The sequence below is a fragment of the Fibrobacter intestinalis genome (assembly GCF_900167415.1).
In the GTDB taxonomy this organism is placed as follows: domain Bacteria; phylum Fibrobacterota; class Fibrobacteria; order Fibrobacterales; family Fibrobacteraceae; genus Hallerella; species Hallerella intestinalis.
This window is the reverse complement of record NZ_FUWU01000016.1, coordinates 1-57,671: the sequence shown is the minus strand read 5'-3', so window position 1 is coordinate 57,671 and position 57,671 is coordinate 1. Positions and strand designations below refer to the sequence as shown.

The following is a 57,671-nucleotide window of genomic DNA, read 5'->3' as shown; positions in this document are numbered from 1 at the left end:
CTTGACGTGGACGCCTTCTATACCCGGACAGGAAAATACCCCGCCCTGGTCGGCTTCGATTTTCTGTTCGCCACCGGAGTCAAAGCCTCGGACGGGTGGTACCAGACTTACACGGAAAACATCATCGAAGCGGCAAAAGAACTCTGGAGCTTGGGCGGCATTCCCGCTTTTACCTGGCACTGGAAAGACCCGAGCGACCAGATTGACGCTTTCTATACAAAATCGGGAGACAAAAACAATTACACCGAATTCGACTTCACCCAAGGATTCACCGACCCGAACTGCACTTCAAATTGCAGCTGGAACACGACTTCGACAACTTATCAGCAGCTCGTTTCCGACATCGATGAAATCGCCGACTACTTTTTGCAATTGCAAAACGCCGGCGCAGCCGCCGTATTCCGTCCCGTACACGAAGCAAGCGGAGCCTGGTTCTGGTGGGGAGACAAAGGCGGAGCCGCATTCCAGGCACTTTACAACCTGGTTTACGATGAAATGGTCAATGTCAAAGGCGTGAAGAACCTCGTCTGGGTCTGGAACCCGGAATATGCGACAGACACCGACTGGAATCCGGGAACGGCAAAATACGACATCGTGAGCCTCGACATCTACGAAGCCTGGAACTATTCGACCAAATACATTTCGGCATACCAGACGCTCTCCCAAAATTTCCCGGGCAAAATTTTGGCCATCTCCGAAAACGGCCCGATTCCCGACATGTCCGTCATGGCGGAAAACAACATCAAGTGGTCCTGGTGGATGCCGTGGTACCAGACTTGGGATGGCAACTTCCTGGATCAGACCGTCGATCCCGTCTGGAAAGCGAACGTGGAAAGCCCCTGCACCATCACTTTGGAAGACATGCCCGGCTGGAACAGCTACAGCATTTCGCAATCCACCGTCGCCGCCTGTGAAGTCGGCTACAAGCTGGCCGATCTAGACACCGCGCGCCCCGTCGCCGCCGACATCTTCCCGGGCGACACCGCGACCAACGGCTGGCTGCGGGTCAAATTCAACGCCGGAATTGAAGACACCGCCAACGGCAACGTCGTCATCAAGCAAGGCGCAATCGACCTCTCTTCCGAATCACAAATCACCCTGACCGCCTACAACACGAACGCGCAGTCCGGCATCTGGTTCACCATCGCCTTCCTCGGCAACGAAAGCACGGACTGGGCCTGGGCACAGCCGGAAGGCTGCTGGATCAATCCGGGGGACTCCACCGTCTGCGAAATCAACTTGGCAACGACCGCAAAGGGGACGCAAGTCCTCACCGGCAACGACTACACCACCTTCATGAAAAATATTTCCAAAGTGTATATCGAAATTTTCCAGATCGGCTACTCCGGCCAGATATTCTTCGACAACGTCAAAGCGGGTTCGACGCCCATCAACGACTTTGAAAACACCGCACAGAAAATTTCCACCGAGGAGGCGCACAACCTCGTCGTTGCGGAAATCATCGGCAAAGGAAAATCCGCCGCCATCCAGCAGCATACCGCCAGCGCATTCCGCTTGGAACTCCACGGAAAAAATCTTTCCGTCGCCCTCCCCGTCCCCGGAACGGCAAGCGTAGATCTCTTTGACTTGAACGGCAATCTCGTCAAAACTCTCCACCGCGGAAACCTGAGCGCAGGCATTCACACCACTTCGCTCGAAGGCATTCGCCACGGCAACTACATTCTCCGAGCCAAAGGCGCATTCGGCGTATCCGCTCGGCAAATCCGCATCCACTAGAACGCAAACGAAAATCGCAAAGCCTCCCCGCCGGAGGCTTTTTTTGTTGTGCAGGTTTGGGCGTTGCCCCCCGCAAGCGTCGTGCCGCTCCCTAGCGTTATCGCCGGGCAAAAGCCCGTCGTCCGTTCAGCCAAATTTCCAGAAATTTGTCCGAACCCATCCGGGCGTCGGTCGCTAACGCAATCCGAAAAAGTAGATTCAAGTCCATAGCTGGCAATCAGCAATTAAGAACGCAAATAAAAAATCCAAGCAAACACCATCCGCTTTTCCAAATCCCGGCACCATTCAAATCGCAGATAGATTACAACGCACAAATCTCTTTATCAAATAGACAACTAGATTCAAAGGAATTCGCCGATTCAGCATTTTGCGGGCAATCCGGGTAGAGGCGTTCTGTTAGCCATCAAAGCTCCCCTAGGAACGTCCTCTTTCCAAGCCGATCCCGATGCCTTCCTCGTATTTTTCGGCGAGGGCCTTCTCTTCAGCATCGGCGATGGTCTCGTAGCCGTAGGCTTTGGATGTCTTGATGAAGTCCATTTTGAATTCCTCTTTCTCTTCTTTCGGGAGCAGTTTCTTCAAATATAGAAAAGTCTCCGTGAGGAAATTCTCCGCTTCGTCCCGGGGCAGTTTCGGCTTAATAGAGAGCTGAGTGCCTATGAGAAAAGCCCCGCAGAAAGCGAGGCCTAAGTTGTAAATAGGAATTACAAGTTTTGGATTTCATCTTCAGAAAGGCAGGAAACATTCGCGATAAGGTCTAGAGATGCTCCATTGTTTTTAAGAGCTTTCGCCATTTCCCTGCGGGCATTTAAATCGCCCTCTTCCCGTCCCATTTCCAAGCCGATTCCGACGCCTTCCTCGTATTTTGCGGCAAGTGCCTTCTCTTCGGCGTCGGCGATGGTCTCGTAGCCGTAGGCTTCGGATGTCTTGATGAAGTCCATTTTGAATTCCTCTTTCTCTTCCTTCGGGAGCAGCTTCTTCAAATATAGAAAAGTCTCCGTGAGGAAATTCTCCGCTTCGTCCCGGGGCAGTTCCTTCAGCATCTTGACGGCGGTGCGCAGGTGCCTCTGCATCTTTTCGCCGTGAAAAACGTATTTCATAGCCACGAGTGCCAGCGCGATTTTCGGGGAGATGTCCCGGATTTCGTTTGTACTGAATGTGTCGCCGATATCCACAAGTTCGAGCACGAACGGCAGACCGATGCGGTGGTAGTATTCCGGGTAGTCCGGGAACATGGTTCTCACGTCCAGTTCCCAATGTTCCCTGCCGTTGTAGAAGACGATGGCGACTGTCGGGATGTTCCTTTGATTCTTGACCATGATGTGGTACCAGTACTTGACGAGCTGCGCCACGACATTCGGGTCTTTCGAGGACTTGTGTTCCTCGAGGATGCCGACGAGGAGGTCCGCGGAGCGTTTCGTTTTCTCGCCGTCTTTTACATCGTTGCTGCCGCATCCGTCTCCGGCGATCTTGACGGTGAATGCCAGGTCCGCGTAGCCGAAGGTTTCCGTGTCGCTGAAGGATTCGGAGATTTCGGTGAGGGTCGAGAGGTCCACGGTCTTCAGGAATTCGGAAAGGCTCCTGTTGTTTCGGGCGACGAGGCGCAAAAGTTCCGCAGCCCGGTCGGGAGCCTTGAAGACGGAGCGGAAATAGGAGTCGTGCGGGGTGCGGGCGTTAGCGTTGTTTTCTTTCATGGATTTCCTCGTTGAAATGTGGACTTTCCCCAATGAAAGCCCATGATGTACAACGCTCGAACGGGCGATTTTAGGAAAATTTTTCCATAAAATATTTTTGCAATGAGAAAGAACAAAAAGAAACATCTCCGTCAAAAGGCCTCTACGGAACTACCGGCCTAGCCGGTAGTTTTTAGGTTTACAAAAAACAGCACCTTTGACAGATACTGTTTGCCGAAATTTCGAAAGGGAGTTGGCCAAATGCCTGAAAAACAAAAGCTATTCGCCCCATTTTTTCATTAGGCAGCGGACTCCGACATATTGTGCAGTGTCAATGCTTGTCAAATAATCAATTCCCGACCCCATACGCACCACATTCATGAAGCCAGAAGTGCTAGTCGGCGTGGAAGTCCACCAAAATGCATAATCTGTATTTCGAATGGAAGCATCGGCTTTAGATACATATCGTCCAGTCGGGAGAGCTTTCCAGCCGAATTGGTCTGTACCACCCCAATTTTCGGATTTAAGGGCAGCAACGTCAAGGTATTTTTTCACCGATACTACATAACTGGACAATTCCTGAAAGTCCTCCTTGCTTGGCACCTTGAAGCCATCTTTACAAGCTGCAGACGCTCCCGACCAGTTGTGGACATACCCGTTCTCTCCACTTGTTAACCCTATTATTTGAAATGCAAGCATAAGTTTTACCGGAACGCCCCGTATAGGAGCATTCCTTCATTTTGAGGTTTAAACCACTCATAATAATTATTATAGCTAGATTTTTTGTACCTGATAAGGTCACAAGCTCTGCCCACCGAATCTTCCAGATCTGAAGCATCCCTCAAACCATAATACAACTGATTCCCTATTTTATCACTAAAAACACAAGCTTTTCCCGATACGACAGTGTCGCGATGGTCGTAATTGCAGGGGGACTGCCAGGCCTTTTCTGCGTCACTCGCTTCACTCCAACCATCGCTTGATGGTGTTTTGCACACATAGCCATTTTTATAATATCCCTTGTAATAATACAGCGTATCATTGGGTATTTGGGTCTTCGTCATTTCTAGAGTTTTTGAATTACAAACCATATGGGTAGCCTTTTCCCCATCCGTCAGCTCTCGCCACCTATAAGAATCGGTGCAAACGTGATTATCTACGATTTCACTTCCCTCTCCGTAAATTTCATATGTGGACTCGCTGCAAGGGCCGTATTTTTTCTCATTGGTTCCATAGACTTCACGCAGGCATAAGTATAGGCTCCGCTCGTTCCCGACTGTTCGCAAACCTCGTTGTAGAACACGCTATCCACCTTGCTAAAGAACTTGTCATAATTGTTGGCCGTGCAAGTTCTGCCGCTGCCCGCTTCCGAGGCACTTGCATTGCGCCAGGCATAGGTGTAGGTGCCGTCTGTGCCAGAGCGCTCGCACACATAAGCGTAGGAAACGCTGTCGCCACTGCCAAAGAACTTGCTCCAGCTGGTGGCGTTGCAGAGCTTGCCGTTAAGGGCATCCGCTTCGGTGGCCTCTCGCCAGGCATAACTCTTCCCCGACTTTTCGCAGACATAGCCGTTCATCATTTCATAGTCCAGTTCCTTGGAAAGAGCTTCCAAGCACACCTTGCCTGTGGCAATTTCTCCGGTGCTGGCCGTCACCCACTGGCCCGACTTGCAAACCTTGCCCTTGTCGCTCACTACCACGTTTTCGGTCTCTGCATTACAGGCGGCGCCCATTTCAATTTCGGAATCCGTGGCGTCTCGCCACTTGCCGTCCTGGCAGAGCTTATCCCCCACCACTTTCGCATTCAGGTTGCCCGTGCAGGGGATGCCGTCGGCAAATTCGTATCCGGAAGCCTTCTCCCACTTGGACGCATCACATACAAATTCAATTTCAAAGGTCTTCAGGTTCGGGGTGGTCTCCACACGCACGCTGTCCTGCAATTTGGAGTCGCATTCACCCAGCAGGGATTTTTCCAAAATCTTCCAGCCGTAGCTGCCACCGTCGCTTACGCACACGAAAAGGCTGTCCTTCTTTTTCAGGTTGGGGTTGGGTTCCGTCCGGATGGAGTCCAGGGAGTCCGCGTCGCATTTGCCGAGGCCGCTGGTCAGGACCGCCACCCAGTCGTTGCTTGCCGCGTCGCACACGAACCAGTTCAGAGTGTCGCCGTCCACCTTCTCCGTGCAGAGCTTGCCCGTCGCCGCCTCGCCCGGGGTGGCCGTCCGCCAATTCTTCTGGCTGCCGTCGCACACGTAGCTGGAGTCGCCCGCCGTGGCATGAAGCCCGAAAATGCGGAAGGGGTTCTTTTCGACTTCGATGTCGCCTTCATTCTTGTCGGTGCACTCGCCTAGCGTCGAAGTGGTGTTCTTCTGCCATTCGCTGCCGTCGCAGGCCCAGAAGTTCAACGTGTCCCCACGGGAGGTGGAGTCGCAGATCAGACGCGTCGCCTGTTCCGCTTCGGTGGCCGACAGGAACATCTCGCCGTTGCACACGTAGAGGGGGAGCTTCTTGTCCGCCGAGTCCGCCACGAAAAGCCCGTAGGCGTTCTTGTTGCAGACCTTCCCCGCAGCCTACTCAATGGCGGAAGCCTCCAGCCAGAGGGAGTCCTTGCACACATAGACCTTCACGTCCTTCTTGTCGCTGGAGTCCGTGGCGAAGAAACCCTCGTTGTCCTTGGTGCAGAGGGCCCTGGCCGCCCATTCCACATCCGTCGCCTCACGCCAGAGGTTACCGGCGCAAACGTAATGCTTGACCTTCTTCTTGTCCGTGGAGTCGTTCCGGAACTTGCCGTCCAGACTTTCCACGCAGGCGTTCTTCAGTGCGACTTCCACGTCGGTGGCCGGTCGCCACGCACTGTCCGCGCAGACCAGCGACTCGCCGTAATTGGCCAGCGCCTTGTGGATCTCCTTGCGGACCGTGCCCGCCGCCAACGAGTCCATACACTCGCCCACTCCCGGGACGGGAACCCAGCGGCTGGACTCGCACACGTAGGAGCCATCCTTCTCCTTGACGAAATAGGTGTCGCCTTCGAAGGCGGAAAGGCACTTGCCCAGGTCGTCCACGGTTTCGACAGTGCCCTCCTCCTTTTCGCCGTTTCCAGAGCCGGAGGACGAATCGTCGCCGCAGGCGGAAAACGCAAGGGAAAGCAGGGCAAAAGCGGCTGCAGCCAGAATCGCGGACAGCAGGCGAAGCATTTTTGAACGAGCATGGGACCTCCTCAGAAGTTTGTACAACTTTCCCTTTAAAAACAGTTTACTTACGAAAAAACATACCAATAGTATTGTGTTTTTTTTATAAGCAAGCGGATTCTGGCAAAACCGGGGCATTTTCGGTCGGCATTCGGCCCGGACGGGCTCATTGCCGGGGCTTTTCGGCGGGGCTGGGCGAAAAACAAAAAATTCTTCTAGGCCACCTCTAAAAACTCCAATGCGCTTCCACTCCAAGTCGCCATAGATGCAATTGGCGCAAGCGCATCGCCCGCAATTCCATCAAGCTTTTCACATAAAATTTTGGCAAAATTTGCATCTGGGTTTCTTCCCGCAAAACCACAGGCAAAGAACGAGGTCCCCGAAGAATCAGCCGAGCTATCGCCGAAACATTTTCACCCACATCCACCCGGATTCCCGGTCGAATTTCATAACTCCTTTCCCGAATCGGCATTTTAAGAGTTTCCCGCCATTCGCAAAAAAGACTTTCCGCTTCAAAAAGGCGAATACCGCTGCGCAAAAACACCACAGGCACCGCCGAATCCCCGGCGACGGTCCACTTCATGCCCGCTTCCAAACCCGCCGCCTTGTTTGAACGCCGCGCCGAAACTTCAAAAACATTTCGGGCAAATCCAGAATCCAACGGTGCCGACGTTTTTTCCGAAAAACGCAACGCCCAAGACGCCAACGGATACTCTCCGGCCAGATAAATAAAGAATCGATTTTTTTTGACCATCTGGGGAATCCGAAAGACGCCGCTCCAATCGGGATTTTGATGAAAGTACGCCCGAAAACGAAATCGCAGCGGCGCATTTCGGGGAGTTCGCGCCGACGCATAAAGCAAAGGCGTTCTCCAGCCCGACGAATAGGAAAGCTGCACATCCGCCGCATCCATCTTCACCCGAAAGAAAGCATCGCGAAATCCCTGCGCCGAAAAAAGCCCCATCGCCAAAAACTGCAACCGTTCCGACCTCCCCACCGCCGCACGAATTCCCGCACTCGTATCCGTCAGCAAAATCGTTCCGGCTTCTGCATCCCTTGTTCCCACGCTCCATACATTCCCCACGCGGGATTCCAACGGGATGGCGCTTCGCACATCGCTCGCAACGATATGCCCCAATACGCTGAAAGAACGGCGGTCTTTATATAAAAGGCGAAATTGCTCCAGATGGACATCCCCGCCGCTTTCCGATTTGAAACGCATCTCCAAAGAGAATCGCAAAAGCCCGATGGCTATCCGGGAATGCGAATTTCGGACAGAACCCGTCGAATCCAGCGACAGCCCGTAAGAAAGATTCCCCCGCCATTTCCAGTCTTCCATTTTTTCCGCCAGCGTTTTGCGGCAAGGATCCCCGCCGAGTGCTTCCCATTCTTCGCAAGCGCCGCGCACATCACCGTTTTCCACATAGAACAGAAGCTCTTCCAACTCGTCCAAGCCGATTCGACCGTCGTCATAAGCCCAAAAAGCTTCTTCTACCGTCACATTTTCGCGAGCCCGCACCCAAGCGCAAGCCGCCAAGAAGACCAAAATCCAAAAGAACGCCCGTTTTTGCCGACTTCGAATCAAACCGTTTCTCCTCTTTGAAATTCCAACACGCATAAAAAGACGCACAAGGACAAGAAATCAGGAAAAATTCCCAAATTTTCTACCTTTTCGCCATGCCGCAAAAATTTTCCAAACGCCCCTCCCTCATCCACTTTCCGCTTTTCCAAGGAAGACGGGCGACCCCGTCCGTCAAAGGGCTCAAACAGCTTCTAGAATACCACGGCGTCGTTTTGCAGCAAGAAACTCTCGAACAGCTTTGGGCTTATCACCAGCTTTTGCGGGAACACAACAAAGACCAGGATTTGACTCGCCTGAACGCCTTTGAAACCATTGTCGAAAGGCACTACGCGGATTGCACTCTCATCAACGCCTACGTTCCCAAGTGGCCCAAGCGCATGATTGATGTCGGCAGCGGTGCCGGATTCCCGGGCATTCCCTTGAAATTGGTCAATCCCGAAATCCGCCTGACCCTTTGCGAACCGCGCCCCAATCGCATCGAATTTTTAAATCTGGTTATCCGAGAACTCGGACTCCAAGGAATCGACGTTTTCGGACACAAGGTTACCAGTCGCAGCCTGACTTTTCCCGTCGAAGGTGTCATCAGCCGGGCATTTGAAAAAATCGAGCTGACCCTTCCGCGCATCCAAAAAGCGCTGGTTCCGGGAGGCAAGGCCTATTTTATGAAAGGTCCCGCCGTCCAAGAAGAACTCGCGGCTCTCCACCCCGAAGATTTTGGATTCAAACTGGCCGGGAAGTATTTTTACCGGATTCCCCAAAGTACGCAGGACAGGGCGCTGATCGTTCTCGAAAAAGAGTAGAAAGCGGCAGGCGAAGCATCTCGCTGTCAGCGAGAAGAAATTCTTATTGTGAAAAAAAATTCAGGCTTTGAAAAAAGTTTTCCTTGAGAAAAGAAGTTCATGTTTTGAAAAAAGAGTAAATGGCGAGCAGCCTCGAGATTTTGAACGTTTTTCCATTCACCCGCGAACTCCCTGAACATTTTGAAAAAATAAACCTCAAAATGAGGATGCTTCGGCGGGTTTAGCAACTTTTTTTCCGCTCCACATTTTCAAACGCCTACCCGCGCCATCACAAACAAATCTGCTGCAATTTTTGGCATTCGTCCCTAGACCATTCTTCAAAAGTCTTTGCGGAAATATGCGCACGAGCTTGCTGCATCAGGCGAACATAAAAATGCAGATTGTGAATCGCAGAAAGCGTCCAGCCCAGCGGTTCTTTCGTTTTAAAAAGATGTCGAAGATAGCCTCTGCTATAATGGCGGCAACAGGCGCAATCGCATTCGGGATCCAGCGGAGCATCAAAAGATTTTGCATAACGTGCGCTTTTGTAACGCAAGATGCCGCGGCTCGTATAGACCAGACCATCTTGAGCATGCTTGGCGGGCAAAATGCAATCGAACATATCGACTCCGCGCCGGATCAGTTCCAACAAATTCCAGGGTGTCCCGACTCCCATCACATAGCGTGGCTTATCCTTGGGCAAATAATCCGTGCAAAAGTCCGCGACCCGATACATCATTTCCGCAGGCTCCCCGACAGAAAGTCCACCCATCGCATAACCATCGGGATCGATTTTCACCAAATCCTCTATTGCCTTTTTTCTCAAATCCAAAAACATCCCGCCCTGAACGATTCCGAAAAAATACTGCGGATAGCCGAAAAGCGGCGGGTGCAAATCCAGCCAGGCTTTGGCTTTTTGGGTCCAGTCCGTCGTATAGGCCAGCGATTTTTCCGCCTCTTCCTGCGAGCAGGGATATGGCGTACATTCATCGAAAGCCATGATGATGTCGGCACCGATTTCACGTTCCGCAAGCATCACGCTTTCCGGTGAAAAAAAATGGGACGAACCGTCTAAATAGCTTCGAAACGCGACACCTTCCGGATGAATTTTCCGAAAGCGCTTAAGACTCCAAACCTGAAATCCTCCGCTGTCCGTAAGCATTGGCGCATTCCATCCCATAAACCGCTGAACACCGCCCGCTGCACAAATCGTCTGCGTCTCCGGTCGCAAATACAGGTGATAGGTATTCGCCAAAATGATTTCGGCTTGCATTTCCCGCAAATCCCGAACGGCAAGCCCTTTGACTGTCGCATTCGTTCCCACAGGCATGAAAACGGGAGTGCTCACGTCGCCATGCGCCGTCCGAATTTTTCCCAGACGGGCCTTGGAGTTTTCGGAAACCTGCAGCAATTCAAAAAACGGAGGATTCATTGCAAATAAATTCCATGCTGGAATTAAAAAAGACTCGGGGCATTCGCGCGGGCTTCTTCCAGCGAAACCGTCTTCACCGATTTCTCAGAACGGCTGTTGTCCTTGCGCAAGTTTTCCTGCGAAGCGTAAAGCTCTTTCAAAAAATCGGGGCGTTTTTTCGGATTCATCCAACGCTCCATCAGGCTTGCACTCGAGCCCGCATCTCGCGAATAAATCACCGGTGCATCGGATTCCGGAGCGATTTTAACCGCCGTATGAATCGCCGAAGCGGCAGCACCGCCAACCATAATCGGCGTTTGCAAACCTTCCGCTTTAAACGTTCTAGCGACATTGACCATTTCATCCAGACTCGGTGTAATCAATCCCGAAAGTCCCACCATATCCGGCTTGTATTTTTTGACGGCCTCCACAATTTTTTCACAAGGGACCATCACGCCCAAATCGATGATTTCATAATTATTGCAAGCGAGTACAACGCTCACGATATTTTTTCCAATATCATGCACATCGCCTTTGACGGTCGCCATCACAATTTTCCCCGCACAAGAACTTTCGCCGGATTTTTTCCCCGCCTGAATATACGGCATCAGCACAGCGACGGCGCGCTTCATCACGCGAGCGCTTTTCACCACCTGCGGCAAAAACATTTTTCCTTCGCCAAAAAGTTTTCCGACTTCATTCATGCCGTCCATCAGCGGGCCTTCAATCACCTGAACCGGTTCCGCTATCTGCAGGCGTAATTCTTCCACGTCGACTTCAATAAATTCTTCGATTCCTTTCACCATCGCATGGCGAATACGGCTTTCCACCGGTTCCTTTCTCCAAGCGAGAACGTCTGCATTTTCATTCCCCGACAGCTTCCGATTTTTGACCGTTTCCGCATAAGCCAATAGCCGATCCGTCGCATCTTCCCGGCGGTTAAAAATCAGGTCTTCGATGAGCGTCCGTTCCTCTTCGGGAATATCTTCGTAAACAGGAAGAACGCCCGCATTGACAATGCCGAAATCCATTCCCGCTTTTCCCGCATGGTAAAGGAAACAGGAGTGCATGCTTTCGCGGATGGAATTATTTCCCTTAAACGCAAAGCTCAAATTGCTGACACCGCCGACGACGTGTGCAAACAGCAGATTTTGCTTGATATAGCGGCAGGTTTCAATATAATCCTTCGCATAATTCGCGTGCTCCGCCATGCCGGTTCCAATCGTCAAAATATTCGGGTCAAAAAGGATGTCCTCGGGCGGAAAATCCAACTTGTCACGCAGCAGACGATACATTCGCGTGCAAACATCCCGCTTCCTTTCAAAGGTCGTCGCCTGGCCATTTTCGTCGAACGCCATACAGACCACGGCAAAGCCGCGCCGCCGAATCTGCTCTGCTCGATATAAGAATTTTTCCTCGCCTTCTTTCAAGCTTATCGAATTGACAATGCCTTTGCCCTGAACGCATTCCATGCCAGCCTGCAAGACATTCCAACGGGAACTGTCTATCATTATGGGGCAGCGCGCCACATTCGGCTCCGACATCAAAAGATTCAAAAAATGAACCATTGTCTTTTCGGAATCGATCATGCCGTCGTCCAAATTCACGTCGATAATCTGCGCACCGTTTTCCGCCTGCATCACGCCGATGTTTACCGCTTCCGCAAAATTTCCTTCCCGAATCAAATTCGCAAATTTCCGCGATCCCGCGATATTCAAGCGTTCGCCGACATTCACAAAGCGGCTGTCCGGAGCCACTTCCAAGCTGTCCAAGCCCGAAAGCAGTATATGTCCGGATTTTGGGGGCACTTGCCGAGGACGGCGACCATCGAGGATTTTCGCAAAATGCCGAATGTGTTCAGGCGTCGTTCCACAGCAGCCGCCGACGATATTGACCAGTCCCTCTTCCGCATAACGGCAAATCCACTCCCCCATCATCTCCGGCGTGTCGTCGTAACCGCCGAACTGGTTAGGAAGTCCCGCATTCGGATGCACGGAAACACGGAACGGCGCATTCCGAATGTCGCGCAAATGAGGAATCATGTCCTTCGCTCCCAAAGCGCAATTGAAACCGATGCTGAAAATCGGATAGCCCGAAAGCGAATGCCAAAAAGCCTTAGCCGTCTGGCCAGAGAGAATCCGCCCCGAAGCGTCGGTAATTGTTCCCGAAACCATAATGGGGAAAAGTTTCCCCCGTTCATCGCACACTTGCCGAATGGCATACAAAGCCGCTTTGGCGTTCAGCGTATCAAAAACGGTTTCCACCAGCAAAATGTCGGCGCCACCGTCCAAAAGACCGTTCACCGCCACCCGATAGGAGTCCGAAAGTTCCCGGAAAGTCACCGCCCGCGCCGCAGGATCCGCTACATCCGGACTCATGCTTGCCGTCTTGGAAGTCGGTCCCAAGGAACCCGCGACAAAACGACGTTTCGGCGTCTCGCCCGCATCCAGTTCTTCTTGTTTTTTTAAAGCAACGGCCCGGCATGCCACTTCCGCAGCCGTTTTCGCCATTTCATAAGCCACATTTCCCAAGCCATATTCGCGCTGTCCTATCGGCGACGCTCCAAACGAATTGGTTTCGATAATATCCGCGCCCGCTTTCAGATATTCATGATGCACCCATTCCACTTTATCCGGGCAGGTAAGCGAAAGAACGTCGTTATTTCCCTTCAGTTCCTTATCCGCATCTAAAAAGCGCGCACCCCGGAAATCCGCTTCGGAAAGCTTGAGCCGCTGAAGCATCGTACCAAAGCCTCCGTCCAAAATCAAAATGCGATTTTCAGACGCAGCGAGCAATTCCTTGTAAGATTCGGAAAACGGCAGGGACATTTCGACCTCTTTTTTTATGCGTATTTTCAAATATCCGCATAAAAGATAGCAATGTTTTCCTTTTTTCACCGATTGGCAAGATTTGGTTGCTGCCCTTCGATAAACTCAGGGACCGGTTGTCGAAGCATTCATCAAAGCTATTTTTAGGAGCCAGCTTTAATAATTTGCAACCAAAGGCAACCGCCGAACATCCAAGCAGAGAAATGAACGAAAAAGAGATTGTCAAAAAACTCCAAAAAGGAAATTTAGACGCCCTGAAAGAGCTCTGGGAAAACTACAGTTCCCATGTTCTGAATCTCTCGTTCCGCATGCTGCTGGACAGAGACCTGGCTGAAGACATTCTGATGGACATTTTCGTCCAGATTCCCGACGCGATCCAAAACTTTCGAGGCGAATCCTCGCTTTCTACATGGATTTATGCGCTGACCAAAAACGCCTGCCTCATGAAAATCCGCAAAGAAAAAGTACATCTGCGCATCGAAAAAACGCAGCGGAACGAAATTCACGAATCTTCCTTTGGAGAATCCGCTTCCGAAAATTTCCGCCTAGCTAAAGATTCCCTTTTTTACGGCCTTTCCGTTTTAACGCAGGAACAACGCAGCCTGCTCTGGCTCAAAGACGCCGAAGGTTTTGACCTCAAGACCCTTTCGCAAATTTTCCAAGCTCCGGAGGGCACCCTCAAAGCCCGCCTATCCAGAAGCCGCACCCAAGTCCGCGACTTTTTGAAAAAGGAGAAATCCTATGCATGAACAAATCGATTTTTCAAAAGCGGTTCTTCTTCAACCCAGAAAAGATTCCTGGGAAAAAGTAGTCGCCCGAATACAGGAAAAAAAAGAAAAGGAACGCTTCATCCGATTTCGCTGGTTTTCTTCCGCCGCTTTGGCTGCAAGCGCCCTGCTTGTCGCCGGAGCCTGCTTCTTCGGTGTGAACCATTCTCTGGCTTCATCGGAAAGCGATTATACAGACACCGTACTCAATTCGGCGGCCTGGTATTCTTCGCTGGGTTCCGGGGAATCCGTAAGCACTTTTGCAACAGCCTTTGACACCTACTACTCGACAGGAGAATAAATCCATGTCTAAAAGTTACATTTCCATTCTCATCTGCGGTCTGATTCTCGCCTTCGCTATCGGCTTCTTTGCCGGAACAACCGTCTTTTGCAAGAATCCCCTAAAACTGGCGACGGCACCAGAAGAAATCGACAACCGACCCGAAGAGTCTCAAAATTATTCCGCCAAAAACTTTAAAAACGACCGTTTTAAACGGGCGATAGACTCGGCTCTGGGCCTTTCCCCCAAACAAATCGCCAAACTGGATTCTTTCAATCAAAGCAACAGATTTTTGCGCCGGGATATACGAGAAAAAATCCACGCCGCCGAAATACGGCTACACGACATTCTAAAGTCCACCGTGATGGACGAAGCGGAGCTGCAATCGGTACGAGCGGAATTGCTGCTGTTAAATGAAAAACGCCTTGACGAAAGAATTAAATACATTCATTTTTTCAAAAGCGTGCTAACTTCGGAACAAATAACGCACTTCAAAGACTTGCAAAAAGAATTTCAAGGAAAGTGGCCAACGCCACATTTTCCCGAGCAGTGCAATAAAAAAGATGAAATGCCTCCGCATGTTCTCCATCATAAAGGCCCCGGAAATCACGGCGAAGCGAGAAAGCCACAAAATGGATTTTAGTGACTTTCATCACCTGTTAGTAAAACAAAAGTTCTTTAACAGGAAAATATGCAGCAGTTTTGGTTTACAAGCCTTTCGATAATTGTTATATTAGAGACATAATTGATTTCCTCCATACCCCAAAAGCGCAGACCTCTTCGGAGGTCTGCGTTATTTTAAATGGTATTCAAAGCTGCAATGAAATTCAAAACGCCTATCATTCATTTGTACGAATTTCTGAAAAAGGCTAGCCATTTTGAATGTCAAGCAATTCTCGCTGCATCGCTTTTCAAACAAGAGAAATTCTTTCCGCTATTCTACACTAAAGAATAGCAGGGCAAGCGAAGCATCTCGCAGCCAGCGAGAGAAATCCTCATTGTGAAAGAGGAATTCACCTTTTGAAAATGAATTCACCTTGAGAAAGAAATATTCCTCTCTGAAGAAGCAATCGCTATGATGGAAAAAATCATTTCCCTAAACATCTCATTTCGTCCAAAGCTGCAAAGCTCCTAAGACTTATGGGGAGGCAATTCCCTTTTGCTTTACAAGAAAAAAAATTTCCTTTGTAAAAACATTCATTCTGCGAAAGAAAAGTCGCCTTGTGAACGGAAGCCCAGCAGGAAAAAACATTCTATTCTTCGCTAAAACAATGGTTTCGCCATAAAGAAAAACATCTTTCAATACCGAAGAAAAAAAACGCTTGCCAAGACGGCAACATAACGACAAAATCTACACTTCCGAAACTTCCGCCATCGCTTTTTTCACAAGCTCTATGCCAGCACCCGAATTTGACGCTCCTTCCGAAAGAATCTGCCGGAATTTTTTTCCTCCAGGAATTCCCGCAAAAAGGCCAAAAAGATGTTTGACAAGAATCGTCAGCGGGCAACCTTCCGCAAGCTCTTTTTCCATATAAGGCAAGAATTGTTCCAAAAGCTCTTTGCGCGTTGCAGGCGCCGCATCATCTTTGCCAAAAATTTCCGAATCCGCCGAGCGAAGAATCCACGGATTCGCATAGACCGCTCGCCCCATCATCACACCGTCAACATGCTGCAAATGCGATTTCACCTGATCCAGAGTTTTCACATCGCCATTCACACTGACATTCCAATCGGGATGTTCCGTTTTCAAACGATAAACCGATTCATAACAAATCGTCGGTTTTTCCCGATTTTCTTTGGGAGAATATCCCCGCAGTTTTGCCGTTCTCGCATGAATAATAAACGCATCGCAACCCGCGGAATGCACCGTTTCCACAAAATCCTTGAAAAACGCATAATCCGTCCATTCATCCACTCCCAACCGGGTCTTGACCGTGACCGGTATTTTCACCTTTGCCCGCATCGCCTGCACACACTCGGCAACCTTGTCCTTTTGCTTCATCAGAACCGCTCCGAAAGAACCGCACTGAACCCGTTCCGATGGACAGCCGCAATTCAGATTCACTTCATCAAAGCCGACATCTTCCACCATTTTCGCACATTCCGCGAGCATTTTCGGTTCGCTCCCTCCGAGTTGCACAGCCACGGGATTTTCTTCGGGGGAATGTTTTAAAAATTTCGGTTTGGCATGCAAAAGCGCATTGACAACAATCATTTCGGTGTAAAGAAGAACTTGCTTGGAAAGAAGACGCAAAAAATAACGTTCATGCCTGTCGGTAAAGTCCAGCATAGGAGCAATGGACAAGCGTCTGTGGAAATGCAAATCCGAAAATTTCATGCGACCAAATTTACAAATCGACAAGCAAAACATTTTTGCTTCCTGCAACAAAAACAAGTCCCCGCCGATTTTCCCTTTTTCGACATTTCCATTCGCCATTTTCCTTTTTCCGTTCAAAAGCCAAGAAGCAAAAGGCGGATTTTTCAAAAACAAGTATATTTAGGATATGGACAAAATAAAGAACATCGTTATCGCCGGCGGAACTCACGGCAACGAACTGACCGGCATCAAGATTTATCAGAAATGGCTTGCCGACAAAAATTTTTACCGAAGCAAATGCCCATCCGCAAATATCGAACTTGTGCATACCAATATCGAAGCTTCCGCCGTATGCCGCCGCTACATCGACAGAGACCTCAATCGCAGTTTTTCAAATAAACTTCTCGCCTTGCAAAATCCCAACAGCTACGAAATTCGCCGGGCGCAAGAACTCAATGGACGCTTCGGACCCAAAGGTCCCAATACAAAAACAGATTTGATTATTGACGTTCACAATACAACGTCAAATATGGGAATCTGCCTGATTCTTTCGGCACGCGATCCTTTTACCATGCGGGCAAGCGCCGAACTCGTGAAAGAATTCCCCCATGCGTTTCTGTATTACCAACCCGAAGAACGGGGCGAATCGCCTTATTTTGGAACGATTGCCAAAGCGGACATTTGTCTGGAAGTCGGCCCCCAGCCTCACGGTTCCTTGAACGCCCATCTCTTTTTTGAAACCGAAAAAATTGTTTTGCGCTACTTGGAACTCGCCGAAGAATGGAATCGGGGAATTTTGCAACAAAAGCCCAAGAAAAAAATCGACATCTATACCCAATATCAAGACATCGATTATCCCCGCGACAAATTCGGGGAAATCACCGCCATGGTGCATCCGAATCTTTTGAACGGAGATTATCGGGAAGTCAAGCCCGGCGACCCGCTTTTCCAAACCTTCTCCGGCGAGGATGTTCCTTATAGGGGCGAATTTTCCGTCTTTCCGATATTCATTCACGAAAGCGCCTACTACGAAAAAAAATTAGCGATGAGCCTCACCACCAAAACGAACGAGGAATGGTAATGGAAGAGCAAAACGAAGAACTGCGCATCTTGACCACCGAAGAAAAAATTCAGTCGGTGAAAGCCCTGATCGAAGCACAACAGAAATCGCCTTACAAATCCCGATTCAACGAAATTCTGGACAGTTTTGAAGACTTTCTGATGATGCGGCCCGAGCCGCCCAAAGAATGGCAAGACCGCTTTGACGCTTCGGGAAAAAAATTCGATTATTGGCAAATCGTTTTACCGGCGGATTTTCAGGATCCCTTTGAAGACGATTTGGGCAACATCCGGCGGCTTCGTAACGAATTCGCCGACACCAAACCAAGCATGGCCTTGGAGCATCTGCTCATTTCGCAAAACTACTTTCTCTATGAAAACGGACACGCAGCTCCTATTCCCGCCCCGCAGCCGGTTTTGATGCTCGAAAGCATGGACGATGAAAACTCCAAAATCGACTGGGACTGCTGTTTCACTCTCTTTGGAGATGGCAGCTACTACGCCTACAATCTGGAGCAGGACGAAGAAGAGGAACTCGGCGAAGACTTCCAGACCGTTCTCGCCCAAAAAATTGGCATTCTTTCCGAAATGCGCCTGATTATTCCAACCGAAGGTCGGGACTATGGTATTCTCCACAGCTGACATCCGTAAAGGTTTTCGCCGTTTCCATTTCGCACTGCTTTGGTGCGCATTCTTTAGCGTATCGTCTTTTGCGGCATTTATCCAAGAACCGATTCCCCCGTCCGCATCCCAGAACTATTTTGAAGACCGAAATTTCGACGGTAAAATGGATTATGCGAAAATCGCGTTTCTCGGAAACCTTTCCCCAGAATATATCGACTCCACCCTGCAAAGCGTCACCCTTTACTGGCCGGATTCCGCAGGAAATAGCCAAGCGTTCCTCTTTTCCCCAAAAGAAATCGTTCAAGACTCCGAAAACGCCAACTCGATTCTTCTGGACTTTTCCCAAAAAACGGGAATCCTTTTGGAACGCACCGATTTGGACGCTAAATCCCGATACGCAGAAATTCTCTACACCGATTCCACCCGTGTGAAAGCGCTGATGCGCGAATCGCTGCCGCCTCATATTTTTCAAGCGACCTTGCGAAGCCATGCCCACGGAAAGGACTCTCTACTCGTCCGCTTTACGGAAGACGTTTTTGAAAACGACAGTCACAAGGAAATTCTGCAATTCAAGCGCGCCGATGCAATTCATGCCCTGCCTGCTACTGCCAAATGGTTAAACAACCGAACCCTCGTCCTCTGGAATGAAATCCCGAATGGAGATTTTCCCCGCGCCGGCGACTCTTTGCGCATTCGCCCAGGAGCTTTGCGGGATTCTTCACAAAACAGCGTTCCCGAAACCTCTCCCTTTGCAGTTATTTCCGGTTTGTCGAGCATTCAATTATACACAAATTCACTTTCGATTCCTGAAGAAAGCGAAGCGCTGCGCAATGTTCCGATTTTTGAACGGATTTTTTCGGACACCACCGAAATCCATCCCAATGCGCAAGAGCTAGGCGTTGCCTTGAAACTCGGTGGAAACGAATTTCGGCATTTTATTCAGGAGTCCGTCCTGCTCGATTCCGTTTTCGCAGAAAACATCGCGATCTCCATTTTCCTGCAAATCTACACAACCCAAGGCGAATATGTGACGGGAGTTCATTCCGAAACCCGTTGCAACGACACGCGTTTTCTAGGAGGAGATTGCCTTCAAAAGCAACAGATCCTTTTTTTGAAGTGGAACCTACTGGCCAGCAACCGCCGAAAAGCCGCCACAGGAGCTTACCTCATCAAATATTCCTCTTCCATCCGACATCAAGATAAAATCCTTTGGCGCAGCGATAACGGAAAAAATTCTTCCGCGGTCTGGGGAATTAAAAGGAAATCCCAATAATGGCCTCTTCAAAAAACGCTCTTTCAAAAATAGAGTCCATATCGCATAGTTGCGGAACCTGTCTAAGCGCACTCGATTTTTCTTTGCTCAAGCCATTTTTAGAGGTTGCCTAATGGAAATTTTTGAACGAGAAATATACAGGCATTATTTCCAAGTCGGCGGTTTTGTTCCCATGCCAAACAAAACTGAGCAAGTCCATCTGGATTTTCTTGTTGAGCATTATGACGCTTTTTTCTTCGACGCATTTGGCACTTTCTATTGTCGGGATAATTACGTCTATCCGGGTGCCGTGGAAATGTACAAAAAAGTGCGACGCTCCGGAAAGCCCATGCGCTTGGTCACCAATGCAGCCTCCTCGTCCATTTCTAAAATGATGATCCAACTGGATCAAATGAACATTCCTTTTGCGCCATCGGAAATCATTTCGTCGGGGACTCTCTTTCCGGATTTCGCCCAACAGATTGGCATACACGAAGCGTTTTACGTCGGGAAAAAAGATGGCTTGGAACATTTAACCGCTGGTGGCGTCCGAGCGACGGAATTCCCTTCGGAAAATACGGTCATCGTCTCTTCGCAAAGCAAAGATCCCGCCGTATTCGACAGGGCTCTGGAAATTTTAAAACGCCCGAATGCAAAACTCATTGTCCTGAATCCTGACGCCTGGGCTCCACGCATTGGACACAACCGGGAAGGCGTTTCTGGCTATTTTGCACACAAACTTTATCTGGAAGCCAAGCCGCAAACCTATTATTTAGGGAAGCCATTCAAAGGCATTTACGAAAAAGCGCTTGCGACTCTTCCCCAGCCTATGCGCACCGTGATGATTGGCGACACGCTGGCGACGGATTGCGGAGGAGCGATGAATGCGGGAATCGATTCCGCTCTATTGATCGGTAGAAATCAGCCCGCAGACGAACTGGAAGCCGACGAAAAATTTTTGAATCTGCGACCGACATATTATTTGAACTTGACTTAGATGAACAATTTTCCAGCAAAGGGACAAGGGGTTAGGGATCAGAGACAAGGGGAAAGTGCGGCAACCGGTCCCTGCCCTTCGATAAACTCAGGGACCGCCGGTTAGTGTGCTTCGACAAGCTCAGCAGCCGTTTGTCGAACTAATCGAAAGGCAAATAAATCGGGTAGAATTTTGTATATAAAAATTTCCCATTCCACCTTTTTCTCACTTATATTTTCATATTTTACAAAGCAAAAGTACTCTTGTTCAAGAAAAATATATTAAATTGTATCTTTCTCTCCCGCATCACCGGGAAACAATGCCGTCCAAATGGTTTTGGGCAGCTCTTTTTGTTTTTCGGCACGCCGGAAAAGGATGATGAACATGACCGACAAAAATAAACATCTTTTACGTCTCGCCGACTGGAGCGAGGAACGCATCCTCGACACGGTCGAAATCGCTATTCGCCTCAAAAAAGAAGTCCACAATGGACAATTTTCAGATCGTTTTCACGGGCAGAATATCGGAATGTTCTTTGAAAAGCCCTCTTTGCGAACGATTACCACCTTTCAGGTCGGCATTCACCAGCTCGGTGGTTCGGCAGTTCTCCTTGCCCCCGATTCCATCGGACTTGGCAAACGCGAAAGCATCCACGATGTCGCCACCTGCCTTTCCCGCTGGGTAAATGCGCTGGTCGTGCGCTGTTTCAAGCAGGAACTTGTCGAAAAGCTCGCCGAATACGGATCCATTCCTATCATCAACGCCCTCACAGATGATTCGCATCCTTGTCAAGCATTTGCCTTTGCACAAACCATTCGGGAACAACTCGGCGACTTCAGCGGAAAGACAATCGCTTTTATCGGTGACGGAAACAATGTCGCCAATTCCTTCCTTGTCCTTTGCGCAAAACTGGGTATGAATTTTACACTCGCCTGCCCTCAAGGATACGAGCAGCCCGAAGCCGTCATCCGCGAAATGGAACCGCTTTTGAAAAAACGCGGACGGCAATATCGCGTTTTCCACGACCCGAAAGAAGCCGTCAAGGACGCCGACATTCTTTACAGCGATGTCTGGGTCAGCATGGGACAGGAAGGCGAGAAAGCCGCCAAGCAAAGCCACTTTCTCCCATTCCAGATTAACGACGAACTTTTGCGGTTTGCCCCATCGCATTGCAAGGTTAGCCACTGCCTTCCCGCGCACCGCGGCGAAGAAATCACGGATTCCGTGATGGACAATCCAAAAATCAATATGGCATTTGAAGAGGCCGAAAACCGTCTGCATGCGCACAAAGCGGTCCTTTGGCAACTGATGACGCCGACTGCGGATTTGGGAAAGGTCTAATCCAAAATCTTTATCGGGAAAACGCCTTCGCTTTGCGAAGACGTTTTTTTATTTAAAAGTTTCGGGTAGTATTCAGGAATTGCTCACAAAACAATTTCATTCCATAGCCGACATTTATACGCAAGCATTATGGCGAACGAGTTCGCCGATTATCGTTCACGACAAGCCATCCCCGATTTTCGCCGAAGAAAAATCCATTAAAAAAACGCAGCCGTTTTTATTTTCTGTAATATTTTCGCTTTCAAATAAAAATGAAAGCCAAGAAAACTTGACTTTCATCCTTTTTCAAAAAAACGAATTTTTACGAAGCAGTAGAATCCGTCGCGAAGGAATCCGAGACCGGGACTTTCGGAAGCGTATCCGCAGCCGGAACGACACCCGTTGAATCTGTATCGAGGATTTGCGTTTGCGCCTTTGCCGAAGAATCCGCAACAGGATGCGGCTCTTCAACCGTATCGCCATTCAAAATCGTTTCCAGCATTTCTGCGGCCTGCAAGAATTCATTCGAATCCGAACAGCTCTTGGTTCCCAAAATTTTTTGCAGATACTGCTTTTGCAATTTCTGGTCGCCTTCCGCTCCAGCGATATTCGCCAATTTAATCAAAGCGGCACAACTTTTGGAAGCCTCCGGGAATTGCTTGATTTCCCGAGCAAAAACGATTTTCGCCTTATCCGTTTGTCCGGCATCCGAAAGGCAGACGCCCATCCAGTAAAGAGCTTCGCTGGCAATGGTTCCCGTTTTCGATTCTTCGTAAATCTGTTTGAAACCCGAATACGCCAGTTTGATTTCGCCTTTATGATAGTCTGCGCGCGCCGTGGTGAAAAGCGAATCGAGAGCCTGCATTTTTTCTGCAGAAATGACAGCACTGTCCGCCTGAACCGTTTCGGTCTGCCCGCCAACGACAACCTTCTTGGAAAGAATTTTGTCCGACTTGCCAAGAAGCATATCCAGCCGATAAAGCAGTTCTTCATGATGACTGTCATTCTTATCGCTGATGTCCGCAATCTTGGAAGAAAGCATCGCAAGTTCGACTTTCATCCTTTTTTGCACAAGGCTCAAGGAATCTATGATGCGCTGCAACGAATCCATCCGAGCGTTATTCGCTTCGACAGATGCCGCCACTTCCTGCCTGACATCCTTTTTCACGTCATCGCCAACCGCTTGCATCTCCTTGGTTCGGAGAAGAGTCACGCTGGAACACGCTGTAAGAGCGAATGCGCAAAACAAGGAACCAAAAATCAGACGTTTCATAAAACCCTCTAATTCGCCAAAATGACGACGCAATTACTTTTTGATATTGACTTTAAAATTGGCACGGCGATTCTGGGCAAAAGCTTCTTCGGTCTGACCGGCAACCTTCGGCTTTTCCTTGCCATAGCTCACGGTTTCCATGCGATCGTCGCCCACGCCATAGGCACTCAAAAATTCTTTGACTTTCATGGCGCGCTTGCTGCCGAGTGTCATGTTGTAATCTTCCGTTCCGCGCGCGTCCGTGTGCCCTTCAACGACAATGACAAAACGGGATTCCTTCAACAGAATGTCGCCGACCTGCGTCAAAATTTCCTTCGCCTTTTCTGTAAGTTCAGACTTGTCGAAATCGAAATAAACGTCTTCGGACATCAATTCATTAAAAAGTTTTTCCACGCGAGCACGTTCCGCTTCTAGGCGTTCTGCCTCCAGACGCTCCGATTCCAAACGCGCTTTTTCAATCGAATCCGCCTTTGCTTTCGCGAGCGAATCCGCATTAGGGGATGCCGCAACAGCAGCCGGTTCTTCCTTGACGACCGGATTTACGGGCGGCTTGTTTTTGGAGCAGGCAACGACCGCAAAAACCGCAGCAGCCGAAAGCGCAAGCATCATAAACTGTTTCATTGTTCTACCATCCTTCTTCGTTTTGTTGTGAAATCTGTTTTTGTTTTTCCGGGGAATACCACGACCACGTCGGAGAAGTGTTTTCTCCGCCATTCGTAATCCGGGTTACGTTCGTTCCATCTTTACGCATCATGTAAATCTGGTAAGAACCGGAACGGTCGCTCGAAAAAGCGATGAGCATTCCGTCGGGAGACCAGGTCGGGTGTTCATTGTTGCCGGCGTTGCTGGTCAGCTGGACAATGTCGGAGCCATCCAAAGCGCAGGTGTAAATATTCATTTTTCCGCCGTCCATCGACGTGTAAACAATGCGGTCGCCCGAAGGACTCCAGGAAGCCCGTTCATTATAATTTCCCATAAAGGTCACGCGGCGCACATCGCTTCCATCCTTGCCCATCGCAAAAATCTGCGGTCTGCCGCCCCGATCGCTCGTGTATAAAATTTCTGTTCCGAACGGACTCCACGAAGGACTCACCTGTGAAAATCGGCCATACAGCAGCTTGCGGCTCTTTCCCGTTTCCGGGTCGCCCAAATAAAGAGTCGTCTTGTTTCCGCTGATGGAAGCGAACAGAAGTTCGCCTGTTTTCGGATTGACTGCCGGACTGAAAGTCTGCGACTTGTCGGCAAAAAGACGACGCTCGGCAGAGGAATTCAAGCGACGCTCAAAAAGTTGCGCCTTGCCGTTTCTAAAGCTGACAAATACAATTCCTCCGTTGTCCTTTGTCCAAGTCGGCATCATGCTGATTGTCGTGTCGCGGGTGATTTGGCGGCGATTGTAACCGTCATAGTCGGCGACCACTATCTGCTTCACACCGTCAATTTTAGAAACCCAGGCAAGAGAGGTCGAAGCGACTCCGTATTCGCCCCAGAGCTGTTTTACCATTTTGTCCGTAAAGTCGTGCAGGGCTTCGCGAACCTGCTTTTGTGAAACCGAATAGGCTTCGCCCAAAATCAAATCCTTGGTCTGGGTCGCATAAAGGTAGCACGAGAGTCGCACTTTGGAACCGTCGATCTGTTCGATTTTTCCGGTAACGTAGAATTTGGCTCCGGCGCGGACAAAAGTGACCATTTTGAATTTTTCGCTTTCCACAACGGCAAAACGCCCCGACAAATGAAAATCATTTTTTAAAATCTCTTCGGGCTTTGCAGAGAGCGCTTCAAATTGTCCGTTTTGTTCAAAGGGAATCAGCCCAATCGGCATGGTATTTTCCAAAGAAACGCCGACATCCACAGAAATCGTATCGATGGCGGCGAATGCGCCCGACAGAGCGACCAGCAAAAAGACGATCCCTAATTTTATTTTTTTCATCTTTTCCAAAAATACAAAATTTGAATTTTCCCGACAGTGGAATTTCCGTTCTCTCGAGCGTCAAAGCCGAATTTTCGCATTCTTCTTCAGTAATTCTAGAACAAAAGAATACAAGAAAAGCCCCGAGAAGAACTCGAGGCTTTCGTGCGAGTGGCAGGACTCGAACCTGCAACCTACTGGTTCGTAGCCAGTTGCGCTATCCAGTTACGCCACATTCGCAAAGGAACGACCCAAATATAAAATTCCTGCGATTTTTGTCAAGGGGTTCTCATCCTTTTTTTGCATTTTTATTTCTGGTCGATGCTCACGGTCAAGGTATAGGGCTGCGGCAGCTGGTCTTTTGTCGAAATCGACTCCGAATAGCGAACCACAATATAATAGGCCAGATAGTCCGTCACCGTATTCGTTCCGCATTCGTGGATATCCCCGATGCCGAAAGTCGTGTCGATTGCCGTTTTCTTTTTCAAATTTGCCAAATCGACTGTAAGAAATTCATCGTTGTCAAATTGACATTCTGCGGGAGCGTCCTTCATTTTGGCTGGACCGAGAACGGCCAGTTCCAGCGGTATGGAGGCAGTCCGTCCCGAAAGCCGGACAGAAACCGTGTCGCGTTTTTTCAAATATATCTTGAAAAGATCCTCGCCATCTGCGCAATTCTTGCTGTACTGTCCGCCGAGAATTCCCGTCACCGTAATGCCCTTCGTCAATTTGGAGCCGTCGTAGAATCGGAGCGAGGAATCCATCAGCACTTCGGCATCCTTGGGCTTCGAGTTGGAATAGCAGTCGGAGCCTTCATATTCATCGCCGTCGAGGAACGGGTATGTCGAAAAAGTCACCGTCTGCAATTTGCTCTTGTTGCCGTCGTCGTCCTTCAGATTTTCAAACCGGAGGGTGTCGTAATCGCTGGCAGGAAGCAGCCTGGGAATGCCCGCCACCGTGTCTTCGGCGCCGACGATGAAAATTTTCTTCCCTTTTTGCTTGACCACGGAGATTTTCACGTTGGAAGAGACCTGATCTTCATCAAAATCGTCGATGCTCTTGTCAAAGACGGCGACCAGCGTGTCCATGGGGGAAACCGAACCGAAAACGCTTTCCAGTTTAGGAGGGTCGTGATCCACCGACCCGCATGCAGACAAACCGAAAAGGGAACATACCAGCGCAACCGGAATCCAACGCTTAAAAGAACGCATTTTCTAAAACTCCATCTGAATTTTCTTCCGCATAAAATTACATTTTATTCAAATTTTTTACCACCCCCATCCTTGACTGTTTGATAAAATGAACCTATTTCAAAAGATTGCTTCGCTGTTTTCCCGCTTTTTCCCCGCTCCCGGAAAAAAAGTTTTTCTCTGGTTGGGCATTTTCCTGATTCCCTGCATTGCCATTTTCATCGCCATCTACCTGTATTTTTCCAGTCTGGTTCCCACGCTGCCTTCGTTGGAGCAGCTCGAAGACATCGAACCGAAACTCGTCACCACGGTCTATGACAAGGACAGCGTTCCCGTCCATGAATTTTTTGTCGAGCGCAGAATCTGGACGCCCATCGATTCCATTCCGCCCATGGCGATGAACGCCGTGATGGCAACCGAAGACCGCGATTTTTACAGCCACTGGGGGCTGAACATTCTCGCCATTCCCAAAGCCGTTTTGCAGTCGGTGTCCAAAGGCGACAAAATCCGCGGAGCTTCCACCCTGACACAGCAGCTTTCCAAGCTCCTCTTCCTGACGCCGGAGCGCAAAATTTCCCGAAAGATCAAGGAAGCGATGACCGCAGTCCGCATTGAGCAGACATACACCAAGCGGGAAATTCTGGAATTCTACATGAACGAAGTCTATCTCGGCGGCGGCAACTACGGGTTTCAAGCGGCGAGCGATTTTTACTTTGGCAAGTCTCTCGACAGCCTGACGATTCCGCAATACGCCATTCTCGCCGGAATGCTCCAACGTCCCGAAGGCTACCGTCCCGACCGCCACCCCGAAGTTGCCACGGAACGCCGCAATACGGTTCTTTTTGCCATGTACAGCGCAGGCTACATTTCCAAAGACGACTATAAGCGTTACATCCAGGAACCCGTCAAAACGGTAAAGCACCAGGTCGGAAACGGATCCGGGCTCTACTTCTATGAAGAAATCCGTAAATTCATGGAAAACAAATACGGGCAGAAATCCCTCTATGCCGACGGCGTGAATATCTACAGCACCATCGATCCGCAAATCCAGGCCTTTGCCGAACAAGTCGAAAAGAAACATATCGAACGCGTCCGCAAGCGTCTTCAAGCGCGAGCCGTCTGGAAACTCGGACTTTCTTCCAAATACAACCTTCCCGCGGACTCCGTCGTCGCCCATTTCGACAGCATTTACGCGCTCTTCAAAAAAGACTACCTCGCCAAGGACACCGCTTCGGATGTTTCCAAATGGCGCTATCCGGATTCTTCGCGTTACCACGCCCCGCAGATGGCCATGATTCTTATTGAAAACGGAACCGGAGCCATTCGGGCGATGGTCGGCGGAAACGACTTTAACGAATCCCGCTGGAACCGGGCGGTGCAATCCCTTCGCCAACCGGGTTCTTCTTTCAAACCCATCGTTTATGCGACGGCAGTTGAATCGGGAGCTTCCCCCTGCGATTCCATCAACGATCAGCCCGTCACCATCGAAGACGAAAAGGACCCGTCCAAAACGTGGCGCCCCGCCAATTTTGACAAAGAATTTGAAGGAATGATGACCTTACGCCGTGCGCTCTACCGCTCCATGAACCTTCCCGCGGTGCTGACCGGCATCAAATACGGACTTCCCAACGTGGTAAACTACGCCCGCAAGTTCGGCATCCGCAAAGCTCCGCTGCAACCCGTTCCCAGTCTTGCTCTGGGTTCCATCGGCAGCACTCTAATGGAAATGACTTCCGCCTATACGGTCTTCCCCAATGGCGGCGTGCGGATAGAGCCCTACATGATCGATTCCATCGTCGATAAAGCCGGGAACATCGTCGAAAAGCACAAGAGCGAAGAGAAATCAGTACTAAAACCCGCCAGTGCCTACATTATGGTCGATATGCTCAAGGATGTCAACGTCCACGGCACGGCGGCACGTGTCGGCGCCAGCGGATTCCGCCACCCGAGCGGCGGCAAGACGGGCACGACAAACAATTACACCGACGCCTGGTACATCGGATTTACGCATTACTACACCCTCGGCATCTGGGTGGGAACCGACTCCCCCGCTCCTATGGGGCCCGGGCATACCGGCTCCGAAGATCCTCTCCCCGCATGGATTGAAGTCATGAAGGAACTCCACAAAGATCTCCCCATTCAGAATTTCAAAATGCAGCCGGGAGTCGTCAGCAAAAAAATGTGCAACTTCACGGGAAAAATCGCCGGAGAATTTTGCGGAACCACATCCTATTGCCTCTATTCCGCGGGACACGTTCCAACGGAATCCTGCGATGGCACCCATATTTCCGGCAAAAAATCCGCGGACGACGCAACGCTTTTCTCCAGCAAAACCTCTGCCGAAGGCTCCATGAAAGCCAAATCGAAAAAAGAAAAGGACGCGCCTCTGCCCAAAAAGAAAACCCGGCAGATGTTCTGATTTTCGCCCGGGAAATTTTACCGGGCATCCCTTATTTCCCTTTCTGGAGCACAGCCACTCCCCATTGGGGGACAAGGCAAATCCGCGCACGAACTCGCAACTGATAACTAATAACTATAACTGACAACTAACAACAAGCCTCTCGTGCAGCCGATTTTTTGAAAATGAATTTTTAGAGGCGACCAAAAATTTGGGAATTATATACAATCTTCCTCCAAATTCCCTCAAATAATTTTTTTCAAAGCATGGATTTCTTTTTCACAAGGGGAATTTCTTCTCGCAGACTGCGAGATGCTCGCTTTCCCATGAGCCTTGGAAGCTCCGCTTCCTTTAGGCGAATTGTCCCTTGCAGGGATACTTCAACTACGGAATCGGAGATTCCTAGTTTCAGGGATGCAGCGCCCCATGAGTCTTGGAAGCTTGCTTCCCTAGACGAATTGTGCAAAGCCCCATGAGCCTTGGAAGCTCTGCTTCCTTTAGGCGAATTGTCCCTTCCAGGGATACTTCAACTATGGAATCGGAGATTCCAAGTTTCAGGGATGCCTTGTAGGCCAGCGGGCGGAAGGGATAAGGGGGCTTCCAAGTTGACGCGTTGCGTCCGCGGCGGCGGCTCAGTAATGCCTACAAGCAAGCAAGCTTGCGGCGCACCATTCGCCTTGCACGCTTTTGCAAAGGCTCCCTTCCAGGGACAATTCGTCTAAAAGAGTAAAACTCTTAAGACTCATGGGCAGCCCCTTTTCCCTTCACCCTATCCCCCGCCACGCTTTGTAGTTGGAAGTTTTGGTTTTGTGGGGTAGAATTGGGTATTGCGCCATAGCGAGAAGGAGGAACTCGGTTATCAGTTATCAGTTATCAGTTTTCAGTTGTCAGTTGTCAGTTTCAACCCTCAACTCCCAACTTCCGACTTCCAACTTCCAACTAATCACTGATCACTAGTTGCTAATCCCTAATGTGGGCAAATCGAGATGGAATTTTGTATATAAGCCCCAAAAATTTGCTATCTTTGCATTTCGGTGAAAAACGCGTATAAAGACATCAAATCCTTAACAGCGGATGAACTCAAAGAATGGCTTTCCGCTCATTGCGAAAAAGCCTATCGGGCGGATCAAATCGAGAACTGGCTCTTTTGCCAGCAGGTTTCGAGCTACGACCAGATGAAAAACATTCCGCAGCAGACCCGCGACAAGCTCGCCCAGTCCTTCGCCATACGCTCCCTGACCGAAGTTCAGCACCTCATCTCTGTCGATGGAACGGTCAAGTGGCTCTTCCAAACCCCCGACGAAAAATTCATTGAAACCGTCCTCATTCCGACAAACGGACGCTACTCCGTATGCGTATCCACGCAGATAGGCTGCGCCCAAAACTGCGCATTCTGCAGAACCGCCAAGATGGGCTTCATCCGGAATCTGGAAGCAGGAGAAATTTTAGAAGAAATCATCCGCGTAAACGAATACCTGAAAGAGACCGGAGAAATCGACGCCGACGGGAAACCCGCCCAAGTGACGAATATCATTTTCATGGGAATGGGCGAACCGCTCAACAATTTGGAAAACGTGCACCGGACGTGCTGCACCCTGCACAACCAGAAGCTCTTCAACCTGGGCCGAAAAAAGATGACCATCAGCACCAGCGGAGTCGTTCCCAAAATCAAGGAACTCGTGGACAGAAACACGCCCTGCTGCCTGGCCGTCAGCCTCAACAGCACGAACAACGAACGCAGAAGTTCCGTGATGCCGGTAAATAAAGTCTGGCCGATTGAAAAGCTTTTGGAAGCGACCGACGAATACACCCGCCGCACGGACAACTACGTCACTTTTGAATTTGTTTTGATGAAAGGCGTCACCTGCACAGACGAAGCCGCCAAAGAACTGATTAAAATTTGCGCACCGCGCCGCTGCAAGGTCAATGCGATAGTCCTCAACCAGATGGACGATCCGAATCTAGAAGCGCCGACGCAAGAAGAAGTGGACCGCTTCCTGGAAAAAGTACGTGCCGCCCAAATTCAAATCACCATACGAAATCCGCGTGGACGCGACATCCTCGCCGCCTGCGGACAGCTCGCATACAAAAAACAACAGAAGGTAGCTAATGTTGACACAGAATCTGCCTGAATTCTGGGAAAATCTTTACATCGAACATAAAGATTACTGGAATTTGGGAAAAGCCACCCCCGCCCTGCTCGACTTTTTCAATAACCCGCTTTGTCCGCAAACAGGCAGCGTTCTTGTTCCCGGTGCCGGTTTCGGTTACGATGCGGAAGCCTGGGCGAAACGCGGACACGAGGTGCTCGCTGTAGATTTTGCCCCCACTGCAGTCGATGAACTCGACCGCATTTCGCGCAGACTCGAAAATTTCAAATCGCTGGATCTGGACCTTTTTGAACTGAATCCCAAAAATCCCAAAAAAGGCGGGCAGCAATTCGACATTGTCTATGATTACTGCACATTCACGGGCATCCATCCGGGGCGTCGCGACGAATGCTTTGAAGTCTGGCAAAAAATGCTCAAGGACGACGGCGTCGTCATCGCTTTCTTCTATCCGTTCCTGAACGGGAACACCCTGCAAGGCCCCCCGCATCCGACTTCCGAAGGCGAACTGATGGCGCGCCTCGGCGGCATTTTCGATGTCGTGGAAAGGGTTGCGGTAAATGACAGCATCCCCGCGCGCAAAGGCAAAGAAGAAATTTGGATTCTGAAGAAAGCCGCGGAATAAAATAATTCTATTTTTTAAGTCACCCCGCACTGGGGTGGCTTATTGTGTTTTAAACAAGAAGGATTTGAATATGGCAGAAGAAGATCTTTGTCCTTGCGGTTCCGGAAAAAAATACTCCGAATGCTGCGAACCGATAATCAAAGGCACCATCCTCGCTCCGACGCCGGAAGCCCTGATGCGCTCCCGCTACACCGCATACGCCAAGCATGAAGTCCGCTGGCTCAAAGATTCCCTGGAACCCTCCCAGCAAACCGACTACGACGAAAAGAGCGTTGAAGAATGGAGCAAGCGTTCCCAATGGCTCGGCATCCAGATTCTGCAAACCAAAACCGAAGAAGAAAAAAATATCGGCTGGGTGGAATTTATCTGCAAATACAAGCAGGGAAACCTCGCCCGGGAACATCACGAACTTTCCGAATTCCACAAAGTAAAGGGCGCATGGCTTTTCTACGATGGACGCGCGGTAAAGCCCTCGACCATTCACAAGACCACTCCCGACGTCGGCAGAAACGATCCGTGCCCCTGCGGTTCGGGACTCAAGTACAAAAAGTGCTGCGGCAAGGACAAATAAAATGTTCAAAATTTTCGTTGACGGCGAAGCCGGCACAACAGGGCTGCAGATTTACGAACGCCTAGCCAAACGCCAAGACGTGGAAATTCTCCGCATCCAGCCGGAATTGCGAAAAGATCCTGCGGAACGGGCGCGCCTTATCAATTCTTCGGACGTGACCTTTCTCTGCCTGCCCGATGCTGCCGCCGTGGAAAGCGCGGCACTCTGTACCAACCCGAAAACGAAAATCATCGACGCCTCCACCGCCCACCGGACAAACCCGGATTGGGCGTACGGCCTTCCGGAACTTTCCTCGGATTTCCGAAAACAAATCGAAAGCGGAACACGCATTGCGAATCCGGGATGCCATGCGACGGGATTCATTTTCGGCGTGTATCCTCTCATCGCTGCGGGTTTGCTCCAAAAAAGAGCCGATCTCGCTACTTACAGTCTGACCGGCTATTCCGGCGGCGGCAAAAAAATGATCGCTTCCTACGAGGCGGACGGTGCACAGCAATCGCACCCCGGGGAATCCCCACGACTTTTTGCACCGCGACCTTATGCTCTGGGGCATCACCACAAGCACCTGCCCGAAATGCAAAAAATTTGCGGCTTGGAAAATGCGCCCCTTTTCAATCCGATTGTCGGGCCGTTTTACAAGGGCATGGCGGTTTCCACGGCGATTTTCCCAAGTTCCCTGACCAAAAGTGCCACGGCATCGGACATCCAGAGCATTCTCGCCGAGCATTATGACGGATCCCGATTTGTCAAAGTCCTTCCCTACGAAGAAGAGCCCGTTCTCGATGCCGGTTCGCTTGACCCGACGGAATGCAACGGGACAAATGAAGCGCACATTTACGTTTTCGGAAAGGGAAACTCGCTACAGGTTACGACAATCATAGACAATCTGGGCAAAGGCGCTTCGGGAGCGGCGATTCAGAATATGAACATCGCGCTCGGAATCGACGAAAGCTCCGGACTCGTTTAAGCCCTTTTTCAGGAGTGCGGCGTTTTACCGCTTTGAATCCGGGAGCGCGAAAAATTCAAAGGGGGGACGATTTCCTGAATTTCCGAAAAGTTCAAGGGAAAACATCTACCCAGGAAAAAGGAACCTTTTCAAAACTTCATTTTTGCCACTGGCATTGCGACGATATTCTCTTTTATCGCCTGTGGGGATGACTCTTCCTCTCCCCCGGGAAAAGCACCAAAAGCAACCATGCGTTCCATCTGGAAAATGTGGACGACCTGCCAAATTGCACGGACAATCGCGATGGGGACGCGGCTCTGGTGCTTTCGTAAAACAGCCATTACCTTTGCAACAATGGGAAAAACCGTCCGACATCGAGGACTTATAGGAGAAATCTTCCTGTTCCCGCAAAGAAATTTCCAGCAGCTCCGTATCGGCAAGTTTCTCATCGGATGACAGGGAAAAGCAGATACCTGCGCCAAGTACGACCCTCTCTACCTGTGAAACGCGGCCATAGACAGTGCCGGGATTTTCAGCAATGGAGGGAAAGAGTGCGGGAATGGCATTTCTTGCAGCCCCAGCGAAATGGTCCGCGGCGTTTGCCCGGAAGGCTGGATTTGCCTAGCAAAAGCGAGTTCAATACGTTGCTAGCTACCGTTGGCGGTACAACTATTGCCGGTAAGGCGATTTCCGGTCGGAACATCGGAATGGTATGGACAGCTATGGATTTTCCGCACTCCCTACAGGTTATCGCAGTAATAACAGCAGATTTTTAATGCCGGCAGCACTTACATTTGGATAGCCCTTTCCAACGGCAAAATCTATGTATAGCATGAATTTCAACCATTTCGACAAGATAAGCTTGAACAACAGCTATAAGGACAGGGCGATGCCGATTCGTTGTCTCCGGGACTCCTGTTTGTAAAATCTAAAGTCTGCTTCGGAAAGGCCAAAGACCTTCCAACTCCAGCCTAGCTATTTGCCGGCTACCCCTCCCGCACAAGCCACTCGCCGATGGTGCGCTTTTCGCTGTCGAAGCTGGCCCCGATCTTGTAGAGCTTTTTCGGGTTGCCGTCGGTGCCCGGCGTCGCGGTATAGGGAATCAGGTAGCCCCTGGAGTCGATCTGGGCGAGGGCGTCCTCCGCGGTCCCGCTGCCGTCTAATTTGAACTCGAACACGTAAACGCTGTCGGCGGTCTCCACCACGGCGTCCGCACGGCCCGCCGCGCTGCATTCCTCGGCACGTACAACGTAAGGGGTGCAGAGCTTGAATATCAGGAACAGCACCGTCTTGTAGTGGTTCTCGTCCTGGCGTTCCGCGTTGTAGGGGATGGAACTAAGGAACGCGCGGATTTGCGCCATGGCGTCTTCCAGCCGGTTCTGCCGGAAAGATTTCGTGAAGCACAATATAAAGGAGTCGTTGTCCACCACGTCGTCCTTGGCGTAGTAGGGCATCAGCGCCTTCAGGAACCCGAGGCGAACCTCGTCGTTGGGAAAGCCCAGCGTATAGGAAAAACCGTCAAAGCCCTTGATGGTCAGGTAGCCGCTCTGGTAAAGCATGGGGATGGGGTTCGTCGCCGTCTCGGTGGGAGCGTCGAACATGTCCAGCGTGGCGTCGAATCCGCCGTCGAAGGGCTGCGGGTCCACCTTGTAGCGGCTCATGAGCTTTGTCAGGACCGTGGGCGTCCCCGTCGCGAACCAGTAGTTGGCGAGTTCCCCGTCGCTAAGGGAATTGATGAGGCTGAAGGGGTTGAACACGTCCGGAGAATTCTTGCTGAAGTGGTAGCCGTCGTACTTCTGCTTCAGGGCTTCGCAGGCCTCGTCGTAGCTCATGCCGTTCTTGCCCGCGAGAGCCTGGATTTCCGGCTGCATCTGCGTGAACACCTCCTCCTTGGTGATGCCGCAGATGCCCGCGTATTCGTCGTTCATGGTGATGACTTTCAGATTGTTCAGCTCGCTGAAAATCGACAGCTGGCTGAACTTGCTGATGCCGGTAAGGAAGACGAAGCGGAGGATGCCGCCCAGGTCCTTGAGGGGGCTGAAGAGCTTCCGCATTTCTTCCTTGAGGGTTTGCTGGAGCTCCGGGTTTTCCATGGAATCCAGGAGCGGGGCGTCGTATTCGTCCACCAGGACCACCGGCTGCACGCCGGCGGATTCGTAGGCCGCCTTGAGGAGGACTTCGAAGCGCGTCCCCCACGCGGAAGCCTTGGACGGAGCGAGGCCATACATTCGTTCCCATTCCCCAAGCTTGAGGTTGAGCGTGTCCGCCAAATCTTGTTCTTTGACGAACTTGTTCCCCGCGAAACTCAGCTTGAATACCGGATGTTTTTTCCACTCGGTTTCGAGCTTTTCCATGGCTAGGCCCGCGAACAGTTCCCGGCGGCCTTCGAAGTAGCATTGCAAGGTGCTCACCAGGAGCGACTTGCCGAACCGGCGAGGACGGGACAAGAAGTAATAATCCTCCGAATGGGCAAGCTTGTAAATCAAGTCGGTCTTGTCTACGTAATACTTGCCGTCTTCGCGAATCCTTGCGAAATCCTGCACGCCGATGGGGAATCTTTTCAAAGCCATAAGGACAATATAACAAAAAAGCCGCCTTCGAAATTTTCTCCGCTAAGGACGGACAAAAACAGGCTTTCCCCTTTTCTCTCATTTTTAAAGAAACCGAAATCATTTCAAATTCCAGTTTCCAGAACAAATACATATAACCCGGCGATGATGACGAATTTTCCGATACGCAAATCAGAAAAACAAATAGGGAGCGAAAGAAAGGAAGGAAGGAAGGAAGGAAGGGAAAATCAAGTCTTTAGCTTATCAAATTTCGCAAAGGGCTAGTTTCATCGTCTAGAAATACTAAATTGCGGATGAAATGCAATACAAACGCATTGACATATTCAAATTTCTCTTTTGCCCTTTGCATCATAGCGCTACATGCAAAAATTTCTTCTTATTTACCGGAAGCTCTTGGATTCTTTGTAGAGCGATCCATTTTCAGATTGGCGGTCCCATTCTTTTTCTTTACTTCCGTTTTTTTCTTTTGCAAAAAATTTCTAGACAAGGAGCTCTCTAATCGCCAAGTCACTTTTCAGTACATAAAACGGCTCGCAATTCCCTTATTTTTCTTCGAAAGCATCAACATTTTGCTAATCAACCTAAAACTGATCATTAAAAACAAATTCACTTTAGCATTCTTCCTGAAAGACTCTCTTGAACACATTGTTTTTTATCCCTATGGCGCGCTGTGGTTTATCCAAGCCTGTATCGTAGGAGCTTTGATTTTATCTCCATTCTTGGCCAAGAAAAAAATAGTGTTATCCGTTTTTGCAGGATTCATCTTGTACACATGGGCATTACTTTGTAACAATTACTATTTCCTATTAGAAGGCACAGAATTACAAAAAATTGTGGATGCTTACATGGATTTTTGCCTGTCGGCAAGAAACGGTATCTTCGTCGGTTTTCCTTTTATGGCTCTAGGGGCGTTTTCGTTTTATTACAGGACGCGCATTCGCCAAAAATTTTCACCTTTTCTGATAGCGTCTTTTACATTTCTGCTCTATTTCCTATATCTCTTGGAAATCAGGGCGATAAGGCATCAAACATCTATCGACGACTCCGCATTATACATTTTGCAATTATTCTTCATCCCCTCTTTTTTCTTTTTCATTTTAGAAAAACGAATTTCATTGAAAGAAACGACGACTAAGCTGCTCAGAAATTTATCCGTCGGCATGTATTTTTTACATCGCCCCTTGTTTCTGATGATGGAATTTACAACCGCGTTTTGGGGATTCAGAAATACGCCCCTGATGTATTTCTCTTTTGCGGCAATTTTGGGGTGCGCCATTTGCCTAATCGATTACAAAAGAGTCGGAAACGGCAAGTCCTTGCTTCGGTGATTCTCCAACAGTAAACGCCCGAATAGGAAAAGGCGCTAGACAAAAAATCGGAGCGTTCAAAAAGACTTTTGCGAAACCATGCGAGATTTTTGAAGTCCTCGCCTTGCGGGCGAGGAGCTGCCAAAGGCTGCTTTAGACCTCACAAACGGGAGTCCCGGAGGCAACGAACAGAAAACCCGAGGACACGGTCTCGTCGTCGGAGCAGAAGTTCCAGGAGTACGCAATGTAGCTGCGGTACTCCGTAGAACTCCAGAAGGTCGCGTCCTTGCCGGCGTTGAGGTAATCGCCATCGCCATTGCGGTAGCCCGCTGGCAACACGGAAAAGCCGTATTCGTCCGTGCCGTTGCCATCATTGTACCAGCCACTGGTGGACTTGAGCTTCAATCCGGCGACATCCTCTCCGCCGACAGCCGTGATCAGCGTTTCCCATTCCGCATCGCTGGGCAGGTGCCAGCCGTCCGGACAAGCTTGCATGGCCGCGGCCCAAGTATAGAGCCGACCGTATTTATGGCAGTTGGCTGGTTTATCTTCGTAGCAATAGCTATTCGCCGTTTCGTAGTTCAAGTTCTCCGCCATCCAGGTCTGGTTCCCTATTTGGACGGTCTTGTAGGTCTGACCGTCGCGGGGTCGGTGAACGTGCCTTTTGAGCCACTTCCGGCGAAGGCGAAAGCGGCGGCGAGAGCGATGAATAGTAGTATGCGGTTTTTCATTTTTGATTTCTTCCTTGGTTTGAAATTTCTGCATCATTTGGGAGTTTGCGTTCTTTGCGACTGCCACGATGAGCCGGGGGGTGGCGGCCTTGCCTACGGCTAGGCCGCAGCTAGGAGCGGGGTCCCTACCCCGCTAGTCCGAGTCCCTGAGGCAACGCACGGAATACCCAGCGATTTTGGGACCGCCATCTAGGTACACGTCCTCGTGCTCGTTGCTGAAGCCCCAGCGGTACGCAATGTGGTCGTAGAGTACCGAAAGACCCCAGAAGAGTGCGGTCTCACCGGCAACCCCATAGTCGCCCATTGAACCGCGGGCACCCGCTGGCAACACGGAAAAGCCATATTCGTCCGTGCCGTTGCCGCTTTTCCCTTCGCTATCGTCCCAGCCTCTAGTGGACTTGAGTTTCTTGCCGGCATCGGTGTAATAGCGGAGCGTCACGTTCGTGTTTAAAAAGCCGATTGTCTCTTCCTCGCGATACTCTCCGCCCACGGTCTCGAAAAGCGTTTTCAATTCATTATCGCTAGGCAGGTGCCAGCCGTCCGGACAAGCTTGCATGGCCGCGGCCCAAGTATAGAGCCGACCGTATTTATGGCAGTTGGCGGGCTCGTCGTCGTAGCAGTAACTGTCGTCCGTTTCGTAGTTCAAGTTCTCCGCCATCCAGGTCTGGTTCCCTATTTGGACGGTCTTGTAGGTCTGACCGTCGCGGGGGTCCGTAAAGGAATCCGTGGAGGAACCGCCTCCGGGAGCGCCCGTGTCCCGGCACTTCTTGATGGTGCGGCCCTTGTACTCGCTCTCCGTACAGACCTGCTCCGCAGAAGCGAGCCCGACGAGGGTGAAAAGGGCGAAGGCTGTGAAGAGGTATCGTTTAATATGCATCTGGTTCTCCTAGCGCTTTTGCGCTTTTTTCGCCTTGATGAGCAAATCCAGCAATTGGTTGCGGTACTTGCCGACGGCGAGTCCCTGGGCCGCGCGCATCGCATTATCGGTAACTTTCGCATGCGCCTGCAGCAATAGTTTAATTATCTTGATATCGGCTTGATTTTTTATCGCCACCTCCAAAGGATTGTCCCACCAGGAATTTTCGGGATTCACCTTGTAACCCCGTTTGAACAGCTGGACAAGGACTTTTTCGTTCGGGTTATTCTTGATGGCGACCAGAATCAGCGTATTTTTGTCCCGATCGCTGTAGTTCTCGTCAAGCCCCATCGACAAAAGCGTTGCCGTTACCGCCGGATTCGGGTTGTTTGCAACCGCATAAAAAAGCGCATCCCAGTTGTTTTCGTTTTTGGGGATCAAGGTTACATCGGCGCCATGCCTGACCAACGTGGTCAAAATAGCCGGATTCGCATTCTGTTTTGCCGCATAAAGGAAGGGAGTCCAGCCGTTGCGGGTCATCGCATTGACCATAGCGCCCCGTTTGACCAACACATCCACAATCTTCGGGTCCTTAGACAGGGCGGCAACCACATGCAAAGGGGTAAATCCATCGCTACCCACTTCGTTCACATCGGCGCCCCCGTCAAATGCCGCCAAAACGTCTTTGACGCTCAATTCCGAATTTCTGCAATAATCAATAAAGGAACCATGGAACGGAACGACCGCCCCGTTCTTTTTTAGCAAAGCCGTCATGGCGTCCGACTTGGCGCTTTCGATAAGCGCTCCTCCATTGGGGAAATTGTCGTTGACATTCGCCTTCGCCGCAATCAAGATTTTCGCCATTTCTACGTCGTCGTTCAACACGGCGATTCCCAAAGCAAAGCTTTCCTTCACAGGTGCTTTCGCCTTGATAAGCATCTTGACCATTTCCGCTTTTCGATTATCAACGGCGAACTCCAAAGGGGTCAGCGGTAGTTCAGAACTCTCTCCATTAGAAAATGTTACCGTTATCGAAAGGCCTACATCTTTTTTTAGGTCGGGTTTTGTGGACAGGGCTAACTTCAGCAATTTGGCATTGTCCGTCAAAATGGCGTATACCAACAGGCTAAAGGGTTTCCCCTTCCATTGCAACTCATCCATTTTTACTTTGGCCTTCTGGAATGCGCCGGTAATTTTTGATGAAGCGAGCTTCCCATCCATGAAATAGAGGTAAAAGGAGGTTCCCGCGGAATCGACTTCATTGGGCGAAATTCCCTTGCCGAGAGCCGCTACCACCATTTCTTCGGAGAGCAAGCCCCGTTCGTAATATTGCACCGCCGATTGCCAGAAAGTTGCCTCGTCATAAGACCCTTGCTTCAGCTGCGCTTTCCAGTCCTTGGTCGCCTTCCAGATTTTTGGCGCATAAGGCGAAAGGGAATCCAGCGTGCGCAAAAAGGGGCTGCTCAACTTTGTGACCTTTTTCTCGCCCTGTTTGAAAGTCTTGGAGAGAATGACTCCGGGACGAGCGTCGGCAGCGAGGAGCGCATCGACAACTTGATCGATTCCCGGCACAAACAAGGCATAATCCAAAGCGTTCATGCCATTCAGTGCCATTTCGTTTGGCGAAACTCCCGCCTTTAGAATCGAATTGACCAAAGCGAGTTGCGTTCGGCGTTTTTCTCCGTAATATTCCCGCAAAGAGGCATCGGTCGTGTCTCCCGGATAACTTTCCGACAAAGCATACATCAGCACGTTTTTTCCGTTCACATCTGTGGCATGGATATTCGCTCCCTTCGAAAGGAAGAAGTCGAACGCTTGCCGGTTCAGATTTTCGGCAGCCCGGAGAAGAAGCGTCGTGCCGATGGAATTTTGCAATGCATCCGGATCGCTGTCGCCTACAGCCGAAGCGAGGGCCTGTCCGCAAGCCTGCTCGTTCCAACGCTTGAGAATGCATATTTCGGACACTTTTTCAAAATCCGAAAATTCCTTCTTACGGCATTCATTCGCTTTGCTTTTGGAAGCGGAAAATTTCTTTTTCCAATCATCGAAGCATTGTTTCCAGGAGTCGGCATTGAAAAGCCCCTCCTTCGGCAAATTGCTTGGAGCTGTCACATCGCGAAACTGAGCCAAGCAAGTGTTCCTTTCCGCAAAATAGGAGCTGCTTACCGAGCACGGATTCTGCCCCAAAGCAAATGCAGCTGCCCAAAAAATTACAAATGTAAAGAGTCTTTTCATTTTCAACGTTTATTCCTTTGTTTTATCTTTTTCTGCAACGATTTTTTCAAGGTGCTTGACGCTGCGCTGCAAGGAGAACAGCAGCAAAAGAATCCCGATTACAATGAAAAGAGCCAATCCGGTCATCGCGACAATTCCCGAAACAGGCATTGCAGCTCGATGCTTCAAACGTGCCGCCGCCGCTTCAAACTTTGCTTTCGATACTTCCGATTCATAGGAGCGTTCACGCCTTTTATTTTCCGCAACGCGATCCGAAGCTTCCTTGATATAGGCGTCATAGAAACATTTTAGATTGTTGACGATATTGGAGCCTACATGCAATTCATTCAGCACGAGGAAACGATCTGTAGCTTTCGCCCATTCCCCGCTCACATCCATATCGATATCGATTTCCTTATAATAGGCCCGCGCTGTTTTGAATACATCCAGCCGTTTGGAGCCATCCGCGATTTTTACCAATTCCAAAGCTTTGAAAAGGACCGGCTTTCCACTTTTCGGATTTTTTTCCATGAAATTTTCGAAGACGGCAAACAAGCTTTCCACATTTTGAGAGGCATCTTCATTACCCGCATTGCCGATGACGGAATCAACCGCCGCAAAAATTTCAAAGGTTTCCGTTACGGCGTTCATGTCCTCCGCACGTCCAAGCCAATTGATGGACGTCTCGTAAATTTGCAGGCGGGATTTTTCCGCATAGAACATCAAGTGCGAAGCCTGCTTATTGACGATTTCCTGTTGGACAGCGCTGTCGCACGGGAACCATTGCTGCATTTTCGCCCGCACATTTTCGGAAAATTTGGAATCGATATCGCCATATTCATAGCACCGGCTGGGATAAATAAAATCGCCCCAGTCCCCATATTCATAATAGCCTTCGCTTTTGTCGCAAATATTCTTGCGTCCTTTTTTGGAAAAAGTAACGTTGGGAAGGGCCGATGCCAAATTGGCGAGCGAAATTTGAGGCCTTGGGCAAGATTCCGTTTCTATGGCCGCAGACGTTGTACGCTTTTTCGGTTTGGATTGCACAGGTTTTGCGCAAGACAAGACCTCTTCCGCGGTAATCTCCCTCTGCGAAAGCATTTCCGGCTTATCCACGGAACGTTCAAATACGGGGAGAATGGAGTATAGGAAAATAAAGAATCCCGCACAAATTGCAAGGATACCTACCCATGAAACGATGGAGAAAAACAGGTGCGAAAAAGGAAAGTGATAGCCTTCTTCGACCTTTTCGAGCATCGGCAACGGCTTGGCAAGCCACTTTCTAAGTGTTGATGGGATTTTTTTGAGAAATGCGAGTATGTTTTTCATTTTTTTTCCTCTGGTTGATGAATTTGTAAAAATCATTTCGTTATTTTCCGCAGGCGTATTGGAACCTTTCCGCCCTGGAAATCAAAGAACTCTGCGAAAAATTTTCCGAACGCGGATTGATAGTCAAAACATAGCGGTCGAACCGGTAATTCAGTTCCGTCACCTCGCCCAAGAAATTCTTGATGGCATGTCCCCGGATCCCGCAAAAATTCAGGCCGGCATCCCAGACCTGCTTCGAATAGATTTCCCACGTCTTTCCGCAATACGGTCCGGTCAAAAGGTCAAAAGCCGTATAATTCCAAACGCCTCTCTTCGGGGCGTAAAAATACATACTGTAGGTCCAGTGCCCAACTATCCGCTTCGCCCAATGGGTGTTGCCTTTACTTCGCGCATAAGAGGGCCCCATTTTTTCGCTCGCATAGGCAATGAAAACGTCCCCGTCCAGATTTTTCGGAATCAGGTAGAAGGAATTCCAGAACTCGTCGTAATCTTCCAGTCCGTTCGACTTGCCGATTTGAGAGAGCAGCCGAGCGATTCTCTCCGGATCGTCCCGCCCGGCATCCTGCACAATGAAAAGATATTCGTTCGAACGGTCTCCCACGATGGTATAGCTCCGCTGTTTCGCCGCGGATTTTTTGGTTGCGGGAACTTCAATCGTTACGCGGTAGCCGCCAAGCCTATCGTATGAAGTAACAAAATACGGAATTTTCTCTTCGACCTCATACTCGCCAGTCGCCAAAATATCGTCCGCGATTTCGGAAGCCAGTGCCTCGGCATTCTCGCCGGGTTTCAGATTCACAATTTCAAATGTCACCTGGTCGCCGTATAGATTATCGACCAGCCGGATTTCGGCAAAGGCGTTCCCGTGTTCGGCAAAATAGGAAAGCTTCACGCCGCGGGGCAAATCCGTTGAAAGGCCGAGAGAATAAATCTTTCCCTTATCCGTCAAATCCAAATTGACCAAATTCATTCTGCCGATGTAGAATGCGTTTGAACCGGGAACTTTCCGAATGGTGGATAGGATAGACCGGGGAACGTCCGGGGTTTCCGCCGGGATGCGTTGGCGTTCCTCTTGCATATAGATTTTCCGATTGGCCAGATTTTTCTTTTCCTCCTCGGACAAGTCGTCGAAAGAAAATATCTCGCCCTTTTCCATTTCCATGGAAGCGAGATGCTCCCGGAAATTTTCGGCTTCGCCCTCGGTTCGAAAGGATTTTGTCACGACATGGAAATACCGGTCCTTGTCCTCGCCTTTTTCGACCACATAGGAAGGGATTCCCAAATCGGCCAGATGTTCGACTATCTTTTGCGCCTGATAATAAGAGCGTTCCTTTTTGACCGAGATGGCATAGGGCTTTTTTTCCGAGACCTTTTCGACTTCAACGCATCCCGCCAATACGCCAAGAATAAGGCCTGCATAAAGGATGACGAATATTCCCTTTGCAAAAACCCGGAAAATTTTATTCTGTAAATCGTTTTGCCGCATTCCCCCAAACGCGTTTTCGCCGTCACAGGTAAAAAGGGCTATTTCAGGAAGTTCAAAAACATTTTTTGATATTTTCACAACACTAAAACATAAAAAAAAAAACAGATTGTCAAGACATTTTGAAAATTTTTATTTTCGTTCTAATTTGCACATTTTTATCATCAAACCACCCGTAGGCGACAAGCTCTGCGCCCCTTTTCAATCCGATTGTCGGGCCGTATTACAAAGGCATGGCGGTTTCCACGGCGATTTTCCAAAATGCGCTGACAAAGAGTGCCACAGCAACGGATATTCAAGACGTTCTCGCCGAGCATTATGACGGATCCCGATTTGTCAAAGTCCTTCCCTACGAAGAAGAGCCCGTTCTCGATGCCGGTTCGCTTGACCCGACGGAATGCAACTGGACAAATGAAGCCCACGTCTATGTGTTCGGCAAAGGAAAGTCCATTCAGGTTTCCGTCATCCTGGACAACCTAGGCAAAGGCGCATCCGGAGCAGCCATTCAAAATATGAACATCGCTCTTGGAATCGACGAAAGCTCCGGACTCGTTTAAAATCGCACAACAAGCGAAACGTTCAAAAGCTGCCGAGAAAATCTCGGTAGTTTTTATTTTTCGTCAAAACTCGATTTTTGGGACTTATATACAAAACTCCACCCGATTTGCTTGGTTGGTGTGCTTCGACAGGCTCAGCAACCGGTTGTCGAACCATGGTTAGGGATTAGGGGTTAGCGACTAGTGATCAGTGATTAGTTGGAAGTTGGAAGTTGGGAGTTGGGAGTTGGGAGTTGAGGGTTGAAACTGACAACTGAAAACTAATAACTGACAACTGAGTTTCCCTTGTGAAAAAGAAATCCACACTTTGAAAAAATTTTTAATTGAGAGCATTTGGTGGAAGATCATATATATTTCCCAAAAATTTCTATCATTTTTGGAGCTTATACCTATACCTCATCAAAAGGTTTTCATGAAATCCATCGAAGTCGTCGCAGGCATTATCGAAGACAACCACAAGATATTCGCTACGCAACGTGGTTACGGGGAATTCAAAGGGACATGGGAATTCCCTGGAGGGAAAATCGAACCCGGCGAATCCCGTGAACAAGCGCTGGCCCGAGAACTAAAGGAAGAATTGGCCATTGACGTTTCGGTCGGCGATTACCTTTGTTCCGTAAACCACGATTATCCGAATTTCCATTTGTTGATGCACTGCTTTTTCTGTAAAATCATCGGCGGAAAACCGACTTTGCTAGAACATGACTCCGCAAAGTGGTTGGGCGTTCAAGACTTCCGTTCCGTCGAATGGCTTCCGGCAGATCTTTCCGTCATCGACATTCTCGAAAAACAATTTTCCACTTCAAATCGTTAATTTGCATTCATTTCAAACTTTTTGCGTGAGGCATGCGGAGGGAGGCGCTTGCGCCAGTGCGAAGCACCGACTGGAAGGTAGCCCGTAGCTCGCCGACCCGGCAACATTTTCCGCTTTTGATTTTGCCGGGGCACGCCCGAATTATTTTTTTGACCAGCAATCCCGTTTGCACCAAAGATGCAAGCAAAAATTCCCCGTCGCGATATTTGAAAATTTATCGGGCTGATTGGATTCGAACCAACGACCTCTTGAACCCCATTCAAGCGCTCTACCAGACTGAGCTACAGCCCGCAACATTTGCAAGCGAGACAAATTTACATTCGCTTCGCTTTTTTTGCAAGGGGAAACTATAAATCGGGCGCAATTATCTACTTCCAATAGCCGATAATCAGCACTTCCGGCGTTGCCGCAGGAAACTTCCGGCTGGAAAACGACACGATTTTTGACAGGCTTTTCTGCTTCGATTTCGGATCCCGGACAAGCCCGCGAGTGGACAGGGTGATTTTCAGCCCGGGAATCTTGCCGTTTTCCTGAATGGAATCAAAATTCGACACGTCCAAAGAGACTTTCTGGATTTTAACCGAAAACTCCGAAGCCTCCGAGGAAAGCGACAGATCCGGCAGGGTTTTCAAATCCGTGCACCACACATAAAAAGTCCATTCCCGCTTTTCGCCAGCGGAATAATACCCGGCATCAAACATTTTCTCGCTGAACAGGAAAGGTGCCACAGCGGTTCCCTGAAAGGCAGTCGGATGCGGATTTCCCTCGGCATCCACGACGACGACGGTATTGGCAAATCGGCCTTCCAGATTTTTTGTCGAGAAATCCAGCTCGATATTCACCGGCTCGCGGGGCTTTACCGACTTGGGAAACCTAAAATTTTTGCAGCCGATCCCCTGGCAAAGCACGGTTTCGATATTCACCGTCTTTCCGGAAACATTGGCACCGCTGAACTTTATATGGCGGGATTCCCCTTGCGGAATTTCGCCCAATTCGTAAGGGTCCGGGACAAATCGGAGCACATCGTCCGCCAGAACGAATGCCGCCATGGCACACAAAATCGCAAATATCTTTTTCATCGCTTTCCTCGTTTTTTAGCGAATGTAGAAAAATCGTCCGAAAAAAGCGCGCCCGCAACTGAGCGGCTTTCAAAAATCCAGTTCGCTTCCTTTTCCATGAGCACTGCAAATAGATGTTACAAAGGCAATTAAATTTGCCTCTGACACTTCGGATTCAAGCCCCGCATATCGTCTTTGAACAAGCAGCCATCTTCCGTATTGTGGCTGCATTTACAAGCCTACACGTATGCGCCTTCTTGAAAGCCGTATCAAAGCGGAACGTTTCGTGCCCAGATTCCAAACACCTTTTGCATTCGTCGGCCATGGCAAAGGCTAAATTTTTTTATGAGGATTTCCAGAAATCATTGCCATTTTCATAAGTTTCCCGCTTTTTGGCGTAGTATAAGAGCCGTATCATTAGTCAAAGTGCGCATAGGTACTGTAAACCCTTTTCGTCTCGGGACACTTCGCCAAGAAAATTTTTACGGCAACTTAAAATTCAAACAGTTTATCAGGGAAATTTGTAGAGTTGCGCAACCTCAAAACTTCAGTCAGTACAACAGCCTCTACACCATCGGCACTGACCACAACCTTCATCGATTTGAGAGAATTATCTGCATTGTAGGTAAAGAGGGTTTCTACCGGTTTGCCATCATTCTCTGCAAAAACCTTTTCAATACGTTTCTTCTTTGCATCGTAGTACAAAGTTCCTGAAGTTCCCTTAATGGTATAGATATTTCCTTCGAATCTTTTTGGGGTCTGCCAAGATCCAGAATCCAGTGGGTTGAAATTGGTATACTGCATCGCATCCAAAACTTCACCATTGTATGGAAGAACCTGGCTTTTTCCTGTATTTAAATCGACAACCTTCATGCGATTTCCGTTGACAACACTACGCTGGCTCATTAAAGGCATCTTGATTTCTGAATATATTTTTGAGGGACCCTTACAAACCATGTAAATTGTTATGCTCTGCGGTTGCGTCAAGGTCGTTGAAATAGTCGTTTTAATATTCATTTCAACGGAATCGCTCGCAAGGGGGCTCTTTTTCAAATCCGCCTTGACCTGTTCCAATGTCAATGCATTGGAAATCACAACGGCAAAAAGAAGAAGGGGGGCTATTCGTCTCATCTTTAATCCTTTATGCAGCGGATGGACATACCAAAGGAGTGTGGTTGTATTGCGACTCTATCATAAGAAAACGATACAGATTTTACAACCAAAGGATTCGTTAATGTTTGCGTCCAAAAAAATGAATATAGATTTATTTCAGCAAATCGATGTTTGCTATAAGATTCCTCCTCAGCTTTACCATAAAATTGCCCACCAGGTCTAACAGAAAATCCACATTCATCTGAACTCCGCAATCCCATCATCCATAAAGAGTCAGACCTCAATAGTGAGATAATTTCTTTTTCATTATCCCATCCACCAGCAAGATTAATCATTTTATCAAATTCTTCAAATTTCGGCAAATGCCATCCTGTTGGGCATACCGAGTCCACTTTATCATAATCAAGGGGGAAATCCTTCGCTCCTAACGAATACAACATTCCATAGATTTCGCAATTAGCCTCATCATTATCATAGCAAACGCTATACTCCGTTTTGTAATTCAAATTTTCCGCCATCCACACTTGATTGCCAATGGTGGTGTATTTATATTCTTGGCCATCCCGTTCATCCACAAAGGTTCCGCGGTTGGGCATGCCATAGACGTTCGTCCCTTCGGCTGGGCATACCTTGTCCGCATCAAAATCGTCTCCGGCATCCGTGGCGCAACCTGCAAAAAAAGCAAGGGCAAGGGTTAAAAAGATTCTTTTCATAAACGACTCCTTATTTGAAGATTTTCCCCTGACCTGCGGAAAGTTCCTTTGCAAAATCTGCAGGACTAGAAGCAGACATATCGTAGGTGGCGCAATACACATACCCTTTTTGACCGACAATTTTTGTTTCGATATAGTTTCGCAATTCCTCATTCCAACACCCTTGGCTAGATGAGTTATTGGATGCATCGAGAAGCAAATACAGCGTCGTAAGACCTGGCTCCATAACCGGAGCTGCACAAGGGAAAACGACGAGTGATAAAAGAAGAAAAACAAGTCTACGTACGAAACACTTCAAAGAAACCAATCCTCTATTTATTTTTTAAGCAGCGAATGGACGCAAATCTTAAATCTCTACGATATCTACTGAATTCTATTTCTTGCGCATAAGATTTAATTTGTACATAAATAACATTTTCTTGATCTACGTTTTGTGCCCACATATTCGCAGAAAATCCTCCATCATACCTTCCACTGGAAGGCTTCAAATCAAACCCGCAATCATCTGTTGCGCTTACACCTTCACCACGGTTTAATTCCTTCCATCCTCCTGTGGTAGAACGCAAACGTGCACAATCGCCGCCCATCTTTTTTATCAGAGTTTCCCACTCTTCCTGACTTGGCAAATGCCAACCTGTAGGGCAGGCATAATTGGCTGCATACCAGTTGTAGCTCCACCCATTTTCTGCACAATTGTCCTCTTCAGAATCACAACTGCTTGATGCTTTTTCCGTCTTACCTGTAGATGGTTCAACAACTTCAACTCCATCGATGTAAAAGTTCATATTCTGCGCCATCCACACTTGATTGCCAATGGTGGTGTATTTATACACCTGACCATCGCGTTCATCCACAAACGTTCCGCGACCACTTTCGGGGCAGACTTTTGCAGCATCAAAGACTTCAGGTTCCGTGCCTTTGTCAGAGCAAGCCAACAATAAAAGCAAAAAGAAGACTAAAAAAAAAGATGGTTTTCGTAACAACTCTTAATTACGGGAAAAGATAAAAATTATCACTACTGTCCAAAGCAAACAACTATTCGATAGTGCAATAAAAATCATCTTTTCCAGGAGGCATCTTGTCCGAGGGCGCACCCGCACAGCCCCGCTTTCGATTTCACGACAGCACGATGCACTACCCACTATCCACACAAATATGCCCCCCCCTGAACAGCAAGTGCGCCACCCTGAACTTGTATCAGAGCCTGTGTGCGGGAGTTAAAACCTAGTGGTTAGTGTTTAGTGGTAAAAAAAGCCGAAAACGCAGTTCCGAGTTTTTCGCTATTCACTACCCACTATTCACTATTTCCCTGCAAATGAGATGCCGAAATAAATTCGGTATGACGCGGACGGTTGTAAAAACGCTGAAAAATTTCCAGCGGGACTTTGGGGCCCATAGGGACAATTCGTCTAGGGAAAACAAGTTTCCAAGACTCATGGGTAAATGTAAAAACGCCGAAAATCTCTAGGCGGATCGTTTGCTGGCTCCGCCGGCCAGGTGCTGAGCTTGTCAAAGCAATCGGTTCTAAAAAGCCCCTTTCATTTCATCATAGGCTCGATTCAGGACATTCATCCATGCAGCGTATTTTGAATTATTCATTTTCCATTTCCCTGTCGCTTCTGCATCCCATTTATTCCCCGCATCGGAAGTGCAAATCAAAGATTTTTTAGCCGTTCCGTTTCCAAATTTTCTACAACAAAACTGCCATCGTTAATTTCATTAAGTCGATTTTTAATTTGTTCAATCAAAGAAAGCATCCTTGCACTATTCTTTTTTTCCAATTCCTTATCAAACCAGCACGCCATATTATGAGTGTTAAACTCATAGCAAGAAGAAAAAAGGTCGCTGCACTCAAGATTCCATGGGACAAGTATAGAATCATTATCAATGACATCAATCCCTGTCATTGGTTTTCCTGTTTGAACATCAGAAATCCAAATGGGACCCTGCAAATAATCGAGTTGGATTTTTATCACTTCTGCTTTTATTTCAAAGTTTCTCCATCATTCGATTCGGTCATTGTGTAGCCTCTTCAAGAATTTAGCTTTTGACGCCACGTTGAAATTTTGTTCAACAAAGCTTTTCCCATTTTACGGCAAATCATTTGATTCTCTGCACATCCATGCGGCTTCCCTTTTTGCAACCGCCAGCCCATTTACTATATTTGGGGCAAATTTGTTATCAACCCAGAGGTACATCATGTCCGACAATCTGTCCGTTCTCGGCAAAGCCCGCAAGGCTTACCAGCCGAAACTTCCAGTAGCCCTTCGCGAAGGAGCTCTCAACGTCAAGCTCAACAAGGGCAAGGCAACCGAGTCCGTCCGCGACCAGAAAAAAATCAAGGCCCTTTTCCCGAACACCTACGGTGCTCCGTATGTTTCCTTCAAGGCGGGCAAGGCGGCGGGAAACGCCAAGCCTATCAATGTCGGCGTTGTCCTTTCTGGCGGTCAGGCTCCCGGTGGACACAATGTTATCGCGGGCCTTTTCGACGGCATCAAGAGCATCCACAAGAGCAGCAAGCTTTTCGGTTTCCTCGGCGGACCTTCCGGACTCGAAAACGGCAAGTTCATCATTATTGACGGCAAGGTGATGGACGCCTACCGCAATACCGGCGGATTCGATATCATCCAGTCGGGAAGAACCAAGCTGGAAACCGAAGAACAGTGGCAAAAATGCCTGAAGGTCGCCAACGAGCAAAAGCTCGACGCGATTGTCATCATCGGCGGCGACGACTCCAACACGAATGCGGCCGTTCTCGGTGAATATTTCCAGTCGCAGAATGCCAAGTGCGTCGTTTGCGGTTGCCCGAAAACCATCGACGGCGACTTGAAAAACGAATACATCGAAACCTCTTTCGGCTTCGATACGGCTGTCAAGACTTACTCCGAACTGATCGGCAACATCATGCGCGACGCCAACTCTGCGCAAAAATACTGGCACTTCATCAAGCTTATGGGACGTTCCGCTTCCCATATCGCTTTGGAAGCCGCCCTGCAGACCCATCCGAACATCACCCTCATTTCCGAAGAAGTGAAGGCGAAAAAGATGAAGCTGAAACAGGTCATCAAATACGTCGCCGACATTGTCGCCGCCCGCGCCGCCGACGGCAAGAATTTTGGTGTCGCTTTGATTCCGGAAGGCCTTCTTGAATTTATTCCGGATGTCGGCGTGCTGATTTCCGAACTTTCCGAAGCCCTCGCCCATCACGAAGCCGAAGTCGAAGGCCTCGATACCGCAGCCAAGGTGGAAAAACTCAGCCAGTGGGTTTCCAAGTCCTCTGCCGAAGTTCTGAACAGCCTTCCGGCATTTGTGCAAGCGCAGTTGATGCTCGAACGCGACAGCCACGGCAACGTCCAGGTTTCCTTGATTGAAACCGAAAAGCTCATCATTGAAATGGTGAAGAAGGAACTCAAGAGCCGCAAGAGCTTCAAGGGCAAGTTCAGCGCCCTCAATCACTTCTTTGGCTATGAAGGTCGTTGCGCCGCCCCGTCGAATTTCGATGCGGACTACTGCTACAGCCTCGGCTACACCGCTGCGGTTCTCGCCAACAACAAGATGAACGGTTACATGAGCTCTGTTCGCGACCTGACCAAGGGAGCTGACAAATGGGTTGCCGGAGGCATTCCTATTACCATGATGATGAACATGGAACGTCGTCACGGCGAAGACAAGCCGGTGATTCAAAAGGCCCTCGTCGAACTCGACGCCGCTCCGTTCAAGTTCCTCGCCAAGAACCGCGAAGTCTGGGCGAAGACCGAAAGCTACAGCTATCCGGGTCCGATCCAGTATTGGGGTCCGAGCGAAGTCGCCGACCAGATGACTTACACCATTCGTCTGGAACGCGGCGCAAAAATCAAGTAATCTACAGATGTTACGAAAATGGGACTCCTTTGGGAGTCCCATTTTTTCTGCATAGACAACATCCGAAATCGCCAAGTCTGCAAACGGAAACGGATTCCCCGCCTGTTATTTTTCTTTCTCCGTTTTGTCGGCAGTTTGACTTTCCCCGATTCTTTTTTCCGCTTCCATCTGCCGCAGTTCCTGAATCATCGTTTCAAGATCACAAGAGGGATCATCCGCCGGGAAATGGAATGCCGGAGACGGATTTGCTTGTTTCAGCTCCCGTTGATTTTCTTCTTCAGCGTTTTTCCATTTCTCCTGAAATTTTTCCGCAAATTCTTCGAAATTTTTACTCAAGATGCCAACAACACATGTATAGCGGGCCAAAAAATTTCCGCCTTTACCGTGAATTGCAGAGCGGCATTGCGGGCAAACGGCCTTCCAGCAGCAAGCACCGGAAAGAGGCGAGCCAGAAATCCAGCGGATTAAAGCAGGGCTGCCGCATGAACAAGGCTCTTGGAAAAATTCCTTTTCCCAAACTTCAAGAAGCCTTTTCAAATTCAAAAAAATTTCCAGACGGGAACTGCTGACCCAACGCAAACTCGATTTATGGAGCGGACCTATATAAGCGCCCCCTCCATCCACCGCATAGGAGACATCGATAGTCGCATACCGGGGCGTATTTTTTATCTTTTCCCGATTTCTCCAAATCAAATCCAAATTTTCATAGAGCAAATCCGCTTTCCGTTTATTTATCTGGGCTTGGAGCTTTTGAATTTCCTGAAAATCTTTCTTGTTTTGTGTTATGGTTTCACTTACCCAAAACGCGCCCTCTTCTATCATCTTGTTAAAGACGGCAAAAGAAGTCCGCCGATTTTCCTTTGAATGCAACATATCCGCTATGGATCTGGAATCATCAAAAACTATACGCGCCATAAAGCCTCCCTTTTTATTTGTTTATGCGTATATGCAAATGTTTGCATATAATATAAAATAAAAACCGACAAGAAGCAAGAGGAAATTCCATTTTTGGGAAAAGGAAATCTATAAATCCTCCATTAAATATCCGCTATTTGATTTTTTTCAATGCGGGAACTTTCTTTTCAAAGAGAGAACTTCTTTTCAAATGGAGCATTTGCTTTCGCAAGATGAATTTTCTCGTAGGCCGCGAGATGCACGCCTGCCCATGAGAAATGGATTTTGGCTTGCAACCCCTGATCACCAACTTGCTTACCTCGCTCCTTGGGAGAGACTTCAAAAGGCTTGGAGAAGCGAAAATGGTTTCGTCCTAAAAGTCCGCCCCCCCCCAGCACGCCGATTTGAAAATCGTACAAAAAAGCACCCATCCTTCTATCCAAGAGGACGGGTGCCGCTTATTCGAGACGACAGGTTTTTCCTTCGCTCGCCACTAAACCGTAAAGGTTCTTATTTCAACTTTTCCGAAGAAAGCAGCCATTGAGAGCTGTTCACCCGGAGAATCGTTCTGCCCGCCGAGCGAGTTGCCGCCTGACGCACAGCGGATTCCGAAACAGGAAGCCGACTCTGCCACAGAAGATGCCCATTCAAATCGAAAAGCATCGCCTTTCCGCGATGGGAAAGAATCGCCCGCTGCCAAGAAATTTTCGGCGGCGCCATCTGCGGAGCGATTCCCGTTTTTCCGCCGATGGCCAGATAGATGTAAGCCGTAATCTTTGTCGAATCACCATCGGTTTCCCAGCCCTTTACCTGAATGGTATAGACTCGCGGAGAAAGTTCCGTCGAATCCGTTAAGGGCGTTACCGTAAGAATCGATCCGGAGAGTTCCGCCGAGAGCGCATTGTTCCCCACCTTGAAAAGCTCGTAAGAAAGCGGGTCGTTTTCGGGGTCCGAGAAAATGGTGTCCAAATCAATGGACACGACAAAGCCCGACAATTCCAGGACTTCGATCGTATCCCGAACCGCGCGAGGCCTATCATTGACCGAATCCAAGGCCACGTGAATTTTCATGGAGGCGATTCCCGAAATGCTGTCGGTAGCAAAAACCGTCACATAAGCATCGCCACAGGAATCCTTGACCGAATAAATGTTCAAAATTCCCGCAGCCGAAAAAGTCGGATTCAGTTTGCCGTCATCGCTTTTGGCGCTGAAGTAAAGCTTCTTTTCCGAGCTGAACCAAGACTTCACTGTAGCGGCGGAGAATCGCAAAGACGACGCGAAATCTTCACGGGCGGTCGTATCGACAAGGGCGACCAGCACTTTCGGCATATTCAAATTCACATAGACCTGCGCGACTTCCGAAGTGTCTCCTTCGGCATTCACGACGTAATACGAGAAAGAATCCGCCATCCAAACGTCCGTAGGCGTGTAGATTAACGAACCGTCCGTCGCCAATTCAACCGTTCCATTCCGCGCATCCGTTTTCAGATAAGCCGAAAGAACCGTTTCTCCATCCGGATTGAAATCGTTCACCAGCACACCCTTCTTCGCCGAAACGACCAGCGAGGAATCGGAATAACCGTAGATGGTGTCGTTTACAGCCACCGGCGGATCGGCGACCGGATTGACCGTCAAAGTAAAGAGGATTTTGGCGGTATCCTTTTTATCGGTCGCATAAATCGTCACCGTCGCTTCGCCATTCTGATTGGAGCGCGGAGTGATTAAAACCGCATACTGGGAAGACAGCGAAAGCAGTTCGGCATCTACCGTGGAATCCCCGTAAGCACCCACATCCAACTTGTCGCCATCGACATCTTTAATCTCCAGAGCGGATTTTGCAAAAGAAATCGTTTTTTCTTCCGCATCTTCATCGATTTCCGCATTGCTGAAGAGATCCACAATGGACGAGTCCAGAATGGTTATCGCCGGAAGATCATTGATGCAAGCGATTTGAATCGTCACCGTCGCTTCGGCACTTACACCAACCGAGGAACGAGCGTCTTTCAACGAATACTTCCAGGAATCTTCACCGCAATAGTCGGCTTCCGGAGTATAAGTGAATGCACCGGTTTCTTCCAAAACAAGGATGCCGTGCGCAGGCTCCATATGCGCATTCAAGTCGAAATCCGCTCCGTCAATGCTGAAGTCGTTCAAGTAAATGCTTTCTTTCAGCGGAACGGTCAAAACTTCGTCTTCCTTCATGCTGTAAACGTCATCCACTGCTGTCGGCGGGTTATCGACATCGTGCAAACGAACGGTCATCGACAACGAGACGGAATACTGGCCATCCGTCGCCGAGAGGTAGAGAATGGTAGAGTCGTCGCTATTCGCTTTCGGCAAGAAGCGGAGCGTATCCGCCAAGCTGAATTCCTGTTGGGAATTGAGCAGAGTCAGCACGCCGCTGGTCAAAATTTTTACGGAAACCGCCAGATCGTCGCCGTCTTCGTCTTCAAAAAGTTCTGCAAGCACCAGTTTCAGCGTATCGGTCTCGTCGAGATTCAGCGTGGAATCGTTCAAAGCTTCACCTTGGGCGGTCAAAACCGGCGGATTCGTAATGCAGGAGTCCGACAAAATGAACTCCGCAATTTCAATCGTGTTCGAGCTTACATCGGAAGCTTTGGCATGAGATTCCTTAAAAGCGAACTGCACACCCATCTGCTTTGCCGCATTCCAACTTACCGAAGTGCTGGATTTCCAGCCTTGCGCCAAATCCGCAAAAGCGATAAAGGATTTTTTGTAACCCTTCGCCGCGACAAGTTCCGCTCCATAATAATTATAATCCGTAATCGTGGACTGCTTAAAATCCACTCGGAACGGCGCAGTCGCCCGATAGGTCATGCACACGCCCTTGTAGGAAGCCAAAGAAATCGCCACGTCCTGATAACTCGCATTCTGCTGCCAGCCAAAACCAAATCCCGCGCTATTGGATTTGGAACCCGCCGTAACCGAAAGCTCCGCCGACTTGACAATTTCATCCGCCGAATAATTGTACGAGGATAGCGACCCATCCGCCGGATCCGCATAGCCATACCAATAGGCAGGGACCTTCGTGCCGTCGCCCTCCGAGTTCCACACGACATCCGTCGCCGCAAAAACTGCGCCGACAGCCAGAGCCAGACTGAGGATTATTTTTTTCATTGACTTCTCCTTTCAAAACATTGCCGAAAAAGATAGCAAATCGGATGTTTTTTGCAAGTTTTATTGGCGAGATGTGTCCGCAGCTTAATCCCAAATGTCGGCGGGCAACCGGGAAATGTCCCGAAAATCCAATTTTTGCAAAGAGGATGGATTCACCGGCGAAAGCTTGGCGAGCGGTTTTCCGGCCCGTTCGATTACGATCTCTTCGCCTTTCAGTGCCACCTGGTTCAGCAAATCGCCAAATCCCTTGCGCGCTTCCATTGCCGATACGATTTTCGCCGTCATTCCAGAACCTTGTCCTTGATGACCAGATCCACCCGGCGATTTTTCTGGCGGCCTTCCTTGGTGGAATTATCCGCGACCGGGACGCTCATCCCGTAACCTTTGGAAACCAGACGGGAACTGTCGATTCCCTGCGCCACCAAAAAATCGAGTACGTTCTTCGCCCGCTGCTCCGAAAGCTTCATATTGTGTTCCGCAGAACCCGTATTATCGGTGTGGCCTTCCACGGAAACGTGCAGTTCCTGATAAACGCTGAGGATTCCCGCCACCCGGGCGAGGCTCGTCTTCAAATCGGATTTGAGGGTCGCCTTATCCACGTCAAACAGGATGTCGGACATCGAAAGGATAATCCCCCGCGCGTCCTCCGTGACCTGGATGAGCTTGGATTGCAGTTCGTTCAGCTTGTTCTTCGCCTCGTTCTGTCGGGCTTCCGCCTTGGCGCGTTCCTCCAAAAGAAGACGGTTCAGCGAATCTTCACGAGCTTTGGCTTCTTCGGCCCGAAGCGCTTCCCGGGCTGCGGCAGCCGTCATCGCAGAATCCATAGCGGAATTCGTCTTGGCGAGCCTCACGCGTTCCCGCTGCAAATCCTCTTCCAGCCCCAGAGCGCGCCCGCCCCGAACCTCCGCGATTTTTTCCTGGATGCGCCGGATATCGCCACGCACCTGCGTTTGCTTTTGCCGCTTTTCTTCTATCGCCAAACGGTTTTTCTGCGAAGCCATCTGGTTTTCGATGATTCGCCAATACAGCTGGCAAGCGGAATCCTTTGACGCAAGACGCGGACTTTTCGGATTCTTCGCCCTTAAAGATTCTACAGATTCCGCCAAAGCACGGGCTTCGGCAATCGTCAAGCGAATTTCCCCGGAACCCGCCGGGAGAGTCCGTTCCAAAGAATCCAGTTTTTTCAAGTAAGAACGCGAAGGCACGGAATCGGGCTCCGCCGCAAACGCCAGCCCCAAGAGCAAAAAAGGAAGAGTCATCCATAAACATTTCATTGTGCGGCTTCCTTTCCCTGGGTTTCATTTTCCAGCACGCTCTGATACCATTTTTGCAATTCCTCGTCGCCCTTTAATTCCCGCGCCGCAGATGAATCCGCCAAAGCGGTTTCCTTCGCTTCCTGTTCGGCAAACGCCAATCGATAATGCAACCGGCTGCGTTCCGCCGCATCCCACGCGGCATCGCTTTTTCCTTCTTCCGCAAGCTGGCGGGCAATCGCCAACTCGCTATCGCCCTGCACCACCGCCGCCGACTGGATTTTTTCCGTCTTGGCAGCGCGCCCCATTCCCTCCGCTTCCGAAATGGAAGCCGAGAGCAAATCCTTGTTCCCCGCACAGCCGACGAACCACATCGCCAGCCCGCACCATAAAATTTTTTTCCGCATAGCATACTCCTTTTGTGGATAGAAAAATACAAATTCCCCAAAGCTCGCAGAAAAAGTTTCCGTTCCAAGTTCCTTCAGAGCAAGGTGCAGGAGATGCGGCGTCCCTGTAGCTTGGAAGAAAAAGCAAAAAACGGCAAGGATGCCGTTTCTCCAAATTTTCCAACTAACCTCTCATCACTAGCCACTAACTTGCTTCAGAGATGCGTCACCACGCTCCTTGGGTGGAGCGAAACGATTATAAGCAACTCGAGAGGAATTTTGTACATAAGCCCCAAAAATTTCGTCCGGAATTCTTCAAAGCCCGCAGTCCGAAACTAGAGCCTTCTCTTAAGACTTTCGATTTCCGCAAGGGATAGCCCGGAATACCTGGCAATCTCGGCTTCGGTCAGCAAGTTTTCCCGCAGCATCGCCGTGGCGATTTCCCGTTTTGCAGACAGGGAGCCTTCTGCGCGACCAGTCGCTAACCCCGTAGCAAGTCCTTCCTTGCGCCCCCGCAGAACGCCGTCGGCGATGCGCACATCGATTTCGTCCTGAGTCACCATTTCCTTCGCCTGCTCCTTCAACAGTTCG

Annotated in this window: 49 protein-coding genes, 2 tRNA genes and 3 pseudogenes (1 of these 54 running past the window's edge); 19 read left to right on the top strand and 35 right to left on the bottom strand. The window is 49.4% G+C overall.

Going from position 1 to position 57,671, the window contains the following annotated elements; all coding sequences use genetic code 11:
* Positions 1–1,737, top strand: partial view of a glycosyl hydrolase gene (locus tag B5D40_RS06080; RefSeq protein ID WP_078776199.1) — the 3' portion only. It extends 201 nt beyond the left edge of the window; 1,737 of the gene's 1,938 nt are visible here — the last part of the coding sequence; its start codon lies off the left edge, out of view; the stop codon is at positions 1,735–1,737.
* 414 nt (positions 1,738–2,151) lie between these two features.
* On the opposite strand, the gene B5D40_RS15605 is transcribed toward B5D40_RS06080, so the two are convergent.
* The 7 genes from B5D40_RS15605 to B5D40_RS06045 form a co-directional block, all read right to left on the bottom strand.
* Positions 2,152–2,316, bottom strand: a complete 165-nt coding sequence (locus B5D40_RS15605; protein ID WP_158222117.1) for a hypothetical protein — start codon at positions 2,314–2,316, stop codon at positions 2,152–2,154.
* A 122-nt stretch (positions 2,317–2,438) separates the two neighbouring features.
* Positions 2,439–3,428 carry an Rpn family recombination-promoting nuclease/putative transposase gene (locus B5D40_RS06070; protein ID WP_158222118.1) on the bottom strand — a complete coding sequence of 330 codons (990 nt, stop codon included), beginning with the start codon at positions 3,426–3,428 and terminating at the stop codon, positions 2,439–2,441.
* 258 nt (positions 3,429–3,686) lie between these two features.
* Positions 3,687–4,106 (bottom strand): FISUMP domain-containing protein, encoded by a 420-nt coding sequence (locus tag B5D40_RS06065; protein WP_078776196.1) that lies wholly within the window; start codon positions 4,104–4,106, stop codon positions 3,687–3,689.
* A gap of 5 nt (positions 4,107–4,111) precedes the next feature.
* Positions 4,112–4,471, bottom strand: a complete 360-nt coding sequence (locus tag B5D40_RS06060; RefSeq protein WP_078776195.1) for a hypothetical protein — start codon at positions 4,469–4,471, stop codon at positions 4,112–4,114.
* Positions 4,472–4,563: 92 nt separating this feature from the next.
* On the bottom strand, positions 4,564–5,931 hold the full coding sequence (locus B5D40_RS06055; RefSeq protein ID WP_078776194.1) for a hypothetical protein: 1,368 nt from the start codon (positions 5,929–5,931) through the stop codon (positions 4,564–4,566).
* Positions 5,932–5,973: 42 nt separating this feature from the next.
* Positions 5,974–6,678, bottom strand: coding sequence for a hypothetical protein (locus tag B5D40_RS06050; protein WP_143394406.1), 705 nt, complete (start codon positions 6,676–6,678; stop codon positions 5,974–5,976).
* Between the two features lie 139 nt (positions 6,679–6,817).
* On the bottom strand, positions 6,818–8,176 hold the full coding sequence (locus tag B5D40_RS06045) for a hypothetical protein (RefSeq protein ID WP_143394407.1): 1,359 nt from the start codon (positions 8,174–8,176) through the stop codon (positions 6,818–6,820).
* Between the two features lie 92 nt (positions 8,177–8,268).
* Between B5D40_RS06045 and rsmG the strand changes: the two genes are divergently transcribed.
* The gene (gene rsmG / locus B5D40_RS06040) at positions 8,269–8,973 is read left to right on the top strand and encodes a 16S rRNA (guanine(527)-N(7))-methyltransferase RsmG (protein ID WP_078776191.1); all 705 of its coding nucleotides are present in this window, start codon (positions 8,269–8,271) and stop codon (positions 8,971–8,973) included.
* Positions 8,974–9,241: 268 nt separating this feature from the next.
* Here the strand turns inward: rsmG and tgt are convergent, their stop codons facing one another.
* Complete coding sequence (gene tgt / locus B5D40_RS06035) at positions 9,242–10,384, bottom strand: tRNA guanosine(34) transglycosylase Tgt (protein ID WP_078776190.1); 1,143 nt, start codon at positions 10,382–10,384, stop codon at positions 9,242–9,244.
* A 23-nt stretch (positions 10,385–10,407) separates the two neighbouring features.
* Complete coding sequence (gene metH, locus B5D40_RS06030; RefSeq protein WP_078776189.1) at positions 10,408–13,191, bottom strand: methionine synthase; 2,784 nt, start codon at positions 13,189–13,191, stop codon at positions 10,408–10,410.
* 203 nt (positions 13,192–13,394) lie between these two features.
* On the opposite strand from metH, the gene B5D40_RS06025 reads away from it, so the two are divergent.
* Genes B5D40_RS06025 through B5D40_RS06015 form a run of 3 tightly spaced genes read left to right on the top strand, consistent with a single transcriptional unit; the run spans position 13,395 to position 14,881 of the window.
* On the top strand, positions 13,395–13,940 hold the full coding sequence (locus B5D40_RS06025; protein WP_078776205.1) for an RNA polymerase sigma factor: 546 nt from the start codon (positions 13,395–13,397) through the stop codon (positions 13,938–13,940).
* The gene (locus B5D40_RS06020) at positions 13,933–14,259 is read left to right on the top strand and encodes a hypothetical protein (protein WP_073303606.1); all 327 of its coding nucleotides are present in this window, start codon (positions 13,933–13,935) and stop codon (positions 14,257–14,259) included. The genes B5D40_RS06025 and B5D40_RS06020 overlap by 8 nt, the downstream gene beginning before the upstream one ends.
* A gap of 4 nt (positions 14,260–14,263) precedes the next feature.
* Complete coding sequence (locus B5D40_RS06015; RefSeq protein WP_078776188.1) at positions 14,264–14,881, top strand: Spy/CpxP family protein refolding chaperone; 618 nt, start codon at positions 14,264–14,266, stop codon at positions 14,879–14,881.
* A 708-nt stretch (positions 14,882–15,589) separates the two neighbouring features.
* Here the strand turns inward: B5D40_RS06015 and dusA are convergent.
* Entirely contained in the window at positions 15,590–16,576 is a 987-nt protein-coding gene (gene dusA / locus B5D40_RS06010; RefSeq protein ID WP_078776204.1) for a tRNA dihydrouridine(20/20a) synthase DusA, read from the bottom strand.
* 166 nt (positions 16,577–16,742) lie between these two features.
* On the opposite strand from dusA, the gene B5D40_RS06005 reads away from it, so the two are divergent.
* The 5 genes from B5D40_RS06005 (at position 16,743) to argF (ending at position 21,807) form a co-directional block, all read left to right on the top strand.
* Entirely contained in the window at positions 16,743–17,636 is an 894-nt protein-coding gene (locus B5D40_RS06005; RefSeq protein ID WP_078776187.1) for an aspartoacylase, read from the top strand.
* Positions 17,636–18,256 (top strand): hypothetical protein, encoded by a 621-nt coding sequence (locus B5D40_RS06000; RefSeq protein WP_078776203.1) that lies wholly within the window; start codon positions 17,636–17,638, stop codon positions 18,254–18,256. The genes B5D40_RS06005 and B5D40_RS06000 overlap by 1 nt, the downstream gene beginning before the upstream one ends.
* On the top strand, positions 18,237–19,511 hold the full coding sequence (locus B5D40_RS05995; protein WP_078776186.1) for a hypothetical protein: 1,275 nt from the start codon (positions 18,237–18,239) through the stop codon (positions 19,509–19,511). The genes B5D40_RS06000 and B5D40_RS05995 overlap by 20 nt, the downstream gene beginning before the upstream one ends.
* Positions 19,512–19,623: 112 nt before the next feature.
* A complete protein-coding gene (locus B5D40_RS05990) occupies positions 19,624–20,487 on the top strand; it encodes an HAD-IIA family hydrolase (protein WP_078776185.1) in 864 nt (287 codons plus the stop codon).
* A 363-nt stretch (positions 20,488–20,850) separates the two neighbouring features.
* On the top strand, positions 20,851–21,807 hold the full coding sequence (argF, locus tag B5D40_RS05985; protein ID WP_078776184.1) for an ornithine carbamoyltransferase: 957 nt from the start codon (positions 20,851–20,853) through the stop codon (positions 21,805–21,807).
* Positions 21,808–22,108: 301 nt separating this feature from the next.
* Here the strand turns inward: argF and B5D40_RS05980 are convergent, their stop codons facing one another.
* From B5D40_RS05980 to B5D40_RS05960, 5 genes are all read right to left on the bottom strand, one after another.
* Entirely contained in the window at positions 22,109–23,059 is a 951-nt protein-coding gene (locus B5D40_RS05980) for a tetratricopeptide repeat protein (RefSeq protein WP_095849525.1), read from the bottom strand.
* Between the two features lie 33 nt (positions 23,060–23,092).
* Positions 23,093–23,680 (bottom strand): OmpA family protein, encoded by a 588-nt coding sequence (locus B5D40_RS05975; RefSeq protein ID WP_073303621.1) that lies wholly within the window; start codon positions 23,678–23,680, stop codon positions 23,093–23,095.
* A gap of 4 nt (positions 23,681–23,684) precedes the next feature.
* On the bottom strand, positions 23,685–24,986 hold the full coding sequence (locus B5D40_RS05970; protein WP_078776182.1) for a PD40 domain-containing protein: 1,302 nt from the start codon (positions 24,984–24,986) through the stop codon (positions 23,685–23,687).
* 145 nt (positions 24,987–25,131) lie between these two features.
* Positions 25,132–25,205 (bottom strand) — tRNA-Arg (locus B5D40_RS05965).
* A 68-nt stretch (positions 25,206–25,273) separates the two neighbouring features.
* Entirely contained in the window at positions 25,274–26,176 is a 903-nt protein-coding gene (locus tag B5D40_RS05960) for a hypothetical protein (RefSeq protein ID WP_073303625.1), read from the bottom strand.
* Positions 26,177–26,264: 88 nt separating this feature from the next.
* Between B5D40_RS05960 and B5D40_RS05955 the strand changes: the two genes are divergently transcribed.
* The 5 genes from B5D40_RS05955 (at position 26,265) to argC (ending at position 32,824) form a co-directional block, all read left to right on the top strand.
* Positions 26,265–28,574 carry a penicillin-binding protein 1A gene (locus B5D40_RS05955; RefSeq protein ID WP_078776181.1) on the top strand — a complete coding sequence of 770 codons (2,310 nt, stop codon included), beginning with the start codon at positions 26,265–26,267 and terminating at the stop codon, positions 28,572–28,574.
* 1,013 nt (positions 28,575–29,587) lie between these two features.
* Positions 29,588–30,685: a dual-specificity RNA methyltransferase RlmN gene (rlmN, locus tag B5D40_RS05950; protein WP_073303629.1), complete on the top strand. Its 1,098-nt coding sequence runs from the start codon at positions 29,588–29,590 to the stop codon at positions 30,683–30,685.
* Positions 30,663–31,286, top strand: coding sequence for a methyltransferase (locus B5D40_RS05945; RefSeq protein WP_078776180.1), 624 nt, complete (start codon positions 30,663–30,665; stop codon positions 31,284–31,286). Before rlmN ends, B5D40_RS05945 begins: the two co-directional genes overlap by 23 nt.
* Positions 31,287–31,356: 70 nt before the next feature.
* Entirely contained in the window at positions 31,357–31,857 is a 501-nt protein-coding gene (locus B5D40_RS05940) for a YchJ family protein (RefSeq protein WP_073303734.1), read from the top strand.
* A gap of 1 nt (position 31,858) precedes the next feature.
* Positions 31,859–32,824: an N-acetyl-gamma-glutamyl-phosphate reductase gene (argC, locus tag B5D40_RS05935; protein ID WP_078776179.1), complete on the top strand. Its 966-nt coding sequence runs from the start codon at positions 31,859–31,861 to the stop codon at positions 32,822–32,824.
* A 965-nt stretch (positions 32,825–33,789) separates the two neighbouring features.
* On the opposite strand, the gene B5D40_RS05920 is transcribed toward argC, so the two are convergent.
* Positions 33,790–35,373, bottom strand: a complete 1,584-nt coding sequence (locus tag B5D40_RS05920) for an ATP-binding protein (protein ID WP_078776176.1) — start codon at positions 35,371–35,373, stop codon at positions 33,790–33,792.
* A gap of 293 nt (positions 35,374–35,666) precedes the next feature.
* On the opposite strand from B5D40_RS05920, the gene B5D40_RS05915 reads away from it, so the two are divergent.
* On the top strand, positions 35,667–36,701 hold the full coding sequence (locus B5D40_RS05915) for an acyltransferase family protein (RefSeq protein WP_078776175.1): 1,035 nt from the start codon (positions 35,667–35,669) through the stop codon (positions 36,699–36,701).
* 132 nt (positions 36,702–36,833) lie between these two features.
* Here the strand turns inward: B5D40_RS05915 and B5D40_RS05910 are convergent, their stop codons facing one another.
* The 5 genes and pseudogenes from B5D40_RS05910 to B5D40_RS05890 form a co-directional block, all read right to left on the bottom strand.
* Positions 36,834–37,448: a fibrobacter succinogenes major paralogous domain-containing protein gene (locus B5D40_RS05910; RefSeq protein ID WP_233134258.1), complete on the bottom strand. Its 615-nt coding sequence runs from the start codon at positions 37,446–37,448 to the stop codon at positions 36,834–36,836.
* Positions 37,449–37,544: 96 nt separating this feature from the next.
* Positions 37,545–38,132 (bottom strand): annotated as a pseudogene (locus B5D40_RS05905) (fibrobacter succinogenes major paralogous domain-containing protein); the annotation flags it as partial.
* A gap of 165 nt (positions 38,133–38,297) precedes the next feature.
* On the bottom strand, positions 38,298–40,502 hold the full coding sequence (locus B5D40_RS05900) for an ankyrin repeat domain-containing protein (RefSeq protein WP_143394408.1): 2,205 nt from the start codon (positions 40,500–40,502) through the stop codon (positions 38,298–38,300).
* Between the two features lie 9 nt (positions 40,503–40,511).
* Positions 40,512–41,810 (bottom strand): hypothetical protein, encoded by a 1,299-nt coding sequence (locus tag B5D40_RS05895; RefSeq protein ID WP_078776172.1) that lies wholly within the window; start codon positions 41,808–41,810, stop codon positions 40,512–40,514.
* A gap of 40 nt (positions 41,811–41,850) precedes the next feature.
* A complete protein-coding gene (locus B5D40_RS05890) occupies positions 41,851–43,374 on the bottom strand; it encodes an SPOR domain-containing protein (RefSeq protein ID WP_078776171.1) in 1,524 nt (507 codons plus the stop codon).
* Positions 43,375–43,496: 122 nt separating this feature from the next.
* On the opposite strand from B5D40_RS05890, the pseudogene B5D40_RS05885 reads away from it, so the two are divergent.
* A pseudogene (locus tag B5D40_RS05885) lies at positions 43,497–43,850 on the top strand (N-acetyl-gamma-glutamyl-phosphate reductase); the annotation flags it as partial.
* A gap of 412 nt (positions 43,851–44,262) precedes the next feature.
* On the top strand, positions 44,263–44,664 hold the full coding sequence (locus B5D40_RS05880) for a (deoxy)nucleoside triphosphate pyrophosphohydrolase (RefSeq protein WP_078776169.1): 402 nt from the start codon (positions 44,263–44,265) through the stop codon (positions 44,662–44,664).
* 217 nt (positions 44,665–44,881) lie between these two features.
* On the opposite strand, the gene B5D40_RS05870 is transcribed toward B5D40_RS05880, so the two are convergent.
* The 7 genes from B5D40_RS05870 to B5D40_RS15250 form a co-directional block, all read right to left on the bottom strand.
* A tRNA-Pro gene (locus B5D40_RS05870) sits at positions 44,882–44,955 on the bottom strand.
* Between the two features lie 77 nt (positions 44,956–45,032).
* The gene (locus B5D40_RS05865; RefSeq protein ID WP_078776167.1) at positions 45,033–45,743 is read right to left on the bottom strand and encodes a DUF1573 domain-containing protein; all 711 of its coding nucleotides are present in this window, start codon (positions 45,741–45,743) and stop codon (positions 45,033–45,035) included.
* A 471-nt stretch (positions 45,744–46,214) separates the two neighbouring features.
* A complete protein-coding gene (locus tag B5D40_RS05860; RefSeq protein WP_078776166.1) occupies positions 46,215–46,853 on the bottom strand; it encodes a hypothetical protein in 639 nt (212 codons plus the stop codon).
* A 2-nt stretch (positions 46,854–46,855) separates the two neighbouring features.
* A complete protein-coding gene (locus B5D40_RS05855; RefSeq protein ID WP_158222119.1) occupies positions 46,856–47,548 on the bottom strand; it encodes an FISUMP domain-containing protein in 693 nt (230 codons plus the stop codon).
* A 10-nt stretch (positions 47,549–47,558) separates the two neighbouring features.
* A complete protein-coding gene (locus B5D40_RS15600) occupies positions 47,559–47,846 on the bottom strand; it encodes a hypothetical protein (protein WP_158222120.1) in 288 nt (95 codons plus the stop codon).
* Between the two features lie 13 nt (positions 47,847–47,859).
* Positions 47,860–48,495, bottom strand: a complete 636-nt coding sequence (locus B5D40_RS05850) for an FISUMP domain-containing protein (RefSeq protein ID WP_158222121.1) — start codon at positions 48,493–48,495, stop codon at positions 47,860–47,862.
* A gap of 708 nt (positions 48,496–49,203) precedes the next feature.
* Positions 49,204–49,524, bottom strand: coding sequence for a hypothetical protein (locus tag B5D40_RS15250; RefSeq protein WP_143394409.1), 321 nt, complete (start codon positions 49,522–49,524; stop codon positions 49,204–49,206).
* Between the two features lie 223 nt (positions 49,525–49,747).
* Here B5D40_RS15250 and B5D40_RS05840 point away from each other — a divergent pair, with 223 nt between their 5' ends.
* Positions 49,748–51,409 (top strand): diphosphate--fructose-6-phosphate 1-phosphotransferase, encoded by a 1,662-nt coding sequence (locus B5D40_RS05840; protein WP_078776162.1) that lies wholly within the window; start codon positions 49,748–49,750, stop codon positions 51,407–51,409.
* Between the two features lie 105 nt (positions 51,410–51,514).
* Here B5D40_RS05840 and B5D40_RS05835 read toward each other — a convergent pair whose 3' ends face one another.
* The 7 genes and pseudogenes from B5D40_RS05835 to B5D40_RS15595 form a co-directional block, all read right to left on the bottom strand.
* The gene (locus tag B5D40_RS05835) at positions 51,515–52,324 is read right to left on the bottom strand and encodes a hypothetical protein (protein WP_143394410.1); all 810 of its coding nucleotides are present in this window, start codon (positions 52,322–52,324) and stop codon (positions 51,515–51,517) included.
* A 167-nt stretch (positions 52,325–52,491) separates the two neighbouring features.
* Entirely contained in the window at positions 52,492–52,734 is a 243-nt protein-coding gene (locus B5D40_RS05830; protein ID WP_078776160.1) for a hypothetical protein, read from the bottom strand.
* 79 nt (positions 52,735–52,813) lie between these two features.
* Positions 52,814–55,441 carry an Ig-like domain-containing protein gene (locus B5D40_RS05825; protein WP_078776159.1) on the bottom strand — a complete coding sequence of 876 codons (2,628 nt, stop codon included), beginning with the start codon at positions 55,439–55,441 and terminating at the stop codon, positions 52,814–52,816.
* An 84-nt stretch (positions 55,442–55,525) separates the two neighbouring features.
* Positions 55,526–55,726 carry a type II toxin-antitoxin system Phd/YefM family antitoxin gene (locus tag B5D40_RS05820; protein WP_233134259.1) on the bottom strand — a complete coding sequence of 67 codons (201 nt, stop codon included), beginning with the start codon at positions 55,724–55,726 and terminating at the stop codon, positions 55,526–55,528.
* On the bottom strand, positions 55,723–56,715 hold the full coding sequence (locus B5D40_RS05815) for an OmpA family protein (RefSeq protein WP_233134260.1): 993 nt from the start codon (positions 56,713–56,715) through the stop codon (positions 55,723–55,725). Before B5D40_RS05815 ends, B5D40_RS05820 begins: the two co-directional genes overlap by 4 nt.
* Positions 56,712–57,101, bottom strand: a complete 390-nt coding sequence (locus tag B5D40_RS05810) for a hypothetical protein (RefSeq protein WP_078776158.1) — start codon at positions 57,099–57,101, stop codon at positions 56,712–56,714. Before B5D40_RS05810 ends, B5D40_RS05815 begins: the two co-directional genes overlap by 4 nt.
* A 314-nt stretch (positions 57,102–57,415) precedes the next feature.
* Positions 57,416–57,671 (bottom strand): annotated as a pseudogene (locus tag B5D40_RS15595) (hypothetical protein); the annotation flags it as partial.

Bases quoted from the DNA above. Each gene is read 5' to 3' on its own strand.
- B5D40_RS06070 (WP_158222118.1), bottom strand. From the start codon at position 3,428: ATGAAAGAAAACAACGCTAACGCCCGCACCCCGCACGACTCCTATTTC.
- B5D40_RS06065 (WP_078776196.1), bottom strand. From the start codon at position 4,106: ATGCTTGCATTTCAAATAATAGGGTTAACAAGTGGAGAGAACGGGTAT.
- B5D40_RS06060 (WP_078776195.1), bottom strand. From the start codon at position 4,471: ATGACGAAGACCCAAATACCCAATGATACGCTGTATTATTACAAGGGA.
- rsmG (WP_078776191.1), top strand. From the start codon at position 8,269: ATGCCGCAAAAATTTTCCAAACGCCCCTCCCTCATCCACTTTCCGCTT.
- tgt (WP_078776190.1), bottom strand. From the start codon at position 10,384: ATGAATCCTCCGTTTTTTGAATTGCTGCAGGTTTCCGAAAACTCCAAG.
- metH (WP_078776189.1), bottom strand. From the start codon at position 13,191: ATGTCCCTGCCGTTTTCCGAATCTTACAAGGAATTGCTCGCTGCGTCT.
- B5D40_RS06025 (WP_078776205.1), top strand. From the start codon at position 13,395: ATGAACGAAAAAGAGATTGTCAAAAAACTCCAAAAAGGAAATTTAGAC.
- B5D40_RS06020 (WP_073303606.1), top strand. From the start codon at position 13,933: ATGCATGAACAAATCGATTTTTCAAAAGCGGTTCTTCTTCAACCCAGA.
- B5D40_RS06015 (WP_078776188.1), top strand. From the start codon at position 14,264: ATGTCTAAAAGTTACATTTCCATTCTCATCTGCGGTCTGATTCTCGCC.
- dusA (WP_078776204.1), bottom strand. From the start codon at position 16,576: ATGAAATTTTCGGATTTGCATTTCCACAGACGCTTGTCCATTGCTCCT.
- B5D40_RS06005 (WP_078776187.1), top strand. From the start codon at position 16,743: ATGGACAAAATAAAGAACATCGTTATCGCCGGCGGAACTCACGGCAAC.
- B5D40_RS06000 (WP_078776203.1), top strand. From the start codon at position 17,636: ATGGAAGAGCAAAACGAAGAACTGCGCATCTTGACCACCGAAGAAAAA.
- B5D40_RS05995 (WP_078776186.1), top strand. From the start codon at position 18,237: ATGGTATTCTCCACAGCTGACATCCGTAAAGGTTTTCGCCGTTTCCAT.
- B5D40_RS05990 (WP_078776185.1), top strand. From the start codon at position 19,624: ATGGAAATTTTTGAACGAGAAATATACAGGCATTATTTCCAAGTCGGC.
- argF (WP_078776184.1), top strand. From the start codon at position 20,851: ATGACCGACAAAAATAAACATCTTTTACGTCTCGCCGACTGGAGCGAG.
- B5D40_RS05980 (WP_095849525.1), bottom strand. From the start codon at position 23,059: ATGAAACGTCTGATTTTTGGTTCCTTGTTTTGCGCATTCGCTCTTACA.
- B5D40_RS05975 (WP_073303621.1), bottom strand. From the start codon at position 23,680: ATGAAACAGTTTATGATGCTTGCGCTTTCGGCTGCTGCGGTTTTTGCG.
- B5D40_RS05970 (WP_078776182.1), bottom strand. From the start codon at position 24,986: ATGAAAAAAATAAAATTAGGGATCGTCTTTTTGCTGGTCGCTCTGTCG.
- B5D40_RS05960 (WP_073303625.1), bottom strand. From the start codon at position 26,176: ATGCGTTCTTTTAAGCGTTGGATTCCGGTTGCGCTGGTATGTTCCCTT.
- B5D40_RS05955 (WP_078776181.1), top strand. From the start codon at position 26,265: ATGAACCTATTTCAAAAGATTGCTTCGCTGTTTTCCCGCTTTTTCCCC.
- B5D40_RS05945 (WP_078776180.1), top strand. From the start codon at position 30,663: ATGTTGACACAGAATCTGCCTGAATTCTGGGAAAATCTTTACATCGAA.
- B5D40_RS05940 (WP_073303734.1), top strand. From the start codon at position 31,357: ATGGCAGAAGAAGATCTTTGTCCTTGCGGTTCCGGAAAAAAATACTCC.
- argC (WP_078776179.1), top strand. From the start codon at position 31,859: ATGTTCAAAATTTTCGTTGACGGCGAAGCCGGCACAACAGGGCTGCAG.
- B5D40_RS05920 (WP_078776176.1), bottom strand. From the start codon at position 35,373: ATGGCTTTGAAAAGATTCCCCATCGGCGTGCAGGATTTCGCAAGGATT.
- B5D40_RS05915 (WP_078776175.1), top strand. From the start codon at position 35,667: ATGAAATGCAATACAAACGCATTGACATATTCAAATTTCTCTTTTGCC.
- B5D40_RS05910 (WP_233134258.1), bottom strand. From the start codon at position 37,448: ATGATGCAGAAATTTCAAACCAAGGAAGAAATCAAAAATGAAAAACCG.
- B5D40_RS05900 (WP_143394408.1), bottom strand. From the start codon at position 40,502: ATGAAAAGACTCTTTACATTTGTAATTTTTTGGGCAGCTGCATTTGCT.
- B5D40_RS05895 (WP_078776172.1), bottom strand. From the start codon at position 41,810: ATGAAAAACATACTCGCATTTCTCAAAAAAATCCCATCAACACTTAGA.
- B5D40_RS05880 (WP_078776169.1), top strand. From the start codon at position 44,263: ATGAAATCCATCGAAGTCGTCGCAGGCATTATCGAAGACAACCACAAG.
- B5D40_RS05865 (WP_078776167.1), bottom strand. From the start codon at position 45,743: ATGAAAAAGATATTTGCGATTTTGTGTGCCATGGCGGCATTCGTTCTG.
- B5D40_RS05860 (WP_078776166.1), bottom strand. From the start codon at position 46,853: ATGAGACGAATAGCCCCCCTTCTTCTTTTTGCCGTTGTGATTTCCAAT.
- B5D40_RS05855 (WP_158222119.1), bottom strand. From the start codon at position 47,548: ATGAAAAGAATCTTTTTAACCCTTGCCCTTGCTTTTTTTGCAGGTTGC.
- B5D40_RS05840 (WP_078776162.1), top strand. From the start codon at position 49,748: ATGTCCGACAATCTGTCCGTTCTCGGCAAAGCCCGCAAGGCTTACCAG.
- B5D40_RS05835 (WP_143394410.1), bottom strand. From the start codon at position 52,324: ATGGCGCGTATAGTTTTTGATGATTCCAGATCCATAGCGGATATGTTG.
- B5D40_RS05830 (WP_078776160.1), bottom strand. From the start codon at position 52,734: ATGGGTGCTTTTTTGTACGATTTTCAAATCGGCGTGCTGGGGGGGGGC.
- B5D40_RS05825 (WP_078776159.1), bottom strand. From the start codon at position 55,441: ATGAAAAAAATAATCCTCAGTCTGGCTCTGGCTGTCGGCGCAGTTTTT.
- B5D40_RS05820 (WP_233134259.1), bottom strand. From the start codon at position 55,726: ATGACGGCGAAAATCGTATCGGCAATGGAAGCGCGCAAGGGATTTGGC.
- B5D40_RS05815 (WP_233134260.1), bottom strand. From the start codon at position 56,715: ATGAAATGTTTATGGATGACTCTTCCTTTTTTGCTCTTGGGGCTGGCG.
- B5D40_RS05810 (WP_078776158.1), bottom strand. From the start codon at position 57,101: ATGCGGAAAAAAATTTTATGGTGCGGGCTGGCGATGTGGTTCGTCGGC.